Annotated in this window: 54 protein-coding genes, 1 tRNA gene, 2 rRNA genes and 2 pseudogenes (2 of these 59 cut by a window edge); 38 read left to right on the plus strand and 21 right to left on the minus strand. The window is 59.3% G+C overall.

The window, feature by feature from the left end; translation table 11 throughout:
• The 5 genes from BSY240_RS17095 to BSY240_RS17115 form a co-directional block, all read left to right on the plus strand.
• A 23S ribosomal RNA gene (locus BSY240_RS17095) occupies positions 1-2075 on the plus strand (it extends 724 nt beyond the left edge of the window).
• 117 nt (positions 2076-2192) lie between these two features.
• Positions 2193-2307: ribosomal RNA gene (gene rrf, locus BSY240_RS17100) — 5S ribosomal RNA — on the plus strand.
• A 176-nt stretch (positions 2308-2483) separates the two neighbouring features.
• Positions 2484-2560 (plus strand) — tRNA-Met (locus BSY240_RS17105).
• Between the two features lie 447 nt (positions 2561-3007).
• Complete coding sequence (locus BSY240_RS17110; RefSeq protein WP_171901590.1) at positions 3008-4366, plus strand: MATE family efflux transporter; 1359 nt, start codon at positions 3008-3010, stop codon at positions 4364-4366.
• The gene (locus BSY240_RS17115) at positions 4363-5493 is read left to right on the plus strand and encodes a DMT family transporter (RefSeq protein ID WP_069043093.1); all 1131 of its coding nucleotides are present in this window, start codon (positions 4363-4365) and stop codon (positions 5491-5493) included. Before BSY240_RS17110 ends, BSY240_RS17115 begins: the two co-directional genes overlap by 4 nt.
• Before the next feature lie 14 nt (positions 5494-5507).
• Here the strand turns inward: BSY240_RS17115 and BSY240_RS17120 are convergent, their stop codons facing one another.
• A complete protein-coding gene (locus tag BSY240_RS17120; protein WP_054147625.1) occupies positions 5508-6458 on the minus strand; it encodes a LysR family transcriptional regulator in 951 nt (316 codons plus the stop codon).
• A gap of 484 nt (positions 6459-6942) precedes the next feature.
• Between BSY240_RS17120 and BSY240_RS17125 the strand changes: the two genes are divergently transcribed.
• The 13 genes from BSY240_RS17125 (at position 6943) to BSY240_RS17185 (ending at position 19497) form a co-directional block, all read left to right on the plus strand.
• Positions 6943-8244, plus strand: coding sequence for an NtaA/DmoA family FMN-dependent monooxygenase (locus tag BSY240_RS17125; RefSeq protein ID WP_069043094.1), 1302 nt, complete (start codon positions 6943-6945; stop codon positions 8242-8244).
• 54 nt (positions 8245-8298) lie between these two features.
• A complete protein-coding gene (locus BSY240_RS17130; RefSeq protein ID WP_069043095.1) occupies positions 8299-9603 on the plus strand; it encodes an NtaA/DmoA family FMN-dependent monooxygenase in 1305 nt (434 codons plus the stop codon).
• Between the two features lie 50 nt (positions 9604-9653).
• Complete coding sequence (locus BSY240_RS17135; protein ID WP_083229654.1) at positions 9654-10214, plus strand: flavin reductase; 561 nt, start codon at positions 9654-9656, stop codon at positions 10212-10214.
• Between the two features lie 63 nt (positions 10215-10277).
• Positions 10278-10979 carry a 3,4-dihydroxy-2-butanone-4-phosphate synthase gene (ribB, locus tag BSY240_RS17140; RefSeq protein WP_083229752.1) on the plus strand — a complete coding sequence of 234 codons (702 nt, stop codon included), beginning with the start codon at positions 10278-10280 and terminating at the stop codon, positions 10977-10979.
• The gene (locus BSY240_RS17145; protein ID WP_069043096.1) at positions 10963-12066 is read left to right on the plus strand and encodes an LLM class flavin-dependent oxidoreductase; all 1104 of its coding nucleotides are present in this window, start codon (positions 10963-10965) and stop codon (positions 12064-12066) included. Before ribB ends, BSY240_RS17145 begins: the two co-directional genes overlap by 17 nt.
• The gene (locus BSY240_RS17150; RefSeq protein WP_236759272.1) at positions 12029-12634 is read left to right on the plus strand and encodes a flavin reductase family protein; all 606 of its coding nucleotides are present in this window, start codon (positions 12029-12031) and stop codon (positions 12632-12634) included. The genes BSY240_RS17145 and BSY240_RS17150 overlap by 38 nt, the downstream gene beginning before the upstream one ends.
• Positions 12635-13030: 396 nt before the next feature.
• Positions 13031-14344 (plus strand): NtaA/DmoA family FMN-dependent monooxygenase, encoded by a 1314-nt coding sequence (locus BSY240_RS17155; protein ID WP_069043097.1) that lies wholly within the window; start codon positions 13031-13033, stop codon positions 14342-14344.
• Between the two features lie 63 nt (positions 14345-14407).
• A complete protein-coding gene (locus BSY240_RS17160; protein ID WP_210183761.1) occupies positions 14408-15241 on the plus strand; it encodes a transporter substrate-binding domain-containing protein in 834 nt (277 codons plus the stop codon).
• 167 nt (positions 15242-15408) lie between these two features.
• Entirely contained in the window at positions 15409-16197 is a 789-nt protein-coding gene (locus tag BSY240_RS17165) for a transporter substrate-binding domain-containing protein (RefSeq protein ID WP_054147630.1), read from the plus strand.
• Positions 16198-16272: 75 nt separating this feature from the next.
• A complete protein-coding gene (locus tag BSY240_RS17170) occupies positions 16273-16938 on the plus strand; it encodes an ABC transporter permease subunit (RefSeq protein WP_236759273.1) in 666 nt (221 codons plus the stop codon).
• Complete coding sequence (locus BSY240_RS17175; RefSeq protein ID WP_069043098.1) at positions 16935-17750, plus strand: ABC transporter permease; 816 nt, start codon at positions 16935-16937, stop codon at positions 17748-17750. Before BSY240_RS17170 ends, BSY240_RS17175 begins: the two co-directional genes overlap by 4 nt.
• A complete protein-coding gene (locus BSY240_RS17180) occupies positions 17747-18523 on the plus strand; it encodes an amino acid ABC transporter ATP-binding protein (RefSeq protein ID WP_069043099.1) in 777 nt (258 codons plus the stop codon). The genes BSY240_RS17175 and BSY240_RS17180 overlap by 4 nt, the downstream gene beginning before the upstream one ends.
• Positions 18524-18678: 155 nt before the next feature.
• A complete protein-coding gene (locus tag BSY240_RS17185) occupies positions 18679-19497 on the plus strand; it encodes a bifunctional allantoicase/(S)-ureidoglycine aminohydrolase (RefSeq protein WP_069044028.1) in 819 nt (272 codons plus the stop codon).
• 277 nt (positions 19498-19774) lie between these two features.
• Here the strand turns inward: BSY240_RS17185 and BSY240_RS17190 are convergent, their stop codons facing one another.
• Positions 19775-19981, minus strand: a complete 207-nt coding sequence (locus BSY240_RS17190) for a hypothetical protein (RefSeq protein ID WP_069043100.1) — start codon at positions 19979-19981, stop codon at positions 19775-19777.
• A gap of 34 nt (positions 19982-20015) precedes the next feature.
• A complete protein-coding gene (locus tag BSY240_RS17195; protein WP_150127490.1) occupies positions 20016-20408 on the minus strand; it encodes a hypothetical protein in 393 nt (130 codons plus the stop codon).
• Here BSY240_RS17195 and BSY240_RS23745 point away from each other — a divergent pair.
• Positions 20398-20691, plus strand: a complete 294-nt coding sequence (locus tag BSY240_RS23745) for a Tn3 family transposase (protein ID WP_442856018.1) — start codon at positions 20398-20400, stop codon at positions 20689-20691. The genes BSY240_RS17195 and BSY240_RS23745 overlap by 11 nt on opposite strands.
• Positions 20692-20792: 101 nt before the next feature.
• Here the strand turns inward: BSY240_RS23745 and bcsN are convergent, their stop codons facing one another.
• Genes bcsN through bcsA form a run of 4 tightly spaced genes read right to left on the minus strand, consistent with a single transcriptional unit; the run spans position 20793 to position 28129 of the window.
• On the minus strand, positions 20793-21569 hold the full coding sequence (gene bcsN / locus BSY240_RS17200; RefSeq protein WP_069043102.1) for a cellulose biosynthesis protein BcsN: 777 nt from the start codon (positions 21567-21569) through the stop codon (positions 20793-20795).
• Positions 21569-23614: a tetratricopeptide repeat protein gene (locus tag BSY240_RS17205; RefSeq protein ID WP_069043103.1), complete on the minus strand. Its 2046-nt coding sequence runs from the start codon at positions 23612-23614 to the stop codon at positions 21569-21571. Before BSY240_RS17205 ends, bcsN begins: the two co-directional genes overlap by 1 nt.
• The gene (locus tag BSY240_RS17210; protein ID WP_069043104.1) at positions 23611-25902 is read right to left on the minus strand and encodes a cellulose biosynthesis cyclic di-GMP-binding regulatory protein BcsB; all 2292 of its coding nucleotides are present in this window, start codon (positions 25900-25902) and stop codon (positions 23611-23613) included. The genes BSY240_RS17205 and BSY240_RS17210 overlap by 4 nt, the downstream gene beginning before the upstream one ends.
• The gene (bcsA, locus tag BSY240_RS17215) at positions 25895-28129 is read right to left on the minus strand and encodes a UDP-forming cellulose synthase catalytic subunit (protein ID WP_236759274.1); all 2235 of its coding nucleotides are present in this window, start codon (positions 28127-28129) and stop codon (positions 25895-25897) included. Before bcsA ends, BSY240_RS17210 begins: the two co-directional genes overlap by 8 nt.
• A gap of 277 nt (positions 28130-28406) precedes the next feature.
• Between bcsA and BSY240_RS24620 the strand changes: the two genes are divergently transcribed.
• The 3 genes and pseudogenes from BSY240_RS24620 to BSY240_RS23750 all read left to right on the plus strand — a co-directional run bounded on the left by BSY240_RS24620 (position 28407) and on the right by BSY240_RS23750 (position 29774).
• Positions 28407-28493, plus strand: a complete 87-nt coding sequence (locus BSY240_RS24620) for a hypothetical protein (protein WP_371418493.1) — start codon at positions 28407-28409, stop codon at positions 28491-28493.
• Positions 28494-28667: 174 nt separating this feature from the next.
• Positions 28668-29240: pseudogene (locus tag BSY240_RS17220) on the plus strand (tyrosine-type recombinase/integrase).
• A 189-nt stretch (positions 29241-29429) separates the two neighbouring features.
• On the plus strand, positions 29430-29774 hold the full coding sequence (locus BSY240_RS23750) for an HNH endonuclease (protein ID WP_083229657.1): 345 nt from the start codon (positions 29430-29432) through the stop codon (positions 29772-29774).
• Between the two features lie 129 nt (positions 29775-29903).
• On the opposite strand, the gene BSY240_RS17225 is transcribed toward BSY240_RS23750, so the two are convergent.
• Positions 29904-30542: a TetR/AcrR family transcriptional regulator gene (locus BSY240_RS17225; protein ID WP_054147990.1), complete on the minus strand. Its 639-nt coding sequence runs from the start codon at positions 30540-30542 to the stop codon at positions 29904-29906.
• 66 nt (positions 30543-30608) lie between these two features.
• Here BSY240_RS17225 and BSY240_RS17230 point away from each other — a divergent pair, with 66 nt between their 5' ends.
• The 4 genes from BSY240_RS17230 (at position 30609) to BSY240_RS17245 (ending at position 34651) form a co-directional block, all read left to right on the plus strand.
• Entirely contained in the window at positions 30609-31820 is a 1212-nt protein-coding gene (locus BSY240_RS17230) for an efflux RND transporter periplasmic adaptor subunit (protein ID WP_069043105.1), read from the plus strand.
• Positions 31813-32988 (plus strand): ABC transporter permease DevC, encoded by a 1176-nt coding sequence (devC, locus tag BSY240_RS17235; protein ID WP_069043106.1) that lies wholly within the window; start codon positions 31813-31815, stop codon positions 32986-32988. Before BSY240_RS17230 ends, devC begins: the two co-directional genes overlap by 8 nt.
• Positions 32988-33695 (plus strand): ATP-binding cassette domain-containing protein, encoded by a 708-nt coding sequence (locus tag BSY240_RS17240; protein ID WP_054147642.1) that lies wholly within the window; start codon positions 32988-32990, stop codon positions 33693-33695. Before devC ends, BSY240_RS17240 begins: the two co-directional genes overlap by 1 nt.
• Positions 33696-34054: 359 nt before the next feature.
• Complete coding sequence (locus BSY240_RS17245; protein WP_150127491.1) at positions 34055-34651, plus strand: class I SAM-dependent methyltransferase; 597 nt, start codon at positions 34055-34057, stop codon at positions 34649-34651.
• A gap of 11 nt (positions 34652-34662) precedes the next feature.
• Here BSY240_RS17245 and BSY240_RS17250 read toward each other — a convergent pair whose 3' ends face one another.
• From BSY240_RS17250 to BSY240_RS17295, 10 genes and pseudogenes are all read right to left on the minus strand, one after another.
• Positions 34663-35565, minus strand: a complete 903-nt coding sequence (locus BSY240_RS17250; RefSeq protein ID WP_171901591.1) for a helix-turn-helix transcriptional regulator — start codon at positions 35563-35565, stop codon at positions 34663-34665.
• Between the two features lie 82 nt (positions 35566-35647).
• Positions 35648-37702 carry a xanthine dehydrogenase family protein molybdopterin-binding subunit gene (locus BSY240_RS17255; protein WP_069043108.1) on the minus strand — a complete coding sequence of 685 codons (2055 nt, stop codon included), beginning with the start codon at positions 37700-37702 and terminating at the stop codon, positions 35648-35650.
• Complete coding sequence (locus BSY240_RS24555) at positions 37702-38496, minus strand: (2Fe-2S)-binding protein (RefSeq protein WP_335622520.1); 795 nt, start codon at positions 38494-38496, stop codon at positions 37702-37704. The genes BSY240_RS17255 and BSY240_RS24555 overlap by 1 nt, the downstream gene beginning before the upstream one ends.
• A gap of 194 nt (positions 38497-38690) precedes the next feature.
• Positions 38691-39248, minus strand: a complete 558-nt coding sequence (locus BSY240_RS17265) for a CIA30 family protein (protein WP_069043109.1) — start codon at positions 39246-39248, stop codon at positions 38691-38693.
• Positions 39249-39293: 45 nt separating this feature from the next.
• On the minus strand, positions 39294-39917 hold the full coding sequence (locus BSY240_RS17270; protein ID WP_069043110.1) for a class I SAM-dependent methyltransferase: 624 nt from the start codon (positions 39915-39917) through the stop codon (positions 39294-39296).
• Positions 39918-39931: 14 nt separating this feature from the next.
• The gene (locus tag BSY240_RS17275; RefSeq protein ID WP_069043111.1) at positions 39932-40723 is read right to left on the minus strand and encodes a sulfite exporter TauE/SafE family protein; all 792 of its coding nucleotides are present in this window, start codon (positions 40721-40723) and stop codon (positions 39932-39934) included.
• Positions 40720-41595 (minus strand): annotated as a pseudogene (locus tag BSY240_RS17280) (MBL fold metallo-hydrolase); the annotation flags it as partial. The gene BSY240_RS17275 and the pseudogene BSY240_RS17280, both read right to left, overlap by 4 nt.
• A gap of 198 nt (positions 41596-41793) precedes the next feature.
• A complete protein-coding gene (dsbG, locus tag BSY240_RS17285; protein ID WP_069043113.1) occupies positions 41794-42516 on the minus strand; it encodes a thiol:disulfide interchange protein DsbG in 723 nt (240 codons plus the stop codon).
• A gap of 299 nt (positions 42517-42815) precedes the next feature.
• Positions 42816-44180, minus strand: coding sequence for a sensor histidine kinase (locus BSY240_RS17290; RefSeq protein ID WP_069043114.1), 1365 nt, complete (start codon positions 44178-44180; stop codon positions 42816-42818).
• Positions 44180-44839 (minus strand): response regulator, encoded by a 660-nt coding sequence (locus BSY240_RS17295; protein WP_069043115.1) that lies wholly within the window; start codon positions 44837-44839, stop codon positions 44180-44182. Before BSY240_RS17295 ends, BSY240_RS17290 begins: the two co-directional genes overlap by 1 nt.
• Before the next feature lie 113 nt (positions 44840-44952).
• Here BSY240_RS17295 and dsbD point away from each other — a divergent pair, with 113 nt between their 5' ends.
• The 4 genes from dsbD to BSY240_RS17315 are packed head-to-tail and all read left to right on the plus strand — an operon-like array spanning position 44953 to position 48919.
• Complete coding sequence (gene dsbD / locus BSY240_RS17300; protein WP_069043116.1) at positions 44953-46779, plus strand: protein-disulfide reductase DsbD; 1827 nt, start codon at positions 44953-44955, stop codon at positions 46777-46779.
• Positions 46779-47594, plus strand: coding sequence for a TlpA disulfide reductase family protein (locus BSY240_RS17305; protein ID WP_069043117.1), 816 nt, complete (start codon positions 46779-46781; stop codon positions 47592-47594). Before dsbD ends, BSY240_RS17305 begins: the two co-directional genes overlap by 1 nt.
• 6 nt (positions 47595-47600) lie before the next feature.
• Complete coding sequence (locus BSY240_RS17310; RefSeq protein ID WP_069043118.1) at positions 47601-48308, plus strand: L,D-transpeptidase; 708 nt, start codon at positions 47601-47603, stop codon at positions 48306-48308.
• Positions 48308-48919, plus strand: coding sequence for a DsbA family protein (locus tag BSY240_RS17315; protein WP_069043119.1), 612 nt, complete (start codon positions 48308-48310; stop codon positions 48917-48919). The genes BSY240_RS17310 and BSY240_RS17315 overlap by 1 nt, the downstream gene beginning before the upstream one ends.
• A 186-nt stretch (positions 48920-49105) precedes the next feature.
• On the opposite strand, the gene BSY240_RS17320 is transcribed toward BSY240_RS17315, so the two are convergent.
• From BSY240_RS17320 to BSY240_RS17330, 3 genes are all read right to left on the minus strand, one after another.
• On the minus strand, positions 49106-50152 hold the full coding sequence (locus tag BSY240_RS17320) for a YeeE/YedE family protein (protein WP_069043120.1): 1047 nt from the start codon (positions 50150-50152) through the stop codon (positions 49106-49108).
• A 21-nt stretch (positions 50153-50173) separates the two neighbouring features.
• A complete protein-coding gene (locus tag BSY240_RS17325) occupies positions 50174-50512 on the minus strand; it encodes an ArsR/SmtB family transcription factor (protein WP_054147660.1) in 339 nt (112 codons plus the stop codon).
• A gap of 139 nt (positions 50513-50651) precedes the next feature.
• On the minus strand, positions 50652-50990 hold the full coding sequence (locus BSY240_RS17330) for a hypothetical protein (RefSeq protein ID WP_236759275.1): 339 nt from the start codon (positions 50988-50990) through the stop codon (positions 50652-50654).
• Positions 50991-51126: 136 nt separating this feature from the next.
• Here BSY240_RS17330 and BSY240_RS17335 point away from each other — a divergent pair, with 136 nt between their 5' ends.
• The 8 genes from BSY240_RS17335 to soxC all read left to right on the plus strand — a co-directional run.
• Entirely contained in the window at positions 51127-51864 is a 738-nt protein-coding gene (locus BSY240_RS17335) for a cytochrome c biogenesis CcdA family protein (RefSeq protein ID WP_054147662.1), read from the plus strand.
• 15 nt (positions 51865-51879) lie between these two features.
• Positions 51880-52455, plus strand: coding sequence for a thioredoxin family protein (locus BSY240_RS17340; RefSeq protein ID WP_069043121.1), 576 nt, complete (start codon positions 51880-51882; stop codon positions 52453-52455).
• A gap of 106 nt (positions 52456-52561) precedes the next feature.
• Positions 52562-53035, plus strand: a complete 474-nt coding sequence (gene soxX, locus BSY240_RS17345) for a sulfur oxidation c-type cytochrome SoxX (protein ID WP_069043122.1) — start codon at positions 52562-52564, stop codon at positions 53033-53035.
• Positions 53036-53052: 17 nt separating this feature from the next.
• Positions 53053-53472, plus strand: a complete 420-nt coding sequence (soxY, locus tag BSY240_RS17350; RefSeq protein ID WP_054147665.1) for a thiosulfate oxidation carrier protein SoxY — start codon at positions 53053-53055, stop codon at positions 53470-53472.
• 19 nt (positions 53473-53491) lie between these two features.
• Positions 53492-53821, plus strand: a complete 330-nt coding sequence (soxZ, locus tag BSY240_RS17355) for a thiosulfate oxidation carrier complex protein SoxZ (RefSeq protein WP_069043123.1) — start codon at positions 53492-53494, stop codon at positions 53819-53821.
• A 36-nt stretch (positions 53822-53857) separates the two neighbouring features.
• Positions 53858-54724: a sulfur oxidation c-type cytochrome SoxA gene (gene soxA, locus BSY240_RS17360; protein ID WP_069043124.1), complete on the plus strand. Its 867-nt coding sequence runs from the start codon at positions 53858-53860 to the stop codon at positions 54722-54724.
• A gap of 119 nt (positions 54725-54843) precedes the next feature.
• The gene (gene soxB / locus BSY240_RS17365) at positions 54844-56535 is read left to right on the plus strand and encodes a thiosulfohydrolase SoxB (RefSeq protein ID WP_069043125.1); all 1692 of its coding nucleotides are present in this window, start codon (positions 54844-54846) and stop codon (positions 56533-56535) included.
• A 22-nt stretch (positions 56536-56557) separates the two neighbouring features.
• Positions 56558-57197, plus strand: partial view of a sulfite dehydrogenase gene (gene soxC, locus BSY240_RS17370; protein WP_069043126.1) — the 5' portion only. Its footprint extends 632 nt past the window's final position; the window shows 640 of its 1272 coding nt (coding positions 1-640); its start codon is at positions 56558-56560; the stop codon falls past the right edge of the window.

Below are 57197 nucleotides of genomic sequence, written 5' to 3' on the forward strand. Positions count from 1 at the left end.
AGCCATGAGCAGGCTGAAGGTTGGGTAACACCAACTGGAGGGCCGAACCCATATCTGTTGCAATAGATCGGGATGACTTGTGGCTAGGGGTGAAAGGCCAATCAAACTCGGAGATAGCTGGTTCTCCGCGAAATCTATTTAGGTAGAGCGTCGACCGAATACCCCAGGGGGTAGAGCACTGGATGGGCTATGGGGACTCACCGTCTTACTGATCCTAACCAAACTCCGAATACCTGGGAGTACTAGTCGGCAGACACACGGCGGGTGCTAACGTCCGTCGTGAAGAGGGCAACAACCCTGACCTCCAGCTAAGGTCCCCAAGTCATGGCTAAGTGGGAAAGGATGTGAGGATCCCAAAACAACCAGGATGTTGGCTTAGAAGCAGCCATCATTTAAAGAAAGCGTAACAGCTCACTGGTCTAAATAAGGGTCTTTGCGCCGAAAATGTAACGGGGCTAAAGCCATGCACCGAAGCTGAGGATTTGCAGTTTACTGCAAGTGGTAGCGGAGCGTTCCGTAAGCCTGTGAAGGGGTACCCGTGAGGGGCCCTGGAGGTATCGGAAGTGCGAATGTTGACATGAGTAACGATAAAGGGGGTGAGAGACCCCCTCGCCGAAAGACCAAGGGTTCCTGCTTAAAGTTAATCTGAGCAGGGTTAGCCGGCCCCTAAGATGAGGCAGAAATGCGTAGTCGATGGGAACCACGTTAATATTCGTGGGCCTGGTGGTAGTGACGGATCGCGTAACTTGTTCATTCTTATTGGATTGAATGGGCGAGGAAGCGGTTCCAGGAAATAGCTCCACCGTACAGACCGTACCCGAAACCGACACAGGTGGTCAGGTAGAGTATACCAAGGCGCTTGAGAGAACTATGTTGAAGGAACTCGGCAAATTGCACGCGTAACTTCGGAAGAAGCGTGACCCCTTTATACGCAAGTGTAATGGGGTGGCACAGACCAGGGGGTAGCGACTGTTTATCAAAAACACAGGGCTCTGCGAAGTCGCAAGACGACGTATAGGGTCTGACGCCTGCCCGGTGCTGGAAGGTTAAGAGGAGAGGTGCAAGCTTTGAATCGAAGCCCCAGTAAACGGCGGCCGTAACTATAACGGTCCTAAGGTAGCGAAATTCCTTGTCGGGTAAGTTCCGACCTGCACGAATGGCGTAACGACTTCCCCGCTGTCTCCAACATAGACTCAGTGAAATTGAATTCCCCGTGAAGATGCGGGGTTCCTGCGGTCAGACGGAAAGACCCCGTGCACCTTTACTATAGCTTTACACTGGCATTCGTGTCGGCATGTGTAGGATAGGTGGTAGGCTTTGAAGCAGGGACGCCAGTTTCTGTGGAGCCATCCTTGAAATACCACCCTTATCGTCATGGATGTCTAACCGCGGTCCGTCATCCGGATCCGGGACAGTGTATGGTGGGTAGTTTGACTGGGGCGGTCGCCTCCGAAAGAGTAACGGAGGCGCGCGATGGTGGGCTCAGACCGGTCGGAAATCGGTCGTCGAGTGCAATGGCATAAGCCCGCCTGACTGCGAGACTGACAAGTCGAGCAGAGACGAAAGTCGGTCATAGTGATCCGGTGGTCCCGTGTGGAAGGGCCATCGCTCAACGGATAAAAGGTACGCCGGGGATAACAGGCTGATGACCCCCAAGAGTCCATATCGACGGGGTTGTTTGGCACCTCGATGTCGGCTCATCGCATCCTGGGGCTGGAGCAGGTCCCAAGGGTTTGGCTGTTCGCCAATTAAAGCGGTACGTGAGCTGGGTTCAGAACGTCGTGAGACAGTTCGGTCCCTATCTGCCGTGGGTGTAGGAATATTGACAGGATCTGTCCCTAGTACGAGAGGACCGGGATGGACATATCTCTGGTGGACCTGTTGTCCTGCCAAGGGCATAGCAGGGTAGCTATATATGGAAGGGATAACCGCTGAAGGCATCTAAGCGGGAAACCCACCTGAAAACGAGTATTCCCTATCAGAGCCGTGGAAGACGACCACGTTGATAGGACGGGTGTGGAAGTGCAGTAATGCATGAAGCTTACCGTTACTAATAGCTCGATTGGCTTGATCGTTCTCATTGACCATGCTCATCGGCCCGGACAAAACCGGGCGATGATGCCAAATACGTGTTCAAAAAGACAAACAGGTAATCCCTGTACCAGCTTCTCAACAACATTGCCCTTAGCCGACCTGGTGGTCATGGCGGGGTGGCTGCACCCGTTCCCATTCCGAACACGGCCGTGAAACGCCCCAGCGCCAATGGTACTTCGTCTCAAGACGCGGGAGAGTAGGTCGCTGCCAGGTCTGCTAAAGGCAATGTTGTCAGGTTTTGTAAAAGCAAATACCTCAGGTTTTGCATCGCAAATACACCAATCTTCTCAACACAAAATCGGCCCAAGCCGAAAACATCGGGCCGCATAAAGCGGCCCTTTTTGCTTGGTAAGAACTCTCAAGCGCAACAATCATAGTTGCGCTCTTGGCGCGGGGTGGAGCAGCCCGGTAGCTCGTCAGGCTCATAACCTGAAGGCCGCAGGTTCAAATCCTGCCCCCGCAACCAGTTTGGTCACTTATCTCTCAGATCGGACAGATCAAACGTCTTACCGCCTCCATGCTATGGGGGCGGTTTCTGGCGTTTAGACTGTCATCCCGAAATCAGATGCGTGAGCTGCGATTTCGTTTCGGCAGGCCCCTGAACATCTGGGGTAGTCGAACCGCGCTTTCGAATTTTGTGATGGTCGATGCACGTTTCAGAGATCTATGACGAGGCACAAGAAACTCTGGGTGGACACGTTTGAGGTCGGACCGGACTGTGCAGATGATCGCCTTTAGGTGATCTCCCTGGGATCCAGTTCTTCAGGTCCCACCCTCTCGCGTGGCGCAGTCGGGAAACCGTCGTCTCTCCTCAATTGGTCTGAACCGCATGGATAACCTCACGGAACCGGCAAGCCAAAGGGTCGTCGGTTTTAGCGACGGCGCCATTTCCCAAGTGGGTGGACGGGGCGCCGTGTTCGACAGAAATCCCTGCGCTGAAAGCGTCGCCACGCATTTTGGCCAGACGACGCGGCTAGCGGGTCCGATCCTGATGGGCCATCTCTCGAACTTCGCCATGACGACGACGACTTTGCTTCTCTTCGGCTGGCTGGGCAGTGCCTCCCTCGCCGCGGCAGGTCTAGCGATCCGTGTGGCTGTCAGCACGAATATTCTGGCGGGAATCCTTCTTGTCGCCGGCGTCGCCGCCTCCGGCGCCAATGGCGGACGGGACGCCAAGCGCGTTTCCGGTTTCTACTGGAACGGTCTCTATCTGGCGCTGGCACTGTCGGTCCTGTCCTTCGCGTGGATGACCGTAGCGCCCGGCCTGCTTGCCGTGCTCGGCCAACCTCCAGAGGTCGTGGCCGAAGCCGAAAGGATACTTCACGTCTTGCGTTGGGGCGAACCGGCAAATCTTCTGCGTCTCGGGTTGATGCGCACCATGCTTCCAGCGCTAGGCATGACGTGGATCCTGTATGCGCTCACGCCTCTCTCCCTCGTGCTCTATGTCGTCGCGGGGTTTGGTCTCGTTTTTGGCTTTTCTGGTCTGCCGCCAATGGGTGCAATCGGAATTCCCGTCGCTCTGGTCGGCGTGACGTGGCTGACGGCGCTGGTCATGCTGGCCGCCGTTCATTGCGGGCGCAGTCGTTCTCTCATTCCCTTCACACGGATCCGACTGTCGCTATTGCGGGAGCTTATCCGGGCTGGCCTGCCGATCGGGACTTTGCAGGGCGTCGACGGGATCTTCTTCCTTATCGCGACAGTCGTGGTTGGCCAGTTCGGAGCTGCTGCGCTTGCCGCACACCAGATCGCGTTGAATTTCGGCACAATCGCCTATTCGCTGGCGGTTTCATTTGGTGACGCCGCAGCATTGCGGATCAGCTATCGGCGAGGTGCACTGGCCTTCCAGGACGCGCGGGTGGCCGGCTTCGTCGGCGTCACCATGGGCACTGTCTCGATGGCCGCTGCGGCTCTGGTCGTCCTCGCCTTCCCGAACGTCTTTATCGGCCTGTTCATTGACATCAATGATCCGGGCAATGCCGCAACGCTGGCAGCGTCGCAGTCACTGGTGCTCTTTGCCAGTCTCTTCATCTTCGCCGACGGCGTTTACGGTACCGGGATGGGCGTGCTGCGGGGGCTTGGAGATAACCGCTATGCGATGTTGGTCGTGATCATCGCCTATTGGGGAATTGGGCTCCCTGTCGGCGCTGCTTATCACCTACTCGTCGGGTTCGGTATTGAAGAGGTCTGGCTGGGGCTTGCGACTCTGCAGGGGTTTATTGGACTGGTTCTCATACAGCGCTATGCCAAGGTCACACGGCAGGATCCAATATGAGCAAACAGGAACTGGGCTCTGGGAGAACCTCGCTGCATCACAGTGAAGCGTGCAGCGGTCCGGGACAATTGCCGTCCCTTGATGCGTCGGATCTTGCCAGCGTGACGGCTGCGGCAATGCCGATCGTCACCGGACACGAGCCGGTTGCGGCTATCCCGCGCTTTGCGCTTCCGTTGTATAGGCCGATCAACCGTCTCGCTGTGCTGCACAGCCAGGGTAGGCAGAAATGGATCGCCGTGCCTGACAACATGCGCGGCTCAATTCTCTTCATACTGTCGGTCGTGATGTTTTGCATCATGATGGTGGCCATCAAGAAAATTGGTGACGGGTTGCCGCTTCCACAGATATTGCTGATCCGGCAGGTGATCCTGACCATGATACTTCTGCCGCTGTTGCTCGGCGATCTCTCGCGCGCGCTCAGCACCCAATACCTGGGAAGACACATCGTACGAGGGCTCGTCTGCCTTGGCTCGCAGTACACCTATTTTCTGGCGCTTCTGTATCTGCCACTCGCAGACATGACGGCGCTCGGCTTCAGTCAGGTCATTTTCATGACCATTGCCGCCGTCGTTATTCTCAAGGAGAAGGTGGGCTGGCGACGGTGGCTGGCAACGATGGTCGGCTTCGCCGGTGTCCTTATTATGCTGAGACCGTCTGGCGGGACCGTCGACGTCTATAGTCTGGTCGCAGTCTTGAGCGCGCTGCTTTTGTGCGGCGTCACCGTATCGATCCGGTTGATGGCACGCACCGAGTCGACGGAAACCGTCATGCTCTACCAGTCTTTCGTGCTCTGCGCGGCCTATGCGGTGCCGACCTTTCTGTGGTGGCAGTGGCCAACCAGGGAAGAATGGGTCCTCTTGGCTGTGATCGGCATAGTCGGGACGCTGGGACAGTATCTCTTCACACTTGCATTCCGGGTGGCGGAGGCTTCAGCGCTGGCGCCTCTGGAATTCACCCGGCTCCTGATTGCTATCATCCTCGGCTTTTTGGTCTTCAGCGAAATACCCGAGATGTCGACCATGCTGGGTGCGGTGATCGTCATGGGCTCAACGATCTACACGGTTCGACGAAATTCGCGGCCCGAAAACGCAGATCGAGCGAACGCGTTGAACCGATCAGGCCCGTAGGAACAGGACGCTTGTCAGGACGCGACCATAGCCAGCTTGCTGGTCATCGGAATGCTTTCCATATGGGTGTCGATGAGACAATCGACGAACCGGCGCGCAAGCTTGAATTCGCTGGAACTTGGCCCCGTCACCGCCGCGATGGCATGCACCCGTCGGGTGAGATCCTGGCGCAGCACCCGCAGCCGGCCCGTTTCGACATGCGGTTGAGCAACGTGGTCGGGCAGATAGCCGATATTGCGGCCCGACAGGATCAGCGTCATATGCGCATGTGCGCCGTATCCAATATCTCCACGGGTTGCTGCATTCCGGATCCGTTCGGGATGGAAGTGTTCGAGATGGCCGCGATTGGCATAGACAGCACTTTCGATCTGCTGCAGCGTGATGTCGGAATCGCGAATGTGGAACAGCGGATGCGCCCGGCCGCAATAGATCGCCGCCGTTTCCGGAAACAACGGTTCGAATGTCAGTTGGCTGAAGTGGTCGTCGGTCAGGCCGATGCCGACGTGAATGAGGCCGTCGGCCACATGACCTGTCATCTGAAATCCCAGCATGACTTCCAGCTTGAAGCGCGCATTGGGGTAGTACTCGGCCAGCCGGCTGATGGCTTCCGCAATGCGCGAACGCGGATTGTCGACGATGTGGTCCTGGACTCCGATGATCAGTTCATGTCCGGCACTGTCATTGAGATTGGACGCCCGCTGCTTGAAGTTCTCCACCGAGGCGAACAACTCCTTTGCCGCCTGATAGACGACCTCGCCCTCATGATAGAGCTTGAAGCCTTTCGGGCCGCGCTGGCAGAGCCGAACGCCGAGGCGAATTTCCAGCGATTTCAGATATTCGCTCAGCATGGATTGCGAGAGGTTCAATACCGACTGGGCAGCCGTAAAACTACCCTCCTCGACGATCGTGCAGAAGCATCGCAGCAACTTGAGGTCTACATCATAGATCTGGGACAAATTGGACATTGTAAACCAGTTCTGACTGTTTGAGCCGCCCTATTAAGTTCCTCAGCAAAGATTGTGCCAACACAAGAAACGCATTTGCGATCTTTGATAAAAGTCAACTTTTCAAGGGCTTGGAATCCGTCGCACTCAGGGGCAACGCCAACGAGCCGTTGCCGGACATGCGCGAACTGCTCATGTAAATGGCATGGCTTGACCCGAATGGTGCGCCGCAACACTTTCTGGGCGCGGAATGACAGCTTGCGCAGCTTTTTCACTAAGACGTAAAGTTGCAGATGTTCTAGGGGAGTCCCTCCCGACACAAGCAAGATACTATGATTGCAGGGAAACGGCCTGTTCGAAAAGCATCCATCCTGACCAATCAAAGCATCGAGCTTTGCCGATGGTCACTCATGCTGCACTGCGATTAACGTTCCTTCACCCCCCTTTACCTGCGGGCCGTTCTACGGCTGCGGCAGGTACGATGGATGCAAGGACACAGCGTAAAATGCCCAAGAGCTTTCACCTCGCCTGGTTCATGAATTTCTCCGTGGATGACTGGAATGCTCCCTTCTCTGCCGGTGGGAAACCCTGGGACGGAAACTTCTATGTCGACATGGCGAAGGCCATGGAGCGTGCCTGTTTCGACTATATCATGCTTGAAGACACATTGATGATTTCGGAGGCCTATGGCCACAGCATGGAGGTCTACCTCAAGCATGCTCTGATGGGGCCGAAGAGTGATCCCATGCCGCTTGCGGCACTGATCGCCAGCAAGACAAGCAATCTCGGCGTTGTCGCTACAATGTCGACCATGGCCTATCCGCCCTTCATGCTCGCCCGCCTCTGTGCGACGGTCGACAGCATCTCCGGCGGGCGGTTCGGGTGGAATATCGTGACCAGCGGCGAAAATCTCGCCGCCCAGAACTTCGGCATGGACGAACTGCCCCCCCGCCAGGACCGCTATGACATGGCGGATGAATATGTCGAACTCTGCAAGCAGCTGTGGGGCAGCTGGGACCAGGATGCCGTCGTGCTCGACCGTGAGACCGGCACCTATGCCGACTTCCGCAAGGTCAGACCCCTCAATTTCGTTGGCAAATACTATAAATGCCGCGGGCCGCTGAATTGCGTGCCCGGCCCGCAGGGTCGTCCGACCTTCGTGCAGGCAGGGGGATCGCCACGTGGTCGCCAGTTCGCGGCGATGACCGCCGACAGCATTATTGCAGCCGCATCCGGGATCGAAGCGATGAAGGAATATCGCGATGATATTCGCGCTCGTGCGGCAGCCGGCGGGCGTGATCCGGACGAGGTGAAGGTGTTCTTCATCGTCACCCCCGTCTTGGCGGAGACCGAAGCCGCTGCCAAGGCCAAGCTCGACGACTATGTCAGTTCGCCCGAATATCAGGTGAAGACGCTGGCCTCCATCAGCTCGGTCACCGATATCGACTTTTCGCAATTCGAGCTTGACGAGGAACTGCCCCGGCTGACCACCAATGGCGAGCAGGGCTCACTCGACGCCTTTGCGCAATGGGGCCGCGGCAAAACGCTGCGGCAGCTGATCAGCGATAGGGCGACGCGCGGTCTCGACGGCGTCGTGGGCACGCCCGACCAGGTGGCCAAACGGCTGGGCGAGGTGATGGAGGCCGTCGGCGGTGATGGTTTCCTGATCAGTTCGCCCTTCCAGAAAGTCAGCCGCCAGTATGTCACCGAGATTTGTGAAGGCCTCGTGCCGGCCCTGCAGCGCCGTGGCCTGACCCGCACGGCATACACAAAGCCGACGCTGCGCGAGACCCTTCGCGAGTTCTAGGAACCCGCGCCGGGAGTGAATGACCGATCTGCATCAGACAAGAGGACATCAGACATGCCAAAGCGCTTTCACCTCGGTTGGTTCATGAACTTCGCCGTCAGCGAGTGGAACCATCCCTTTGGCGCCGGCGGGCGGCCATGGGACGGGAACTTCTACATCGACATGGCAAAGGCCATGGAGCGCGCCTGCTTCGACTATATCATGCTCGAAGACACCCTGATGATTTCGGAAGCCTATGGCCACAGCACCGAGGTCTATCTGAAGCATGCGATCATGGGCCCGAAGGCGGATCCCGCACCGATGGCTGCCTTGATCGGCGCCAACACGAAGCATCTCGGCGTCGTCGCGACCATGTCGACCATGGCCTATCCACCTTTCATGCTCGCTCGCCTGTGTTCGACACTCGACAGCATTTCCGGCGGACGTTTTGGTTGGAATATTGTGACCAGCGGCGAGAATCTCGCCGCCCAGAACTTCGGCATGGATGAATTGCCGCCCCGTCAGGACCGCTATGACATGGCGGACGAATATGTCGAACTCTGCAAGCAGCTGTGGGGCAGCTGGGACCAGGATGCCGTCGTGCTCGATCGTGAGACCGGAACCTATGCCGACTTCAGCAAGGTGCGGCCGATAAAATTTGTCGGCAAGTATTACAAGTGCCGCGGGCCGTTGAACTGCGTGCCTGGCCCGCAGGGGCGTCCGACCTTCGTACAGGCGGGGGGCTCGCCGCGCGGTCGCCAGTTTGCGGCCATGACCGCCGACAGCATCATTGCGCCCTCTTCAGGTGTGGATGGCATCAAGGCTTATCGGGACGATGTCCGAGCAAGGGCACAAGCCGGCGGACGCGATCCGGATGAGATCAAGGTCCTGTTCGTCATTGCTCCCGTGCTTGGAGAAACAGAAGCCGAAGCGCATGCAAAGTTTGAGCGGATATCGGCGCATCCCGATTACATCGAGAAAGTCCTCGCCTCGATTAGCTCGATCACCGATATCGACTTCTCGCAGTTCGATCTCGACGCTGAACTGCCGCACCTGACCACCAATGGCGAACAGGGGTCACTCGATGCCTTTGCGCAATGGGGCAGCGGCAAGACTTTGCGCCAGATCTGCATGGAGCAGGTATCGCGCGGAATCGACGGACTCGTCGGTACGCCCGATCAGGTTGCCGACCGTCTCGGGGAGATCATGGAGGAGGTGGGAGGCGACGGCTTCCTCATCACGCGCCCCTTCACGACGACGATCAGCCGCCAATACATCCTCGAAATCTGCGAGGGCCTCGTACCAGCGCTGCAGCGCCGGGGTCTAACCCGGACCGAATACACCAAGTCAACCCTGCGCGAAACGCTGCGAGAATTCTGATCACCTTTTGAGGCCGCGACCAGGTGGCAACATCCGAAAAGAGGTCCCCGATGACACAAGCAATCAATGAGATCATCCCTCCGACGACAGAACCAGATGGTGCTTTGACATTGCGGCTTCCCGTCGAAGCTCAGGACTACCGGAACGCGATGGCCAAGCTTGCGGCGGCAGTGAACATCATCACCAGCACGGGCGAGAACGGTTGGTGTGGCTTTACCGCCTCGGCGGTGTCGAGCGTCACGGACAGCCCGCCGACACTGCTCGTTTGCATCAAGCGCACCGTCCAGGCACACGGGACGATTGCTGCATCGGGCGTCCTTTGCGTCAATACGGTCGCCGGACCGCAGGAGGAACTGGCGATGACCTTTGCAGGATCGGGCGGCAACAAGGATATGGCGCAGCGTTTCGCAGGCGGAGACTGGACCCAGCTCGTCACCGGCGCGCCTGTATTGACCGGTGCCATCGTCAATTTCGATTGTCGCGTGACCAGCGTCAGTACAATCGGCACGCATGATGTCTTCTTTTGCGAGGTTCTGGCCGTGGCCGGCCAGGACACTGTGGAAAGTGGGGCTCTCATCTATTTCGATCGGAAATTCCACGCCGTCGCCTGAATGTGGTCCGGCGTAGCTTCAAGCAAATGGCATGGCGAACGATAGGAGACAGCAGTGAACATCATGACCCCGGAATTCCAGAGGACGAAGACGCGACCGGATGGGACAGTCGCGAGTGCTGCGGAGATCATAGAGGAGGCGCGGCAGGGGCGGATGTTCATTCTCGTCGATGACGAGGATAGAGAAAACGAAGGTGACATTATCATCCCCGCATGTTTCGCCGACGCCGATGTCATCAACTTCATGGCGCGGAACGCCTGCGGCCTGATCTGCCTCGCCATCACGCGGGAACGCGCAGAAGCACTGGCATTGCCACCTATGGCTCCTGTTACTACCGCACCGTTGAAGACTGCATTCACCGTTTCTATCGAAGCCCGTCAGGGTGTGACTACAGGGATTTCATCACATGACAGAGCACACACCATCGCAGTCGCGATCGATCCCGAGGCTGGGCCGTCAGATTTGGTGATGCCAGGCCATGTCTTTCCGATTGTTGCCCGCGATGGAGGGACGATCACGAGACCGGGTCACACCGAAGCGGCGGTGGATGTGGCCCGTCTCGCCGGACTGCCGCCGTCCGGCGTCATCTGCGAGGTCATGAACGAGGACGGGACCATGGCGCGCCTACCGGACCTGATGACCTTTGCCAGGCGTCATGGAATGAAGGTCGGAACCATTGCCGATCTCATCGCCCACCGCTTCGCCATCGGCGATCATCCCTTCCCAGATGCAGGCGCGGCCACCTGTCATGCTGCAATGCGTTGACATCGCTGGCACCTCCACCAGGAGGATTCCACTTTCCGTCCTAGATCAATCGCTGGTCTCCGCCGGACATGTGCCGGCGCAGGCAATTCGTGACAGCGTCACGCTTGCCCGCGCCTGCGAAGGTTTCGGCTATCACCGCTATTGGGTTTCGGAGCATCACGGCAATGCGGCCATGGCCGGATCCGCGCCCGAAGTCCTTTTGGGTGCACTTGCCATGGCGACGCGCACGATGAGGATCGGTAGTGCTGGAGTTATACTCCCGCATTATGCACCCTTGAAGGTTGCCGAACAATTCCGTGTGCTTGAAGCGCTCGCACCTGGGCGGATCGATCTCGGGCTTGGTCGCGGTCCCGGTGCCGATCGTCAGACCGCCTATGCCTTGAGACCCGATGCTCTGGATAATCCCGTCTCCATGTCTGCGATGGACAGCTTTCCCGCCAATGTCGAGGACACACTTGCCTTGGTTCGCGGTGAGCCACTCGGTGATGACCATGTCTTCGCCGGAGTTTTCGCACAACCCCGAGGGCCAACGGCACCTCAGCCCTGGATCCTCGGGTCAGGCAAATACTCCGCACGTCTCGCAGGCCATCTCGGGCTGCCCTTCTGCCAAGCGCATTTTTTTGGCAGCGACAGCGAAGCCTCCCAGGCAATCGGCGCGTATCGCGCAGGCTTTCGCGCCTCGCCGACCCTGACAGAACCCCTTGTCGGCATGTGCCTCATTGCTATGGCAGCGCCAACCAGTGCCGAGGCCGAGCGCCTTTTCCTCTCGTATGTCCCCTGGCGTCTCTCGAGAGATGCCGGACGCATGGTGCCGTTGCAGCAGCCCGAACACGCAATCGCAGCGGTTGTCGGCCTTGATCAGGACACGATCCAGCGTCTGCGCAAAACGGCGGTGTTCGGTACCCCCGACGAGGTTTTCGCCAGAATTGCGGGGCTCAAGACCGGTTACGAAATAGACGAGATGGTGATCCTCGCGCCGGCATATGAGCTCTCTGTTCGCATGGCCTCCTATGGCCTAATTGCGGGGATCAATCAAACACAGGCAACAGATGACCGACCGGCTCGGGCGTCCGAATTCTGGCTATGACCGTCCACAAACCATCGGAGACTTCGTGATGATAGAGATCGGCGCCATTCCACCAGCAACCCCCGAGCTGCCGACGATTGATCAAGGCACTTTCTGGCGCACCCTTGGCACACGTGCCACCGGAATGACGATCGTCACAGCCAGGAGCGACGAGGGACCTGTCGGATTTCTCGGCCTGTCTGCGACACACGTGGCGGCCGACCCCGCAACCATGATGGTCTCCATTGATCGCAAAACCAGCGCGCTTGCAGGCGTCCTGTCTCAGAGACACTTTGCAGTCAACTTTCTCGATGCAGCCGCTGCTCATGTCGCGACCGCGTTCGGAGGTAAGTCCGGACTGCAGAATGCCGACCGTTTCGTCGACGACGAATGGGCGACGCTTGCAACCGGCGCCCCAGCCTATTGTCGGGCTCTTGGCGTCTTCGATTGTCTCGTGGAGACCGTTGTTGAGCACGGCAACGTGTCCATCGTTATAGGAAGGGTGGTCGCGGCCTCCTCCCGCGCCGATGGCGAACCCCTCCTTTTTTTCCGCGGCAAGACGATCGAGGGCCTACGCCGGCCAGATTGATTGGCTGGAAGGGCGCCTGACAGACTTTCTGTGTCAAAGTCATGCTGCGGGCTAACTGCCGTGAACGACGTCGGTTGCAGAACTTACTGCGGCATCAGCAGCACTATCGATCTATTTGGTTTCTACTTGCGGACGTTCTGAAAGGGACGATGCAATCCTGCATGATGTGACTATGCAGATTCTAGCAATGACACTCTATCTGCGTGCTGTTCGTTGATTAAAAAAACATCATCGCGATGCAATAAGATGCGCCAAAAGCTTCGGTTCAGCCGGAGTTCATTTTCAGTTTTCACCATGTTTATCAGCAGGAAACGTCGCTACGGTCCTCATACTGCGATGCAGCAAAGCAACATCCTCAAGGGAGGTAGGTAGCGGCTGCGAAGGAGCGCGCGTTTCATGCCAACGAATATGTTTCATCTTGGATGGTTTCTGCAGGGCTCAAGCATTGGTGGCTGGGGCGATAAATGGTCCGGAAATATTGCCAGAGAATGGATGCATCCTGGCGCCTATCTGGATCTCGCTCGTGCGATGGAGCGCGCTTGCTTTGACTATATCCTCATTGAAGACTCGATCTATGTTGGACAAAATTGGCAGGACTCCCGCGAAATATTTCTCACCAATGGCATCAGCGTCCCACGTCAGGAACCCTCTGTCGTTGCAACCCTGATGGCGGCTGCGACCACACGGCTTGGCATTGTTCCGACTTTGTCGACCTTTGCCTACCACCCCTATCTCACCTCTCGGATCGTCGGCACGCTCGACCAGATCTCGCTTGGACGTGGCGGCTGGAATGTGGTGACCGGCAGCTCGGATCTGTCTGCTCAGAACTTCGGAATGGACAAGCTCGCAGACCATGATGAGCGCTATGTCATGGCCGAAGAATACATGCAGATCTGTCAGGGACTCTGGGGGTCCTGGGAGCCGGGGGCGATCGTCGGTGATCGCGACACTGGGGTGCTTATCGATCATAACAAGGTCCATACGATCGATTACAAGGGCAAATACTACGCCTCGCGCGGTCCACTGAATTCCGGCCCTCTCCCCCAGGGCCAACCTGTCATCGCCCAGGCCGGCGGCTCGAAGAGCGGCAAGGGATTTGCCGCGCGCTATGCCGACACCATTGTCGCGGCGCCGAAGGGCGTGGAAGCGATGAAGCAGTATCGCAATGACGTCCGCACCGAGATGGCAGCCATCGGGCGCGACCCGGACAAATGTAAGGTTCTCTTCCTCGTCCAGCCGATTGTGACAGAGACGATGACGGAAGCCGCTGAACGTATAGCCGAGCGCAAGGCCGCATCCGAGAAATACATCGACCAGCGTCTGGCGCGATTCGGCTGGAGCACCAATCTTGACCTTTCTGGCTGCGATCTCGACGCCCCGATCGGCGAATTTACCACCAATGGCCATCAGTCCAGTCTGGCCCAGTTCCTTGCGCGCTCATCCGGCAAGACCCTGCGTGAGGCAATCATCGAGCATACCACCAGCGGCTATTGCGTCGACATGGTCGGCACGCCCGACAGCATTGCTAGCCAGATGGCAGAGGTCATGCAGGAGGTCGGAGGTGACGGTTTTCTCATCGAACAACCGAATGTCAACCGGCGCACGATCGCCTCGATCACCGACGGCCTCGTCCCGGTCTTGCAGCATCGCGGACTGACACGAAAAGCCTACGCGCATGAGCAGCTACGCGACAATCTTCTGGACTTTTAGCATCCGCAGACACGGCTCGATCCGACATCGCCTTCCCCATCTTCATTTCCAGGGAGTTCTCTCATGTCCATGCATTCGAAAACCGTATTGACTGTCGCTTCCATGCTCTTGGGAGCATTGACACTCACGGCGCGCCCGGCTTCGGCGGAAAAACTTCTCCTTGGCAACGAGGGCGTCTATCCGCCCTTCAGCATCGTTGCGTCCGACGGTTCACTCACCGGATTCGAACCGGCACTCGCACGCGAGATGTGCAAGCGCATGACTGTCGAATGCGAATTCGTGGTGATGGATTTTAAGGCGCTGATCCCGTCTATCCTGCAGGGCAAGTTCAACATCCTGGCAAGCCAGCTCTCCCCGACGCCGGAGCGCCTGGAAAAGCTCACTTATGCACTGCCGATCGTCTACAATCCGGCGACCTTCGTCGTGCGCAAGGACAGCAACCTGACCTTCACGCCAGAGGGGCTTGGCGGCAAGAACCTGAAGCTCGGCCTTCAGCGGGGCGCATCCTCGATCCCCTATGTCGAGAAGAACTTCACCGGGCTGTTCACGCCTGTCCTCTACGACAATCCCGACCAGATGCAACTCGATCTGCTTGCCGGTCGCGTTGACCTCGTCTTCGATTCCAAGATCAACTGGACGCTCGAACTGATCAACAAGCCTGAAGGCAAGGACTACATGCTTGCCGGTGGCGATCACTGGCTCGGTGATCCGGCGATCCCGGCGAACGAGCGCGGTTATAGCTGGGCCGTGCGCAAGGGTGACGAGGCGATTGTCGAGCGCATGAACGTTGCCCTGAAATCGATCATCGAAGACTGCACCTACACCAAGATCCGCAAGGAATATCTCGACATCACGATCCTGGCCGGCGAGGAGGCCTGTGCAGCAGCGTCCGAATAGGGCGGTGCAACAGGCGCTCACCTCCGCTTTTCTCCTGTCTCCAACCAATGGGAATGAAGTCCATGGGCATGCTCTCAATACAAGGCATCAGCAGGTTTTCTTCCTCCAACCGGGTCGGGGGTCGGCGACAGGCTGAGGTGCGCCGCCGTATAGGTGTCGTAGCGGGCATGATGGCCCTTCTTCTGGGCCATCTGCCTGCCGCGGCTGAAACCCTCAAGCTCGGGAACGAGGGTGTCTATCCGCCCTTCAGCATGGTCGACGCCGCTGGAAACCTGACCGGCATCGAAGCCGATCTGGCGCGTGAGATGTGCAAGCGCATGGACGTCGAATGCGAAATCATCGTCATGGATTTCAAGGCGCTGATCCCGTCTTTGCTGCAGGGCAAGTTCGATATTCTCGTGTCGCAGGTCACGCCGACCGCCGAGCGCAAGGAGAAGATGCTGTTCAGCACCCGGATCGTCGCCAATCCGATGGTGTTTGTCCTCCCCGCGAACGGTAACTACACGATGACCAAGGAAGGGCTCACCGACAAGGGCCTGAAGATGGGGCTGCAGCGGGGCGGCGCGCACATCAAGGTGGCGCAGGACCTGTTCGGGGATGCCGTCGAATATGTCCTCTATGACAATCCCGACCAGATTCATCTCGATATGGTCGCAGGCCGCATCAACATGTCCTTCGAGGCCAAGCTGAACGTCGTTGTCGATTTTCTTGGCAAGCCGGAGGGCAAGGCCTTCGAGATCGTTGGCGAAGAATACTGGATCGGCGAGGCCTCTGTGCCTGAAGATGAACGCGGCCTGTCCTGGGTGGCCCGAAAGGGCGAGGAAGCTCTGGTGGCCCGCATGGACACCGCCATCAAGGCGATCATGGCAGACTGCACCTACACGGCCATCCGCAAGAAATACATGGACATCGCCATTCTTCCCGAAGACGAGGCCTGCGAAGGCAAGACCAACTGAACACAGCCTCTTTGCTGCTCTCACGGATGAAAGGGTTCCGACATGGAAATATCATCAGCGGAGTTTTGGGGATATGTGCGCCAGATCGGCGGTGGCGCGGTCGTGACAATGCAACTCTTCGTCGCCGGATTTTCCCTGGCGCTGGTGCTGGGGACGGTGATCGGGATCATTACCCTGTCGCGGAATGTGGTGATCCAGGCCGTCTGGCGGGTGTATTCCTCGATCATCATGGGTGTCCCGTCCTTGCTTGTCATCTTCCTCCTCTATTATGGAGGAAGCGCGATCCTGACCGGCCTGTTCGGCATGTCGCGCTCCATTGATGTCACCCCGTTCGGAGCGGGCCTCACGGCGCTCACCATCGTCTACGCGGCTTATGTCGCCGAACTGCTGCACGGCGCCGTGCGCAATCTTCCCAAGGGACAATTCGAAGCCTGCGCGGCACTCAACCTGAGTGCATTCCGGGCGTGGCGACACGTAATCCTGCCGCAGGTGGCCCGCCTTGCCTTCCCGGGGCTGGTGAACATCTGGCTGATCGTTCTCAAGGATACCCCGCTGGTGTCTCTCGCGGGTTTGAACGACCTTGTCGCCAATGCGAAAATCGCCGCCGGCGCGACCAATGAGCCTTTCGTCTTCTTCATCGCGGCGTCGCTGTTCTTCATCGTCTTCAGCGCGCTGACCATGCCATTCGCCGCCCGTATTGAAGTTCGCTTCAACCGCGGCCTAGCCAGGGTGAACACATGAACGCGCTCGTGATCGACTTCGCCCTCGTCTGGGAGTCTCTGCCCGCCATGCTCAACGGGCTTTGGACGACGATGCTGGTGACCATCATCGTCCTGGTCCTCGGCCTGATCTTCTGTATCCCGCTGACGCTGGCGAGAATGTCGTCGAACCGGGTCTTCGCTCTGCCGGCGGCCTTTTTCGTGATGTTCTTCCGCGGTGCGCCGCTGCTGATCCTTCTCTATCTTGTCTATTATGGCTTTGGTCAGATCGAGGCGCTGCGCGACGGGCCGCTTTGGTTCATCTTCGGAAGCGCATTTGCCTGCGCCGTGATCGGGCTGACGCTCAACCACCTTGCCTTCATGGTCGACGTCGTGAGGGGAAGTCTTGAGGCGGTTCCTGCCGGGCTTAGCGAAGCCTCGAATTCGCTCGGAATCGCGCCACGCGACACCTTCCGCTATATCCAGCTACCGCTGGCGATGCGGTACGGGATCAAGGCCTACCAGAACGAAGTCGTCATGCTGACCAAAGGCACGGCCGTCATCAGCGTGATCACCATCATCGACCTGACAGCAGTCGCCAATGAGGTCTTCGAGAGAACCTACGACCCGTTTACCCCGATGCTGACAGTCGCAGCCTTCTACTGGGTTCTGGTCAACGTGATGCGGCTTGGTTTCCGCCGGCTTGAATCACACCTGAACCGTCATCACGCGGCCGAGGATGCCCGTCGCAATGAAAAGCCGGTCAAGACCATCGGCTCTCTCCTGTTCCACCCCTCCAGCTGGCTGAAAGCCAAGCGCTCGATGCTGGTGGCCCGCAAGGAGCATGCCCTATGACCGGGGTTGCCCCTCCCCAGAACGAGCCGTCCCTGTCCTCCTCCATTGCCGTCAGCATGAAGGGCGTCGAGAAATGGTACGGCAAGTTCCGAGCGCTGAACAGAATTGATCTTGAGGTGCGACGCGGCGAGAAGATTGTGGTGTGCGGTCCCTCGGGATCCGGCAAATCCACCCTCATCCGCTGCATTAACCGCCTGGAGCCGCACGATGAGGGGTCGATCATTGTCAACGGCATCGAGCTCGACGGATCACCAACGACCACGCAGGATGTGCGCATCGAAGTCGGTATGGTGTTTCAGCAGTTCAATCTGTTTCCCCATCTGACCATCATGGAAAACTGTACGCTTGCGCCGCGCCTGGCGCGTGGCGCGACCGTCGAAGCGGCGGAGCGCCTTGCCCGACGCTTTCTTGACCGCGTGCAGATCGGGGATCAGGCGCATAAATATCCGAGCCAGCTCTCGGGCGGACAGCAGCAGAGGGTCGCGATCGCCCGGGCCTTGTGCATGGAGCCGCGGATCATGCTGTTCGACGAACCGACCTCGTCGCTGGACCCCGAAATGATCAAGGAGGTTCTGCAGGTCATGGAGGACCTGACCGACGACGGACTGACCATGATCTGCGTGACGCATGAAATGGGCTTTGCCCGTCGGGTCGCCAATCGATGCATCTTCATGGATAAAGGCGAAATTGTCGAAGCGGGGCCGGCCGACAGCTTTTTCGAGGCCCCGCGAAGCGAAAGGTTGAAAACCTTCCTGTCACAGGTTCTGCATTGACAGTCGTCCTTTGAATGCACTGTTTGACTGCGGTCTCTTTCAAGTGTGGCTTGAGAGATTTGTACCGCACCTGAAAACGCGAGTTCAGTTTGACATCAAGACGCTTACGCCGCAGGACTGGGCTGCCGAAAGACGGTTTAGACATGGGTGGCAGAATGAGCGGTAATCATTATTTTTCGCAGGTTGGCGGTCTTCCGCCGCAGACACAGACACTCTCCAGCAAGGCGGTCTTCAAGACAGCCTATGCGGTAATCCCGAAGACGGTGATGAGCGACATCGTCACCAGCGTCCTGCCGCATTGGGATGGAACCAGGGCATGGATCATCGCGCGCCCGTTAAGCGGCTTTGCTGAAACTTTCGCCCAGTACATCATGGAGGTCGCGTCCGGTGGCGGCAGCGTCAGGCCGGAACCGGATGCACGGGCTTCGGCGGCGATTTTCGTCGTCGAGGGCGAGGGCAAGATCGCTTATGACGGCCACGAGCATCCGCTGCGCGCCGGTTCGTTCGCCTACCTGCCCGCGGGGGCGAAATGGACCTTCAAGAACGAAAGCGCAGCGCCGGTCCGGTTTCACTGGGTCCGCAAGGCGTTCAAGGTCGTTGATGGCTTGGAACCGCCGCCGGCCATCTTCACCCACGAAGACGATTGCGTTATGCACGCCATGCCCGATACCGAGGGCCGCTGGGCAACCACCCGGTTCATCGATCCGTCCGACGTGCGCTACGATATGCATCTCAACATCGTTACCTTCGAGCCGGGCGCCATCATTCCTTTCATGGAAACGCACATCATGGAGCACGGGCTCTATGTGCTGGAAGGCAAGGCCGTGTATCGATTGAACGAGGACTGGGTGGAGGTCGAGGCTGGCGACTATATGTGGCTCCGCTCCTTTTGCCCCCAGGCCTGTTATGCCGGCGGCCCGGGACGCTTCCGCTATCTGCTCTACAAGGACGTCAATCGCCATCCTGATTTGTGAGGTGTGCCGAGCGTCCCACCTCACAAATGAAGGGGCGGGCTTGTTCCGAACCTCGTTCGGGTGACCCAGCATGACGGAGCCAACGCATCCCATATCGGTCACCCGAATGTCCGCTGTTATCCTGAGCCCCCCAGCTGCGAGCATCCTCCTTTCAGCCCCAAAACGGTATCGCTAGGCGCAAGACACTCAATACCCGAGACTCCATCTATCGCGGGTTGTTATGCAGAAGCATTGGGCGACGCATCCAAAGACGCAGATATTGCAAGTCTCTGTGCAATCAGGCCCCCGCAACCACTTTCACCGAACTCCCTTCAAGATCCTTTCCAGTTTTAGGTTGGGCCAACGCAATCATCGCAGTGATGGCACCTTCAAGCTCGATCGTAGTTCGGCCATCGACCTCGCGGATGGTCACTGATGAGATCAGGCTGCGAATGTTCTCCAGAGCCGAGGTGCGTATCGCGGTGTCATTGAGTGTCTCGGCCAATGCTGCCACCTTGCGACGATAGACGTCGCCAAGATTAGGATGAAGGCGGACGCGAGAGGGGGGCAGCGGCCGACAATCGCGCGTCCAGTTCCGCAGCTTGCGCTTCCATATTCTCCAGCTTCTCTTTGAGGCCCGGTGTGCGAAGTCCATCGGCGATAGCATCATAAAGCCCATCGAGCCGGCGCGCGATTTGTCCGCGTTGGTTGTCAATGCGCTGTCGTTCCGCATCTTGGGAAGCCCCACCGGCGTTCGCCTCGTTCGCATACTCCTTGATGAACTGCGCAACGGCTTCGGGCTGCATCAAACGCCGACGCAGCAGGTCGAGAATGACCTCTTCCAGTTCACGACGCTTGAAGGAGTGAACCGCAACCGCTTGCCTCAACAAGAGCGAAGCCGAGAACACCTTTGCTCGCGCACTGTTCTTCAACCGCCTCGGAGAACTGCGCGACCGGACTTTCGCGAGCCAGTTCTACCGAGAATCCGGACATAACCTGGTGACCAACGCCATAGTCTATTGGAACACGCTCTATCTTGAACCAGCGTTGGCCGTGCTAAACCGGGAAGGTGTCGCAACGCCGCCCGACGTGATCAAACACATCACTCCGCTTGGATGGCAGCATATCAGTCTCACTGGCGATTACATCTGGACCCCGACGGACGGCGCCGATCTCAGACCATTGCGGCAGGAAACCTCCATCCCCGCAGCATGAGCACCCTATGTTCTCAAAATTCGGACAGGTCTGCCACTTTCGTGTCGTGACGCCAACAAGGCGAAAACGCCGTAGGGCTTGTCCCCCGTGACTGGCCCGCGTTAAGGCTCTGGTATTCTGACCGGTGTGGTGGCCTTGATGTCCGGATCGGTCGTCGCGGCTACGGATACCGCTCCAGTTTTAGGTGACTTAACTGCGTCTTGGTCGATGGTGGCAGGATGGATGACCTGCTTTGATGCTGCAGCGAAAGCGGGATAACCATAGGCCACGGTTGCAGTGGACGCGGCGAACCCCGGGTCTCTCACCGACAGCCCGGTGAGGAGATCTGCGAGCACGTCCGGGCCAAGCGCCTGATGGCAGTATCGCAGTCGGATCTCTCTCGGCTCGTTGCGGCCAAGCTCGACGTCGCGGCCGATGATCTGCCACGCGTAAACGCAGCCGCCTTTGTCGCCCAGTTTGCCGGTCGCTGCGCCATAGGCGCCGTAAGCGTTGCGGCGGATGACCGGATCGATACTCATTGATACACCCGGGAACTCGCCCCGCAGCGTTCGGATGATCTCGGCACGGTCAGGCCCTTTCCTGAGCGTCGATCTTGAGGCGGCTGAGGTTGATATCGTCAGCGCGTTTTCGCCCTGCAGTGTTGTTGTGTTCGCCCAGACCATAGTTTGCCTGGTCACTCCATCCGTAAATGTCTGGCGAAGGCCGATCGGCATCTCGCCTAGCCCGGTCAGTGAAGCAGAGGCGAGATGAACGGGCAGTTCGCGGTTGCCTGTCGCGACGGGCATATTGCCGGTCATGCCATCAAGGAAGGGATCCTCGACGGTCGTGCAGCCGTGCAGCGCAAGCAGAGTCAGGATCGCAAGGATGTTTGGCTTCACTAGTTGATCCCCATGCGTTCGTTGATGGCCGCGATGCCCCTGCTGTTTGCCGGGTCTGCCATGACCTGATTGAGCTGGGCGAAGATCGCGCGCGACTGGGCCAGATTGCCAAGGTGGTAATGACTCCAGGCGCGCATCTGGCTGATCCCCACCGGCTCCGGCATGATCTGCAGGCGGGTGTTCAGCGCTTCGAGCGTGACGCGATATTGCTTGCGATCGAAGGCGGCGCGCGCCCGCTGCCAGAGAAGCTCGGCGCGCAGTTCCCGGTCGCGGAGCGGCGTCAGGCTGTGCTGCATCAGCAGAGCCTCTGCGTCGTCGGTCAGATTGGCGCGCAAAAGCGTGAGGCCAAGGCCATAGGCGGCATCATCCGCCTTGCCGCCACCGCCCGCGAGACCGGCCGTGAAGGCCTGACGCGCTTCGGCCAGATGGTTGAGACCCAGAAGACACCAGCCCTTGGCCACCTGTGCATCCGGCCGCAAGGCTGTCCTGGCTTCAAGCCGCCGCAACTCGGCAACACAGCCACCATAGTCCTTTTTCTGCAGTCGCGAGAGATAGCCGGCCTGAACGCCTGCGGGTGCCGAGACCGATTTCCCGGCCCGCTGGCGCGGTTCCGCTGCTGATTTCAGCTCGGCGAAAACCGTTTGATAGGCGTCGCCATGCTGTTCCCGCAGGTTTGCAAGGGTTTTCTTCTCGCCCAGTCGCGTCAGAGTGAGGGCCAGGCCCTTCAGACTGTCTGCCTCGGCCTTCCATTCGAAGGCCTTCGCAAACCAGGCACGCGCCGGCTCGAACTGGCGCGAGTTATAGGCATACCAGCCGATGAGGCGGGCGTGATCGGACGATTCCGTCTTCTGGATCGCTTCCGCATAGCGGGTCACGACACGTTCATCGATGTCGGTCTTCCCCTCGCCCTTGAAAGGGAAGGATAGCTGATCGAGGAGGAAGGCGTCCTGCCCGGCAAGCATGTCGAGGTGCTCCGTGACAAACGCATAGGCCTCCTCGTCCTTCGATTGGTGGGAAAAACTGAGCGCCATGCCGCGGACGGCTTCCGGCGTCGCCTTGTTCTGCAGCATGCGCTGGAAGAAGTTTGCTGCCTGGTCCGGCTGCTCGATCTTCAGCATGTACCAGCCCATGAGGGCGAGGTCTTCGGGCGCTTGACCGCTCTCGGCAACCGTCCTGACGGCGGCAATTGCCTCGGGGCCTGGTTGAGGTGCGCCCGCAACGCCGGACGCGAAGTCTCCCATTTCGCGGCGCATGAGATCAAGGTTGAGCGATCGCATCGAGAGAGCGAGTTCGGGATCCGCAGAGAGCACACGGATCGCCTCGCGCAGATCGGCTGCCGGAATGTCCTCCATCGCCTTTTGCAGGGTGGTCAGCACCAGTTCATCGGAAAACGCCTTCTCCGGCGTCCGGAAAAGGATGCTGCGATAGACCGCCGTCAGTGCCTCCTGCATCTCATTTGCCCGGTAAGCGTCAAGCATCATCCAGAGCAGGTCGATCTCGGTTTCCTGCGCAGGGTCGAGCTTTGCACCAAGACGAATGACGGTCACAAAGTCCTTCGCCTCGTTTGCCTGCGTCATGGCAAATCTCAGCTTGCGCCGCTCGAGCTTGCTGACGAAATCCTCTGACGGTTCCCAGCCCACATGGCTTGCGGCGATCCGGCTGATTTCCTGCTCGATACCGGCATAGTCATCGCGCTCGTAAAGTTGCCAGAGCGTTGTCTCATCGACATGGTCGCCGGCATCGGGGGCATAGAGGTCGGCCGGGGGCATGAAGCCGGGATACTTCAGTTCCAGGCGGCGGGTCTCTGCTTCGACGCGCTCTGCCTCGCCATTGCGTGCATAGTAATAGAGTGCGGCAAGATCGACCGTGTCAGGCGCCGGCGCTTTGCGCGTGTCAGCTTCAACGGCTTTCGCGCTGTCCGATGGATGCGCCATGATGGCGGTCGCTTCAGGTGCTAGAAGCGAGGTCGCGCCGGCGGGCAGTGCGACGATCAGTGTGGCGAGGATGGTGCCGGCCGAGAGTCTTGTCTTGATTGTCTTCTTCATTCGACTGTCCTCACGCCCTTGCGCGGCACGACATAACCAACCCACCAGCCGAAGCCGCCCATCAGTGCGAGAACAAGACCGACATAGATGATAAAGTTGTCGGAGAGCCAGGCAGCCGCAAGGCGTCTGAGATTGGCGGGGCTCGTATCGGTGATCGGAAAGAAGCTGTAGCTTTCGGGATAGCGGTTCACGAGTTCGAGGTCAGAACGCCGGATCACCGATTCCCCTCCTTCGAGGGCCGTCCAGGTTGCCGGCTTGGTCAGGGCTGCGACGCCCTGCTGAAGCATGGTTTCATCCACCGCGTTGACATAGGTCCAGACGGCAGCGCCGTCAGCGGATGCAACCTGCTTCAGACTGATCAGGCGATCGCGCGGATCGATCTTGACGTCTTCGCGTCCGATATCCTTGTAGGCCAGCCAGCGGTTGACGGTTGTCGAGGCCGTTGCCACCCAGTCAGAGGCTCGGCTCTTCAGTGACAGCTGATCGCGCTCAAGCCGCGTTTCGACCTGGAAAGCATCGAGCAGCGCCTGGGAGTCCGACAATTGACCGCCCGCATTTACCGAAGCTGTGATCAGATCGTCGGTCGAAGACGGCTGCAGTCGATCTCCCTTTTGGCCGGCAAGAGCGGCAAGCTCCAGCGGCTCGCCACCGGCGCCGACAATCAGGGCATTCGTCGTCTTGCGCGGGTCTGGACGGCCGATCTTGAGCTCGGCTGGCAGGGGATGCCCCGCCGACATGGCGAGCCGGGTGAGAAGGGTTAGTGCCGAGCCCAGCCGTGCGGGTGTCGCCGTATCGACATAGAGATCGAAGGCAGTCGGGCCCTTGAAAGGGAAGGACGTTCCAGCAAAGGCCGCAAGGTCGGGAAGACGACCGGCGCGCGCCAGTGGCGGTATCGTCACCGTGGTTTCTTCTAGCAGCAGGAAACGAGATCGCGCTTCGTCGCGGGCGGCCGGATCACAGACGAGATCGGAGGCGAGCGGCACTTCGGCCAGAACACGAACATGGTTCACGCCGGGATGGAAGGCGCGGAGCGGAAGTTCCAGCGGCTTGTTCTCAAGCGTCGTGCCCTCGGGATCGTAGAGCACGAGGCTTGCCACGGCGCGTTCATTGACGCGGACCAGCAACTGCGTTCCGGGTGCCAGCCCGGGCGCAGTGGCCGCATTCAGGTTGAGATCAACCGTGGCATAGTCGCCCGGATAAAAATCGGCGGGCATCACGACATCGAAGCTCGTCTGGAAGAGACGGCCGGCGAAAGGTGTCGTCTGATAACCGATGCTCGACAGCGGGTGTGTGCCCGGGCTCTCTCCATCGATCCGCGTCTTGGTCATGGCGAACTTGTTTGCGCGGATCAACGGAAGCAGGGGGCCATTGACGGCGGCAACCAGGAGCGACTGAAGCTCACTTTTGTTCGAACCACGCATGGTGACGATCTGGCGGCCGTGTTCGCCCTGCCGGACGAATAGGCCACGCGGTGCGGCGGCAAGGGCGTCGCGGGTGGGTTGCGGCAGGTTCGCGTCTGCGGGGTCACCGAGATAGAGGTCGATGCCCGGTCCGCTGCCTCCGACGTCGCCGACGGTGATGCTCAGGTCCTCACGACCGAGCACAAGTGCTAGGGTCTGCACGAGGGGCAGGCTGTCTCTCAATGTCGTCTGGGGAGCATCGTTTCCGGCAATCACGCGGATTTCCGTGGCGCCATCGCCATTTCGCCCGACGGACAGAAGGCCTGCGAGATCGCCGTCCTTCGGGCGTGCGCTGGTCAGGAAGCCGCTGATCAGCGGATCGACCTGCGTCCACAATTCATAGGTTGCTTGAACGCTGCAGTCGATGCGGTGGTGCTGTTTTGCACGCAGCCGGACCTGATTCCAGCCGACCGTCAGATCCTTGGCGGCGACCGGAATGTCATGGGTCGCCGGACCATTGGGCGAGCGGATGGGTAAGGCCGCGAGAGGCTTGCCGTTCAACTCAATGTCGAGCATGGCGTCATCAGGCATGACCGAGACCGCATTGGTATAGCTCAGTCTCAACAGGCCTGCTGTCGCGACCTGCTCCGCTGACAGATAGAAGCTGAGTTCTCTCGCCGCGTCTTCGCCTTCCAGGCGCATGGCGGTTGCCGTCTGGCGGAAGGCGACCATCTGGCGGGGGATGTCCGACACGGCCTGACCGGCGCTCTGGACACTTGCCGCACCAAGGTCTGCGGGCACGAAATCACCAGCATGAGAGGCGTTTGCCGACAGACAAATGAGGATCGCTGCTGCTGAGAGCCGGCGCAGGACTTCAAGGTTATGCATAGGCCGGCCCTTTCACGGCTGCCGGATAGGTTGCGCCCGGCTCCGAAACGCTGCTCGATGTGTTGATGATCAGCGGCGCGTCGGGATGTGAGATTTCCGTCGTTTCGCGAACCAGACGCAAGGCGTAGGTGAAGCCGCGCAGCGTTTCGGTGATCGTCCAGAGGGCAAATCGGAAGGTGCCGTTGAAGAAGCCCTTGTGTTTCTGAACACGGTTCCAGCGCTCCTGAAGCGGCTGCTGTTCGCAATACATCATCTCGGCAATCGCGATGAAGGTTTCGGGTGTGCGCTCGGCAAAGGCAAAGCCGGAGCTCGTCTCGTCCTGCCGGCGCAGCATGCTGCGGCAAACAAGGGGTACGCGCATTCCGCGGCCGTGGCGGCGGATTTCGATTGTGGCCTCTTCGCCCGTCTCCAGCCCGTTCACCGGATGTCCGTCGATGAACTGCAGTGCGAGGCCACCGCTCGAGACATCCGCGATGATGACGGCGTGGCTTGTGCCGCCGGAATGCAGGATCGCATGACGCCGAACGCTGAGGCGCTGGTTGCGCCGACGTTCGCGCCGTTCCGATACGGAGCCGAGGGCAGCGCCGGCGATGCCCATGTTGATGATGTTCCAGCCGGCCACGATCAGCAGCAGTTCGGAGGGCATTGCTTCCGTCGTGTAACGCCAGATCGCATAGCAGGTGGCGGCAAAGAGCAGGAAGAATATCCCAAAGTATGGGCGCGCCAGCGGTGACAGCTTGCTCTCATCCAGTGTCTGTCCCTTCGACGTGACGTTGAAGGTCGGCTTGCGCGGGTTCTTCACGACGCTCAGGATCGCGCCGAAAAGCATCACCGACTGCACATATTCATAGAGCTCGGAGACCCAGGGCCAGCGCACGCGACCGAAGAGGTAGCTCTGCATGGCGAAGGATGAGATGAGATAGGTCACCGAGTAGCAGATGAATTCGGTGATGTTGGCTTCGAAGATCTGCAGCGAAAAGAAGATGTAGAGCAGCGGCGAGAACATGAAGGTCAACCGCGTCAGGGGAAAGAGCCAGAAGAGGTTCGTGCCGGCGTAGCAGATGCGCTGCGCCGTCGAGAGACCGCGCTGAAGGAAGGGGCGGTTCAGCGTCAGGATCTGCAGCATGCCCTGGGCCCAGCGAACGCGCTGACCAATGAAGGAGACGAGCGTTTCGGGCTGCAGGCCGGCGATCAGGGGCTTGTCGACGTAAAGGCTGTGCCAGCCGCGGCAGTGGAGCGCGAGCGCGCTTTCGCAGTCTTCGGTGATCGACTGGCCCGAAAATCCGCCGGTTTCCTTCAATGCCTTGCGTCGCAGAACGGCAGCGGAACCGCAGAAGAACGAGGCATTCCACTTGTCGAGGCCGCGTTGGACGACGGAATAGAACATCTCGTTCTCCGACGGCATCTTGCCGAAGGTCTGGAGGTTCTTCTCCACCGGGTCCGGATTGAGGAAGTAGTGGGGGGTCTGGACGAGGAAGAGCTTCTCGTCGTTTCTGAAGTGGCCCACTGTCTCGTTGAGGAATTCGCGGACAGGTGCATGGTCGGCATCGAATACGACCACAAGCTCGCTGGTCGAGATCGAGAGACCCGCGTTCAGATTGCCGGCCTTGGCATGGCTGTTTTCGGCGCGGGCGTGATAGCGAACGCCCAGCGCTGCCGACAGCGCCTGCAGTTCCTCGCGACGTCGACGGGCAGCGATTGCAGCGCGCGGATCGGACTGTCTGCACTTGGCATCGGTGCCGCCATCATCGAGCAGATAGACGGTCAGCTTGTCGGCCGGGTAATTCATCGCCTTGGCCGCAGCCAGCGTCAGCGCCAGAAGGTCGGCCGACTCGTTGTAGGACGGAACGAAGACGTCGACGGTCGGCTTGTCGTCATCGGCCAGCTGCGGCGCCGGCTTGCGGTCCAGCGGGTCGGCGACGATGAAGAAATTGATTGCCAGCATGACCAGGCAATACATTTCCGCCGCATAGAGAATGATGCCCGGGATGAAGTTCCAGGGCTCGTTGATGTCGGGAAGCGTCTCCGTTGTGCGCCAGAACGCATAGCGCAGGGCGAGCACGGCCGAGAACACGAAAGTCATCACGCGGAATGTCTTGTTCTGCGGACGCATCATGAACAGGAGCATCAGGGCCAGGATGGCCAGGCTGAGCACCAGTTGCGCCTGGAGGCTGATCGGCAGCCACAGCAGAAACACACCAAAAAGGCCCGCAATGATTGCAGGCAACGCAGCGCACATCATGTGCAGAACCCCATCTTTCACTCACCCGCAGCTTCATCTGCGGCGACCCCTCGAAAGGAATGGCCGGAAATTAGGGGTGATTTCTTAGCAAATTGCTAAGACATGAAGGGGCGAAAACAACCTGGATAGGCGCTATTCCAAATTCATCACGGATATTAACATTATGAAATTGCTGGTATTTTCTGATGACACATTTCGGAAATTCGACATAAATGAATAATCAAACCCCTAAGCCTGTTCTAATCGATATAGTTTACGATTACTGAAGGTGGGCGCCTTTTCGGTCATGTCGCGTCAGTGTTGGATCAATTTGGACCGGAAAAGCTCCGCTGGCAGGGCAAACGCCTAAGGTCACGACGCCCGTGTCGCGCCTGGAGCTTGGGCGCTCGCTCCTCCATGAGACTCCCTGACAAGGATCGGACACAAGCCATATACGGCCAAGCCATTCAATCGTCGTGCCAGTGTATCAAGAGCTGAAGATATGTTGGTTACCGCGTACCCGCAATCCGCCCGGTCCGCTGCTATCGGCGACCGGTTCCGTCTCGATGGCCTCGCTGATCTCACGGCTGTCGGTGCAGGCTTCGATCGTGAAGGAAGGATGCGAGATCGGGCGCTTTTTGATCTTGCCATCGACCGCAAGCTCCGTGGCTGCGATCTGGTAAAGCTGAAAATCGGACACTCGTCACCGGCCACGACATTCGAACTCGAGCGATGGTCGTCCAGCAGAAGACTGGACGACCCGTGCAGTTCGAAATTACGACCGAGGTCAGAGCCAGTCTGCTTGCCTGGCTTCAGCGAAGGGGAGGAACAGTCGATGACTATGCCTTTCCCAGTCGCGTCGACCACGCTGATCATCTCAGCACTCGGCAATACGCCAGACTGGTTGATGAGTGGGTGACGGCGATCTGGCTTCGTCGGCAGGATTACGGGACGCATTCCCTGTGGCGAACGAAGGCTACCATGATCTACAAGGCCACCGGCAATCTTCGAGCGATCCAGATCCTGCTTGGCCATAACCAAGATCGAGAACACAGTCAGATATCTCTGCGTCGACATTGAGGACGCACTAGAACTGGCCGAGCGGACCGAAATCTGAATGAGGACGGCCCCGCACGTTGTGGGGCCGCGCCCTTTCGCTGCGAGAGCCTCTCGAAGGATTCGATCCGCTTTGCTGCTTCAAAGAAGCCATACGGTTCTGATGGTTTCGTGCTACTGGCGTGCGCGTGCAACACTAGCACTATCCTCGGGAACAGCATCCGGGGTCTACAACAGGAAAGACCGAGCGTTGGCCCGCAAGAACAGAGATGAGTTAGCTTCATGGGACGAGCCTACGCCAGAGCCGGTGTTCTGTCCGCTGTGCGAGCGCGTAATCCCAGAAGATCAGCGAGACGAGCATCATCTCGTTCCTAAGAGCAAGGGTGGCAAGAAAACCGTCCTCCTGCACCGTATCTGCCACGACCAGATACATTCGATCTTTACCGATGCTCAACTCGCCAAGAAGTTTTCCACGATCGAAACCATCGTGGAAGACCCTGCGGTGCGGACATTCGTCACCTGGGTGAGAAACAAGCCTCCGGGCTTTTCGGATTCTGCAAAGGAATCAAGGCAGTCATTCCGTCGAGGCCGCTAACCGTAACAGGCGAAAGTTCCAGCTGGAAGCGAACGCTGCCGTGGCGGGAACGCGCCATCATTCCGGCCGTTCGGGCGGTCGAAAGCGTACTCCAAACCGGGCATACTGGCCACCGTGGGACCCTTCCGTCTATCGTTCAGCATTCGCCGAAAGGAGCCCCCGAAGCACCAGATCAAGATGTCGCTCCAAAAACGCGTCGCGGTCACCATGCGACTGGGCACCAAACACCTTCCCGCCGATTGCCAGGATGGCGATCGGGGCCACGATCATTCTTGGGTCAATGTCGTCGGCTGCCACGCGCAACTCTCCTCGCGCTTCGGCTCGCTTCAGAATGCTCTTCATTGTCGCCATGCCCTTGGCCAAGGCGATCTCCCGATACATCTTAACAAGATCCGGGAAACGGTCGCCTTCGCCGATCAGGATGCGTAACAGGACACCGGCGTCGCCTTCGATCATCTGTCCATAGATCCGCGCGAGAACGAGCCTAAGGAGTTCTTCAGTGGATCCCGCAAAAGATGCAGTCAGTTCGCCGACACCCTCCATCGTCGAGACCATGCGATCCTTGAGCGCCGCCTCAAACAAGCTCTCCTTCGAGGAGAAGTACAGATAGACGGTTCCCTTGGCGATGCCCGCACGCTTGGCGACGTCGTCAAGCCTCGTCGCGGCGAACCCGCGTTCTGCAAACAGCGCCAATCCCGCCTCAAGAATCTCTGAGGGACGCGCGTCTTTACGTCGCTGACGTTTCTGCTGGGGTTGGCCCGCTTGCATCTTGCAGTCTTTCTCCGTTTCCCATATTAATGACCCGTTGGTCATTAAATTGAAAGCCTGTCACGGATGCAAACCGAAATCTCGCCGCCAGCACTCCCCATGCCGCGAGCAGGCCTCGTTGAGGAGGCTGGCTCTGGCAAGTCAAGATGGTCGCTGCGAGGCTTGTTCACCCGCGTCGTCGTTGTCTTGCTTATCTTCGTCATTGGGGCATTTCTAGGCGCATATCTTGGCCCGCCATTCTCCTCAGGATTTTTCGGCATCGACGGGAAAAACCTGCCTATAGCTGAAATGGATGCTCAAGCAACGTCAGCGACGAATGACGATGGAGCTGCCAGCCAAAGTGAAAGCGCGGTTGTCGCCCTTGGCCGGCTGCAGCCAAAGGGAAAGACGATCACCCTGGCTGCCCCCTTTGGCGCCTCGGACGCCCGGATTGCATCGCTACTCGTCGACGAAGGTGATCATGTGACAATTGGCCAGACGGTGGCCGAGCTCGACAGTCTACCGTCCCTGCAGCTTGCGGTCGAAAGCGCCCTCGTCAACATCTCCGCCAAAGAGGCCGCGCTTGCTCAGACCCGAGCCATGGTTGCCGCAAGCCTGTCGGAGGCCGAGGCGAACCGCGATAGGGCGCTTGCCGCTGTCCAGCTGGCGCGGCAGGCGTTGGAACGGGAGCGCAGCCTGAGCCTCGGTGGCGCCTCTTCACGGTCCACTCTGCAATCTGCTGAGGCCACTTTGGCGCAATCGACTAGCGATCTTGCCAAGGCAGATGCCTCGATTGTTCGATACCATTCTGCGCCAGGAACGCTGCAGTCCGATATAGAAGTGGCCGAGCGAAACCTGGATCTAGCCAAGGCCGAACTTGCGACTGCACGTGACAATCTGAGCAAAGGCGTGGTTATCAGTCCGATTTCGGGGACGGTGATTGCAATCAACAGCCGTCCGGGAGAGCGCCCTGCGTCTCCAGGGATCATGACGCTTGCTGATACCGACCACATGCAGGTCGAGCTTGAGGTTTATCAAACCGATATCAGACGGATCGCAATTGGACAGACGGTCATTGTCTCCAGTCCAGCACTGTCTCAGGAATTGGAAGGCTCGGTGACCTTGATTGGTTATGAAGTCGAGCAGCAAACGGTGCTCTCCGCCGATCCTGCAGCCAATACCGACGCACGGGTGGTGCGTGTCACGACTCATCTGGATCCTAGCTCCAGCGCTTTGGCCGCCAAACTGACCGGGCTCGAAGTCATGGGGCGTGTCGCGGTAGGCAAAGATCATGAGTAGGCTGCTTTCACTTCTATTCGGCAGGCTGCCGATCGGTTGGCTTCAGCTCAGACACAACCGTGGACGTCTTTTAGCGGCGCTGGCCGGTGTCGCCTTCGCGACCATGCTCGTCTTCGTTCAGTTGGGCATCATGGGCGCGCTGAACGGAACCATCCGTACGTCCTACACCCCATTCACGGCTGACATCATCATCTCGTCGAATGACGGAAACACATTGGCCGACGGATCTCCGCTGGCGCGTCGAACCCTCTACCGTGCTCTGGCAATAGACGGTGTTGTTGCCGCGGCCCCTCTCTATATTGGCAAGCTCGACTGGCGGCGTCCCGATGGGTCTGTAGCCAGCCTCCAGGTCATTGGACTTCCGATTGAGGCTGAGAAATTTACGGGTCCGCAGGTTACCCCTCTGATAAGGAACCTTGCCGTCGCAGACACGGCTTTGATTGATCGGCAGACACGCGGCGTCGATACCGCCGCTCTTGCGGGTGTCGGTCCATCAAAGCCACTCCAGTTCGAGGTAAATGACCGCACGATCAGTGCCATCGGGACAATCTCTATCGGGGGAGGCTTTTCTGCCGACGGCATCATGGTTGTGTCAGACCAGACCTTTCTCGGTCTGTTCCCGAACCGGATCAGCGGTACACCGTCGCACCTTTTGCTGAAGGTCAGCGATCTTTCACAGTCAGAGGCGTTGGTGCGGCAACTGCAAAATAGGCTCGCCGGAGAGCCGATGGAAGTCCACACACTTGATGAGATGATTGCCAAGGATGTCCGGTATCAGACGACCCAGCGTCCAACGGGTGTCATCTTTGGCTTCGGCGTGTTCATGGGTGTCCTTGTCGGCATTGTGATCGTCTATCAGGTCCTGTCGACTGATGTCGCTGATCACCTACGCGAATACGCGACCTTGAAGGCTGTGGGGTATCCGCATCGTTTCTTCCTCAGCATCGTCTTTGAGGAGGCGCTGGTGTTGGCGGCCATGGGCTTCATACCGGGTCTGATCCTTGCTATGGGCATCTACCAGGTGATGTCTCAAGCGACCGGTCTTCCCGTACTTATGTCACCGGAGCGGGCGCTCATGGTTTTTGCAGGCACCCTCTTAGCCTCCACCCTCTCTGGCGCGCTCGCTGCCAGACGCCTAAAGGGCGCTGATCCGGCGGACTTGTTTTGATGAGTGACCTTCCAATTTCCGTCCGCAATCTCAATCACTGGTTCGGCCGCGGCGAAGCCAGCAAGCAGGCGATCTTCGATCTCTCCCTTGATATCGCTCCCGGGAGCCTCACAGTGATGGTTGGCCCGTCGGGTTCGGGCAAGACTACGGTTCTCACACTGATGGGATGCCTACGACAGGTCGAGGACGGGTCCGTCCGGCTTCTAGGTCACGAGCTTCGTGGCGCCGACGAGCCCACACTTGAGGTTTTGCGCCGGCAGTTGGGCTTCATTTTCCAGGCCCATAATCTTCACGAAAGCCTCACTGCCCGCCAGAATGTGATGATGGGCTTGCAAGTGCACGGCACGGGAGATGAAAACCGTCGTGCTCAGGCCGTCGAGCACATGCTTGAGCTGGTCGGTCTGGGGCATCGGCTGGATTATCTCCCCGGCAATCTGTCGGGTGGCCAAAAGCAGCGTGTGGCGATCGCCCGCGCGCTGATCGCGGGCCCGCAGATTGTGTTTGCCGACGAGCCGACAGCAGCGCTCGACAAGGCTAGCGGCCATCAGGTCGTTGCCATGTTGAAGGCCCTGGGGCGGGAGCGCGGCACGACGACCGTCATGGTAACCCACGACAGCCGTATCCTCGATATGGCGGACAGGATCATCACGCTGGAAGACGGTCGGCTTGTAAGAGACCAAGGGGCGGTGGTTGGTGTGTCCAGTTGAATAGCGAAGTAATGCACGCTTGCTATCAGGTGAGCCCGGCAAAACCTCTTTGCGCCTTCACTTCAGACGTTGCATGGCCAGCCGACCCACAGCAGAAGCAGCCGTTTCGTCGCCATCATCAGTCAGCCGCTGGACGCCTTGCCCTAGAAACCTGCGGCCCTGGGTAAGACGCTTGCCGCAAGACCCTCAGTGATCGGCAAGGTTGTCTCGGGCTACCCGGCAAGCCTGTCTGCATTCGGAAGGACGCAAGACGACCGTCTGCTGCAGCGTGCAGCCGATTTTGGCGCATAGTTTCAATATCTCTGGCGACGAATGTCCGAAATGAAGGGCAAGGAGATCACATCTCCGACGTGATTTCCTTGTCCCTTCAGCTTTTCCGGTTGCCCATGCAGAGAATGAGACACGTCGTCACCTTCACCCGCGAATGGCTGCGCGCACCGCTTCGAACGGCGTCGGTCGTGCCATCCAGTTCCTCTCTCGCAAGAGCAATGGTGGAAGGTCTTGATCTTCACGATACCGCCGTGCTGGAACTGGGTCCGGGCACGGGCGCATTCACCGAGCACCTTGTCACAATGCCTGCGGGGCCGTCCCGGATCTATACAATCGAGAGCAATCCAGCCTTTGCGGACCTGATGCGGACACGGTTTGCAACCGTTGAGACCTTTACCGTCGATGCATGCCGGATGCGCAGCCTCCTGCCTTGCAGCCCCCGTTCGGTGAAAGCTGTGCTCTGTGGTCTGCCGCTTCTCTCCATGAGCCTTTCCTCAGTCCACCGGATCATGAAATCGGCTTTCGAGCTTATTCAAGATGATGGCGAGTTTCGCTGCTTTACCTATGGTCCCCGCTGTCCGGTCCCTTTCGCGGTTCATGAAAGGCTGCTGATTGAAAGCGCACGCGTCAGGTTCTGTCCGGCAAACTTCCCGCCAGCGAGCGTCTACCGTGTCTTCCGCGCTTGAGATCCCCGATATCACTGTCGTTTAGTGCCAGGAGCGTCCTTTCCGGAACGAAATTGATCGCGATAGATTCCGGGCGTCATCCCGACCTTCTGGGAAAACAGCCGAGTGAAATGCGGCTGATCGGAGAAGCCGTTGAGGAAGCCTATCTGGGCGAGGCTGGCCTGCCGCTCGTTGCAGAGCTGCTCTGCCGCAAGCTCCAGCCTGACATCCAGAACCACGTTGCTGAAAGATGTCTGCCGCTCTTCCAGGCGTCGCTGGAGCGTCCGCCTGCTGGTTGCCAGCAGGCCAGCGAGACGATTGATCGACCAGCGGCGGCAGGGATCATCTGCAACAAGACGGCGCAGATTTTCAAGTACACGTTCTGATGTGCATACGAGCGGCTTGTCGAGTAAAACAGTCGCCGGCTTAACCTCGACAATCACTGACTTCAGCGCGAGGTCGCGATCGACCGTGTGCCACTTCTGTTCGGAGCGGAGGAGGGTTCCATCCTCCGTCATGAGAACCAGATCGTCGCCGGACAGCTCGATGAGCACGGCAAGCAGAGCGAGAATCAAAAGGCTCTCTGCTCTGGAAGGGCCCGGCCCATCCGCTCTGGCCCGATGCTCGAGTCTGTAGAGAGATGGCTCAAGCGCGAATTGTGAGACCACGTGTCGACCGTGGCTGAAGCGCTCCAGCCGGCTCCAGCGATCCAGAAGATCCTGTGCGCCGATGGCCTGGCGCAAGGCGCGGACAACCGGTTCGAACGGCATCAGAGAGGCACAGTCTGCGATCCTGAAGATTGCTTGGACACCGTGCTCGGCAAGGATCCTTTCAATGAGATCATGTTTCTGCGCGCGCGAAACATGCGCTCCTTGCGCCCTCGGCACGGTGATGGAGATTTCCTGCGACCGAAGGCCGAGCCCGATCAGTCGCATGATCGCTGCCGAAGCGAAATCGGATGTGTTCAGTCCCTCCAATCGGGTTGCTCCGGGTGTCATGTAGGTCCCTCGGCCTCGTTCATGAAGTCCTGACCGGAAAGCGAGTCGGCCTTATGCCGGTGGCGGCGCGGATCGCATTTGCTATTGCGCCTGGTCCACACGCCATGATCGTTTCTCCGGCCCCGGTGGGAGAATCGGTCCCCTCGATCAGCTTGATGGTCATCTTCGGCGTATCTTCCATACGGGGAATGGGAGCATCGATAAAGGTTTCCGCCACGATACGAGAGCTTTCCATCGGCAGATGATCATACAGCACGAAACCGATGCTCCACATCAGGTTCCCCTCGCATTGGGCCTTGACCTGATCCGGGTTGATGACGAGCCCGCAGTCATGGGCGCACCAGAACTCGCGTATGCCCATGCGCCCGTCTGGCGCCACTTCCACTTCGGCGACCACGGCGGCATAACTCACGCCCTTGTAGATTCCGCAGGCCACGCCGCGGCCGACCCTGGGCGCGGATGCCGAGCTTCTCCACGTCGTCCATGCTGACATGTCTCCGACAGCTTTGAGGACCGCTGCCAGTCTTTCGTCGTTGATGTGGGCAAGGCGGAAGGCGAGGGGGTCGGCCCCGACTGCCAGCGCTGCCTCGTCCACCGCGCTTTCGATCACGAGGCCGTTTGGACCAGCGCCGAGACCTCTCCAGGGGCCTGTATGAACGGGCAGGCGAACGAGATCATAGGCAGCTCTTGCTCTGGGGATGATGTACGGCGCGGACATGCCACGTGCGACGCCGCCATCGCCGATCAATGCATCCGTTGCCTGCTGCATAAGGCTGGGGACCACTGCAGACGTGAAGATGATATGTGAGGAGACCTGCCGATGGTCCCAGTCGCTGATCTGTCCATCCTCAACGCGGGCGCGGATTCGGTGGGAAGAGGGTGGGCGGTGAAAGGCGAAAGCCAGTTCCTGGGTGCGCGTCCACTGTACCTTGACTGGTGCCTCTGCCACTCGCGACAGAGCTGCGGCCTCCGCCTCGACTGTGCATGTCGTCTTGCCGCCGAAGCTGCCTCCGACCCGGCAAGACTGCACCGTGACGGCCTCCGTCGATACACCGAAGGTATCTGCCAGACAGTCGCGAATGAAGAAGGCATCCTGTGTGCCGGCCCAGACGGTGAGCTTTCCTTGCGTCCATTCCGCGACGGCCGCCCGTGGCTCGATGGCGCCGTGGGCGGCAAACGGGATGTCGAACTTGAGGTCGACGTCCCAGGACCCGGGTTGCGGGCCCCCGTCCATGACGATGTTCGAAGGCGTCTCTTCCAGCGGGCATCGGTCGACATCTACGGGGGCATCCGGGGAAAATCCGGTTGACGGCTCCTCGGTCTGCCAGACGACGTCGAGTGCTTCAACGACCCGGTCGAGTACGCCGGGCCGTTCGGCGATGATGCCCAGCCCCTTGGCATTGCCGATATCAGGGCCGCAGTCTTCGACGATGGCGATAAAACCCGGGATGGCTCGCGCCGCCTCGGCATTCCAGGACCGAGGTTTCGACACATATTCGGCCATGGCGGGTGCGCGGAGGACCCGTCCGAAGAGCGTGCCGGGACGGCGTATGTCGGAGGCATAGAGTGCCTTGCCGGTAACGATTTCCCGGCCCTGCACAATCTCGGCAGTTCGACCGATTTCTCCATGTCTGGCAAATGTCCTCAATTGCTCCCTGGGCCGGGGTTCGACCGACACCAGTCCCTGCCGCTCACCCCTCATCAAGGCGTCACGCAGGCTGGCGCAGGCCTGCGCCAGCGGCTCGGCAAACAGCATGATGGATTCACTGCCCACCGTTGATCTCACCCTGGCGAGACCAGTGTCATGGAAGGATACGTCGACCGTCTCCCAGCCCACATTGAGTTCGGTGCAGGCAATCTGCTTCAAAGCAGTCGCAATGTTCTGACCCATCTCGATGCGCGGAAGCGTGAGAACGAACCGCCCCTCATGGTGGGCGATCCACCCCAACGCATCGTCCGTGCCGGGTGTCGGGCGTTTGGGAATGACTGGGAGTGTTGCATAGACGGCAGTGCCCGCGCCGATCAGCGCGACCAAAGTGCCGAAACTGCCGAGGAGAAAGCTACGACGTCTCATCAGCGGTTCTCAATCAGGGTGCTGATGGCGTCCCTGATCCTCTGGTAGGTACCACATCGGCAGAGATTGTCGTTCATCGCGGGCACGATTGCATCCAAGCTCATTGTCGAGCCGGCACGGTTGCTATCGACCAGAAGCGCAACGGCGGACATGATCTGCCCGGACTGACAATAGCCGCATTGCGGCACTGCCTTTGCCAGCCAAGCGTCTTGGACCGGATGGAGCTTTCCGTTCCGCTCCAGGCCTTCGATGGTCAAGACTTGCGTCGTTGGCGTCAGGTCTGCCGTGCGGACCTGGCATGACCGCGTCGCCATCCTGTCGATGATCACCGTGCAAGCACCGCAGATCCCGACGCCGCACCCGAACTTTGCTCCGACAAGGCCGTGGTGTTCACGCAGGGTGAAGAGAAGGCTCTCGTCGTACCACTCGCTCGGCACGTTCGCGATCACACCATTCAAGACATACTGCATTTGCTGTCCTAGATTTACAGATGGAAGCCGCAGGTTAGATCTCGATCTGGCCTGGGTCTTGAATGATTGCGCCAGACACGCGCGACTCGGGCACACCGAGGCAGGCTCACGCGGCGCTAAAATGAGGGAGGCAATCCGGTGCCGGAACGCTTCGCCGATTTTGCAGGCGCGGTCCTGACAGCCGAGGGGCACGGGACCGCTGTTCGTCAAGATTAGCTGGCTTGCTCGTTCCGCCCGCTCGGTCATCGGGATCCCGATCAATTGGCCGAGCACAAACGTCACGCATTTGGGCGAGGTGTTGGCGAACTGCTGAGGGTCAGCCAAGTCGGTGCAAGGACCGCAGAGAGACTTTGGCCCCTCTGCGGTCAAACAGGTGAGGGCAACTGCCTGACCTGTTTGCGCTGGCTGCCACTAGGCTCGCTGTCTGAAAAACATATGGCTATTGGCTTACACTGCCCAACCGGAGTTCGTTCAGCCAGCAAAGGGCTGATCGGCTTAGGTCCCGTGGTGCCTTGGGCCTAATAGAAGCCGATTTCGCGGACGCTGATATCCGCATCGTGGTTGCGACCATAAGCGGCTATCCCGATCGATGTCAGGCTGCTTGCGCGCGGAATGTTGCGCAAGATCGATCCAGACGCTTTGAATTCAGTAAGGGGAAGTCGCACCTCGGTCCAAGTCCGCGTCACATCAAATCCGGCCTGATAGAATTGCCAGGGCAAGATCGTGCCTCCTGTGCGCAGGTGCACGAAGTACCTCTGATCGTTTCCACGGACCAGCAAGCGTATTCCGATCGTGTTTTCTGGTGCTGCATGCTGCAACTTCATGCGGATCTGAATGAAGCCGCCATTGTTGGCGGTGCTAACGTTACCGGTCATACGCGCATGCGCATGTCCTTCTTCGTTTTCGAATTGCACCTGCCCCGATGATTTTCCGCCCATCACGGTGTCTGCGAAAAAGCGCCAGCGCGTTTCGGGTTGCAGCTTGAAATCGTCTATCAACATGTCGCCCGCCAGCGCCGGTGTGTAAGCCGACAGTATCAGCGTGATCACTGTCGCAAGCCCAATTTTGAAACGCATCAGGTTGTCCTATATTCTCTCTGCAGGCGGAAGCGAAGTCACAGGTCACGTCTCAGGCTTACGCGCGACGATGTAGAGGTTTTGCGGATACTTGCCGAAGATCCGCTCGTCTGTGATTTCAAAACCAGCATCTATGATCGACTGCCGAAGCTCGGGGATACTGTGCGGCTTGACCGCAGGAAATAGGCCTACGAACTGCAGCGCACGAAACAGAAGACGAAACTTGAACTTCAGGTCGGCGAAACACCAGGTTTTTGAGATAAGCAGACCGCCAGGATTTAGATTGGCGAATATCTGCGCCAAGGTGGCTGGTTGGTTTTCCACCAGGTGCAGAACGTTGAAGGCGCAGATGACGTCGAACGGACTACCATCATAGGCATTCTCAGCGTCCGCAATCTTGAAGGTCAGGTTGGCGCCCGCAGGTTTGTCCTGAGCGATCTTGATCATCTCAGCCGAGAAATCTGTCGCTGTCCAGTGTGACACATGGGGCGCAAGCCGGATTGCCGTGCCGCCGGTGCCACAGCCGAGCTCAAGGACGTGATCTCCGGGTTTGAGACGTGACGCGACATCGCCCATCATGGCGTCATAGGCTGCCACGTCTTTCAGCGGGCGCGCGGCATAGCGCCCGGCGATTCGGTTCCAGAATTTCTGCTGCTTAGACAAAGACATTTCCAAACCTTTCGTCAGAGCGGCAGGATCGCAGCGCTGCTTTTGTACAGGACATAAAATGCGACGACGATGATCAGCACAGCGAAGATCCGGTTGAGGAGGTTTCGCTTCGTCGACAGACGAGTTGCCAGCAGCATGCCGCCGACGCCGCCGATCACGCCGCCACCGATAAACTCGGCCGCGATCGCCCAGTCGATCAGGCCCGAGGCCGCGTAGTTGATCGCAGTGGCGAGGCCGAAGGTGCCAACGGCGAGAAGCGACGATCCGACCGCGTTGATCATCGGCATGCCGGTCGCGAGCATCAGGCCCGGCACGATCAGGAACCCTCCGCCAATTCCGAAGAAGCCGGATGCTGCTCCTGCCGCTATGGCAACAGCCGCCGTTTTCCAGCATGTCAGGCCATCTGTCCTGACGACGTCTGACGCTATGGTCCTCCGGGGCCGGAGCATCAGGGCTGCAACGACCAGCATCAGAAGGCCAAACAGGAAAAGCAGCTTCTGCCCGTCGAAAGCTTTCCCGAGTGTTGAGCCCGCGAGTGCGCCAACCGTCCCGGTGGCGGCAAAAACGAAGGCGCAACGCCACCAGACATGCCCTTTGCGGGCATGGCCGATAAGATTGACATAGGCATTGATCGATACGGCCAGAGCGCCGGTGCCGATGGCGATATGCGGCTGCGAGATGCCAACCGCGTAGAGCAACAGAGGTGTCGCCAGGATGGAGCCCCCGCCACCGATCAGTCCAAGCGTGAAGCCCACGAGACCGCCCGAACCGATCGCCGTCAGAGCCTGGGTGACCAGATCGTTCATTCCCACGCAGCCCCTGCGAGTGCATCCAGCGGGATCTTCAGATAGCGCTTGCCGTTCGCTTCCGGTTCTGGGAGGCGTCCTCCACGGATGTTAACCTGTAGTGCATGCAGAATGAGCTTCGGCATGGGAAGGGTTTTGTCGCGTGCGTCGCGCAGCGCGACGAAGGCCGCCTCGTCCTTGCCGGCAATATGCGGATTGCAGCGCTTCTGCTCGGCGACGGTGCTTTCCCAGAGGGGTTCGCGCCCGTCCGGCTGATAATCATGGCCTGTGAACAGACGCGTTTCATCCGGCAGCGACAGGATTTCTTTGATCGAGGCCCAGAGGCGTTTGGAGCTGCCGCCGGGAAAATCAGCGCGCGCCGTGCCGCTGTCGGGCATGAACAGTGTATCATGCACAAAGGCTGCGTCGCCGATCACATAGCTGATCGATGCGAGCGTGTGGCCGGGCGAGAAGAGGACGCGGCCCTTGATATCACCGACCGCGAAGGTGTCGCCAGCCTCGAACAACCGGTCCCACTGCGAGCCATCGGTTGGCAGATCCGGCCAATTGTAGATCCCCTTCCAGAGCTGTTGCACCTCGACGACACGCGCGCCGATGGCGGTCGGAGCGCCTGTCTTGTCCTTGAGATACCTGGCAGCGGAAAAGTGGTCTGCATGGGGATGTGTATCGAGGATCCACTCGACGCTGAGCCCCTTTTCCTTGATGTAATCCAGTATCGCATCGGCATTGCGGGTTGCGGTTGCGCCCGACTTTTCATCATAGTCGAGGACCGGGTCGATGATTGCACATTTCCGGGTCGCAGGATCGCTGACGACATACTGGATGCTGAATGTGCGTTGATCGAAGAAGCCTTTTACATCGGGTTTGCCTGCCATTCGTGTCGAACCTCCTATGGATCATGCAGTCGGGGACGCTGTCCCTTCGTCCTGCGTGACAAAATATATGCAAACATATATATCTTCATAGTATCGAAATAAAGGCTTGAACCTTCATGCCTCTGTCTTTCTGCAGCCTTTGGTACAGGTCTGACGAGTGCTTTGGCGGTTGCCCCTCTGACGGCGCCTGTATCTTCACTTCGGCCCCAGAAGCACTTCCATCTGGGCGTCACTCGGAAGGCTGGCAAAGGTATCGACGGTGCCGTCCGCGCCCTTGAAGACGATCGCTGGCGTGCCGCCGAAACCAAGTTCCGTCATCAGAGCGGCATTCCGCTCAAGCTGTCTTGTCGTATGGTCATCGACCCTATCGAGCGGGGCAATGCCGCCATCGGCATGTTTGCGCTTGTTTTCCATCCGCGCGTCTTCCGGAGACTTGGCTTGAAGAATGGCCGCAGCCTTGGCCGGCGAATCCTGACGGATCACGCCGACCATCACGTGGCGTAACTGAACTTTACCGCTTTCGATCCAGGGTCGCGCCGCGAGCCAGAAGCGATTGCAATAGGGGCAGTTCGGGTCGGTGAACGTGTAGATGACACGAGGCGCATTCGGATTGCCGTCCCGCACCCAGGTCGCTGCCTCGAGCTTGGTCCAAGTGGCTTCGCTCAACGGTTGTTCGACCATCTTTTTAAGCTGATCTTCCGCCATGTCCTGCCCATAGGCATCGACGAGCGTACCGACGACCACATGTTGATTATCGGGTGTCAGATAGATGGCCAGGGGCTGTGCACCGGCTTTGGCGGCGAAGGCTCTGAGGCCACCCGGAACCTGCATTTCGCCGAGGATTCGGATGCCCTGCTGCTCGATTGTCTTGAGGATCTCTGGATAGGGCTTGTCTTCGGCCTCGGCGCCGGTGGCCATTACGGCACCTATCACAAGCGCAAGGAAGAGTGCCGGAATTGCACTCGAACGTCGCAACGCTTGTCTGTGGGGGTGCTTGCGCCAGACGAGGCCCAGTGACGGGAACCGAATAGCTACCTTCGCCGTGAGCGAGGGGGTTTTGATGCGATGATGGCTATCGGATAATGTGGGGAGTGGCGAAGAAAAACGGTACATGTCGAGCAGGGCTCCTTGCAAGGATGGCTCTTGTCCGCCTCGCCTTGTCACCTTAAGGCTCGCTTAGGGTGGATATCCGACCTCGCCACGATGCGATCTGCTGCTCACTGTCTCGTTGTCGGCAGTTCCAGACAAACGCAGAAACCCGCCTTCCTCTTGAATGACATCCGACCACCAAGCTTTGTCAGAGCCATTTCAACAATCGAAAGGCCGAGGCCGCTTCCGAGCGCGTTTGCGCTGTTGCCGCGCTGGAATCGGGCCTTGAGACGCTGCTCGTCCTTCTCATCGATCCCGGCTCCGGTGTCGGACACGGCTATCGTCGTGCCTGTCTCAGTCTGCGTGCCGATGATCCTGACGGATGAATTGCGCGGCGCATATTGCAGGGCGTTTTCGATGACATTGCGCAAGGCAAGCCGCAAAAGGGTCTTGCCTGGCACGCTGATCATCAGATCCTCTGCAATGTCCGTCTCAACGGTGATCTCCCTCGACGAAACGAGTATCGCCATTTCGCCGCGCAGCTCTTCGACCATTGCTTTGACCACCACAGTTTCTGATGTCGAAGAGCTGTCCAATGAGTCGACGGCTGCGAGGTCTATCAACTGGCGAACGAGGCGCCCGGTGCGGTCGACGCTGAGCGAGATCTGGTTGAGGGCATTGGCGCGGACCTCATCGCTATCGCTGCGAAGGGCGACCTGGGCCTGGGTCTTCAAACCGGATAGCGGCGTCCTCAGCTCATGGGCTGCATACGCGATAAAGGTCTTTTCCCGTTCGCGGGCCTCCTCCACGCGTTGGAACAAGGCGTTAAGAGAGCCCAGCAAAGGCCTGATCTCGCGGGGCGCTCCGCTATCGTCGACGGGGTGGAGTTCGTCGGCTGAGCGCAGAGACAAGGCGTCCGCGACTTGCCGGAGTGGGGAGAGACCGCGCCCGACACTCAGCCAGATCAGACCGGCGAGGATGGGCAGGATCGCCAGTGCAGGAACGAGCTGGCCCTTGATGACGTCACCGACCAGCTTTTCGCGGATCTCGATGCTATCGCCGACGAGGACCCTGACACCGAGCTCGGGATTGACGACAGCGTATACACGCCAGCGTTCGCCGTTGACGAGCTTTTCGGCGAACCCGCTTTCGTGATCGGCGAGCGATGTATTGGGCGCGCTCTCCGACCGGCTGACAAGATCACCCTGAAGGGACCAGATTTGACAAGACAATTGCCGGCTATAGTCTCCTTCATGCAGGCCGAAGCCTTCGGGTATCCCAGCGGCCTGCGCGGCATCGACCGCTGCTGCGACGTCGATATGGTGGTCGGTGATCAGTGAGCTCACCATACGCGCCGCTTCCGTCAGGCGCGCGTCGAGCACACGCTCGACTTCGCGCTGCGTGCTGAGATAGGTCCAAAGCACGGCGAGGAGCCATACGGCACCCGTTGCCGCAAGCAGGATGAGAAAAAGCCTGAGCCGGATCGATCGCATCAGGGTTTCCCCATGCGGTAGCCGACACCGCGCACGGTTTCGATGGAGTTGGCGCCCAATTTGTGGCGCAGCTTGTGCACGTGGACCTCGATCGTGTTGCTCTCAATCTCTTCCTGCCAGCCATAAAGCCTGGTTTCTAAGATCTGCTTGGAGTGAACCATGGTCGGATTTTCCATCAATGCCAGGAGGACGGCAAATTCCCGCCGCGACAGGCCAGTGATTTCGCCGTTTTTAAGAACCTCCATGCTCGCCGGGTCGAGGGTTAATTCTTCCCAGGTGAGCTTGGGTGTGGCGCGTCCCTCGGCACGCCGGGTAATGGCGCGCAGCCGTGCCGCCACTTCGTCGAGATCGAAGGGTTTGCCGAGATAGTCGTCGGCGCCGGCGTCGAGACCATCGATGCGATCGGTGACCGCATCCTTGGCCGTCAACAGAAGAACGGGCGTGCGGTTGCCGGCGGCGCGCATCGTGCGAAGCAGATCCAGACCGGATCCATCCGGCAGCATGCGGTCGAGCACGAGGGCATCGAAGCTATCGCTTTCAATCGCGGCCTTCGCATCGGCAAGCGTGCTGACGGTGTCCGCCGAGAAGCCGGCGAGACCCAGCCCTACCTTCAAGCCGTCGATCAGAACCGCGTCGTCTTCGATGACTAGGATACGCATCACACCTCCGTGAGAAAAATGTCGTTTCACGCCATGGCCTGGCCAGCTTAAGCCTGCCTTAAGCTGCCCCGCAGAAACGGCCGCACATTCGATGCGTAACAAGGAATGATGGAATGCAACTCTTGAGGCACCTGGCGATTTTCTTCTCCGTTTTGCTCTTTTCCGGCATCGCCATTGCCCAGACCGCGCCGCTCCAGATGGACGAGGCGTTTCGGCCTTCCCTGTCACGGATCTCCGCCACCGAAGTTGCCGTCACGTGGGAGATCGAGCCAGGCTACTATCTCTACCGGGAGTATCTTTCCGCCAAAAGTGACGATGGCAGTCCGCTGAAGCTGGAGACGCCTGATGGAAAGATCAAGGAGGATCCGGGCTTTGGATCGACCGAAGTCTACTATGACACCGCCCGGGCGACGCTTGTCAGTGACGCTTCGACGATCGAGTTGACCTATCAAGGCTGCCAGGATGGCGGGCTCTGTTATCCGCCTGTGACGAAAACGATCGACATGGCCAGCCTGCAGTTCAGCAATTCCGAGCACGGAGGCCCAATATCTGCCCCGGCATCGATTGCATCGCAAAGCGAATGGTCGGCTTTCAGCTCCCAAAGGCCGGATTTCGCACTCGCACAGGATGAAGTGACAACCGGTGTCGATGGACTCCTGGCGCGCGGCGGCCTGCCTCTGCTTCTGGTTGGTTTTGTTGGTTTTGGCGTGCTTCTGGCGTTCACCCCCTGCGTCTTTCCCATGTATCCGATCGTTGCCGCCATGCTGTCACGGCAGGGCGGGCCCCTTTCGCCGAGCCGCAGCTTCATCCTTTCCAGCGTCTATGTTGGAGCGCTGGCACTGGCGTTTGGACTGTTCGGTATAGTCGCGGCATGGTCTGGGCAGAACCTGCAATTTGCCTTGCAGTCGACAACGGCCACCATGGTCATCGCAAGCCTGTTTGTGATCCTCGCCCTGTCCAACTTCGGGCTCTTCGAGATCCAGCTGCCTGCGGGGTTCAGCAATCGCCTGTCGTCCGGGGGGCGCCGTGGCGGATCTCTCGGTGGGGCTGCGATGCTGGGCTTTACCTCCGCATTTCTCATCGGTCCCTGTGTCACCGCGCCACTCGCGGGGGCGCTTCTCTATATCGCTCGCACCGGAGATGTCCTCATCGGGGCGGCCGCGTTGTTCGCGCTCGGGCTTGGCAAGGGCCTCCCCTTGATCCTGATGGCAACGCTCGGCGGTAAGGCACTGCCGCGTGCGGGGGCGTGGATGGCAAGCATCCGCTCCGCTTTCGGCTTCGGTTTCATCGGAACGGCGATCTGGATGGTCAGCCCTCTTCTGCCTGAAACGCTGGTGCTATTTGCCTGGGCGTGCCTAGCCGTGTCGGTCGGAGTGTTCCTATGGCAAATGCGAGTTGTAAATGCTTCTCCTGGCGCGGCTGTCATCTCTCGATCTGTGGCCACTGTTTCGATCGCCTGGGGAGCCCTGCTGCTCGTCGGCGTCGGGCTCGGTGCCCGCGATCCGCTGGCCCCTCTGGAGCCGCTCACAATGAAGACCGAGGTTCGACAGGCGGCGCGCGAAATCGCGAAATCGGACTTTGAAGCCGTCGCCTCGCTGCAAGCGTTGACTTCTATGCTGGGCGAAGCTTCGGCCGAGAACAGGCCGAGCCTAGTCTACGTCACTGCGGACTGGTGCGTCACCTGTCGCGCCATAGAGCGGACCGTTCTGCCGGACGATAGCGTCTCGGCGGCTCTCGATGGTGCGCGCCTGCTGACCATCGACATGAGCGCGACCTCTTCAGAGACCAATGAACTCCTGACGTCCCTCAATGCCATTGGCCCGCCGACGATGATCTTCTTCGATCACGAAAGGCAGGAAGTGGCGGGCACGCGTCTGGTGGGCGACGTAACGATCGAAAAGCTTGCTGCCTCCGCCCGGGCGGCAAAGGGTACGCCCTGATGGACGTCGTGACACTAGGGCCACTTGCCTTCGCATCCGACAGGCTGGCGGCGATCATCGGGATCTTCGTGTTCCTCGGGGTCGGCTCATTTCTGGCGCGTCGCTATGACAAGCGGCTCGCGCCCTGGACGACCGCGGCGCTGCTGTCGGGTCTCATCGCTGCGCGGGCACTGCATGTCCTGATGCATCTCGACAGCTTTCTCAGCGAGCCGTGGCGCGTCCTGTATCTCTGGCAGGGCGGCTTTTCGATGGTTGGCGGCGCGATCGGTGTTGCGATCACGCTCATCTTTCTGATGCGTGAATCCCGGCAGACGCTGCCCCTTTCCGCCGTGACGTTCGCCGCAGGATGTTTTGTCTGGTTCGCGCTGACTATGCTCTGGCAAGCAGCCGAGGGGCCTGCAGCACCCCGCTTCACGCTGGCAAATCTTGATGGATCTCAGTTTGTCGCTTTGTCAGAGCGCGCCGGACGCCCCGCCGTCGTGAACCTCTGGGCAACCTGGTGCCCGCCGTGTCGCCGTGAAATGCCACTTCTGGCAGAAGTGGCTGCGGCTCGGGCAGACGTCGATTTCATCTTCGCCAATCAGGGTGAAGGGCCAGCAGTGATCAAGGCGTATCTCGCGGACGAAAACCTCCGGCTTGAAGCCATCCTGCTTGATCCTGCCCGTTCCCTTTCGCGCCACTACGCAGCGCCTGGAATGCCGGTCACCCTCTTTCTTGGCGCTGACGGCCAAGTTGTCACGACCCATTTCGGAGAGATTTCGCGCGAGGCTTTGAATGCCGCCATCGCCCGACTGATCCCCGCAGACAAGGAATAACAGAGAATGAGACTTGCAGATTTGCGGCCGGTTATCGGCATCCTGAAGAAACTAGGCGTAGGGGCGGGGCTCGCTCTCCTGCTTGCCGCCTGCTCGCAGACGACGGGCACGCCGTCTCAGCCATCTCCACCGCCTATCGATCCGGCGTTGCAGGCTATGTATGGCGAAGTGCAGGACGGCGAGGAGATCATTCCTGCTGTCGATGTGTCGAAGATGGATCCGCGCAATGTTCGCCAGGTCGTCAACTACCGCACCTCCTACGCGCCCGGTACGATCGTGGTCGATCCCTATGCCCGCTTCCTCTATCTCGTCATGGAGGATGACAAGGCGATGCGCTACGGCGTCGGCGTCGCCAAGGCCGGTTTGGAATTTGAGGGCGAGGGCGATATCAAGCGCAAGGCTCGCTGGCCGGGCTGGGTGCCGACGCCCAACATGATCGCCCGCGAACCTGACCGTTATGGCCCACTGGCCCAGGGCTTGCCCGGCGGCATAGACAATCCGCTCGGTGCGCGCGCGCTCTATCTCTATCAGGGCGGAAAAGACACGCTCTACCGGATCCATGGCACCAACGAGGCCTGGTCGATCGGCCAGTCTGTCTCGTCGGGTTGCATTCGCCTTCTCAACCAGGACATCATCGATCTGCACGCCCGTGTTCCGGAAGGGTCAAAGATGGTTGTCCTCACTGCCGAAGAGTCCGGAAAGGGAGAATTCTGATGATGAAGCGTCGCACCATCCTGACATCAGGGCTCGCCCTTGGCACGTTCTCCGTCTTCGGCAGTCGCCTGGCCTTCGGGCAAGAACTGACAAAGGACGAGGTCTTCAACGACAAGGACGCACCGTTTCTCGGCAATCCGAAGGGCGACGTCACGGTTGTCGAGTTCTTCGACTATCAGTGCCCCTACTGCAAAAAGGCGCATCCCATGGTGAAAAAGGTCATCGAAAGGGACGGCAATGTGAAGCTGGTCATGAAGGACTGGCCGATCTTCGGCGATGCCTCGATCTTCGCTGCCCAGGCGGTGCTGGGTGCAGCCCAGATCGGCAAATATGAGATTGCCATGGGTGCGCTGATGAAGACAAAGGGCAAGCTGACACATGATGACATCGAGAGCACGCTGACCGGTGCAGGCTTGTCCATGGATGAAATCGCTGTTGCCGTGAACAGACACGTCGAAAAGATCTCTGGCCTGCTGGACCGCAATTACGCGCAGGCCACGGCCTTCAACTTCGCGGGCACTCCGGCCTACGTTATCGGAGCGAGCCTCTATCCCGGTGTGTTGGACGAGAAGGGGCTCGTTGATGCGATCGCGCGCGCCCGGCAGGGCTGAGCGCATGCGTTCGATTTCAAAGTGCAGCCGCCGCGACGTCCTCGCTCGTGGCCTCGCCGTCGTGATGGCCCCTGCGGGTGAAGCGCTGGCGGCTTCCACCGTCGTCGGCCGGCTGGAGAGTGTCAGTAGATCCGCAGGTGGAGGTTCGCGCGCCGCCCCGGCACGAGGCGACCATCAAGTCCGACGTCAAACCGCCTGAAAGCCGCCGATCAATTGCCGCAGTCCTACCAGGGCACCGACCACGATGCATAATAGGGTGACCGGGCCTGACCAGGAGAGGGCTGCAAAACCAGACACGCCCTGACCGATTGAACAGCCCATGGCAATGATGCCGCCAACGCCCATAAGGGCCGCGCCGCCGACCTGTCGCCCAAGTTCGCGGGGGTCTTCGCATGCTTCCCAGACGAAGGTGCCCTTGATCATCGAGCCGATGAAGGCACCGAGGGCGACGCCGACCACTGAACCGACAGAAAAGGTGATGCCTCCGGCCGTTGCCGTCATCAGATAGATCAATGTCCGGCCGATCGGGGCGGTGAAGGATGGGCCTTCGGGCGCGACGGCACCGAGACTTGCGTCGGACAGGAAGCTTGTTCCCGCGAAACACCAGGTGACGGCGAGCCCCGCCGCGATGCCCCAGGCGATCATCTTTCGGTCTGCCCGAAGACGCTCGTTGGACAGCGCCCATGCGAAGCAGGCTATCGCAATCGCAATCACCGTCAGCAAGGCAGGGATGCCCAGTGACGTCTCGAGGTCATACACGATGCCACCGGGACCGTCGGCCTCGGGCTGCGGAAACAGGGATGTCCGCAAGGTTGCCAGAGGACCGGAGAGCGCCATGAAGCCAGTAATGCCCATGACAACGAGCAGAACGAGCGAACGAAGGTCGCCGCCGCCGAAACGTGCGAGAGCGCCAAATCCGCAATTGCCGGCCATGGCCATGCCATAGCCAAACATCAGCCCTCCCACGACCGAGGCTAGTGGGTTCCAGGCGATCGCGTGATAAAGAGTACCTTCGAGATTGATCCAACCGATACGCGCGCCGAACTGAGTTCCGAGTATCGCGACTCCCAGCACGATGCCCCACAACCTCAACCGCTTCTGATCGGTGCCATATACCGCTGTTTCAAGAGCCGCGAGCGTGCACAAACCGCCCAAACGCCAGCCGAGGCCCAATATCAGCCCCCCCGCCAGCCCGACCAGTGCAGCCAGGAATCCGATAGGCAAGCTTTCCATGTCTTTCGCCTCCCAACGAATCTACATGTACGCCCCGTCCTCGAACAGGTTTGCCAAGAATACGACTGTCTTGCGGACTTTGTCATCCTCAATGGAGTAGAAGATGGCATTGCCGTCGCGACGGGCCGCCACAAGCCTTTCGAGGCGCAATCGGGCAAGTTGCTGACTGACCACCGCCTGGCGTGCCGAAAGTAGGTTTTCGAGCTCTGTCACGCTCTTCGGTCCGCTGAGAAGATGGCACAGGATCGTCAGGCGTCCGTCGTGTCCCAGTGCCTTAAGGAATTTCGAAGCGGAGTCAGCCCTCTGAATGAGTTTATCAACGGCACCATCCTTTGGCACTGTCTCAGTATCAGCGTTCACAATCTCAGGTCCCTAGCGCAATCCCAGCGTTCCGACGCAGCCCAAGCCGCATCCGGCGAAGGCCGGCCGCCCCAAATCCTGGCCAACCGACTCCCATGGCAGCTATACTGCGGCTTTCGAATATAAGATACATGCCGCCTCAATCCGAGGTGATGCCGCCGGCCTCGGTGGTCAGTTCGGTGAGCAGACCCCAGAAGAACTCATCGCCAGGATAGCCCTCAATCCGCCCAGTCTCCCGGCCATCAACGACAAGAACAAAGGTGGGCGTGAAAGTGACCGGGCGATCGAGTCGGAGATCTGCCGGTACCGGAGTATGAAGGTTGAGCCTGCGAAGTGGCGCTGCCTGTCCTTCGGCGGTCCTGGGATAGGCTGGGGCAATCTCGGCATCCCATCGCGCGCAATAGACACATCCCGCCTGCTCGAACATCAACAGCTCCATCGCCGCGCCCGGCGATGGGAGCAGCGTGATCAGAAACATGAAAATCGGCATCCAGTGAGCGCGCATGTTGACAGTCTACATATAAACATAGAGATATTCTAATTGGAAACGCTCGCGAGCGCAATTGTCGGCACGCGAGAAGCCGAACGGTCAGGTAAGGCGCTTGGGAGGGGCCATGCTGGAGATCAGTTATGGCGGTGCCATTCTCGCAGGACTTCTGTCTTTCCTTTCGCCCTGCATACTGCCGATGGTTCCGTTCTACCTTTCATATATGGCAGGCCTTTCGGTTCAGGAGTTGCGGCAAGGCGATGGAATTTCGCCTGTCGCGCAGCGACGTCTGCTTATCCAATCCGTCGCCTTCGCCGCCGGGGTCACCACAATCTTTGTCTTGCTCGGGATGGGCGCCACCGCTGCCGGGCATCTCTTCATCCAATGGAAGCAGCCATTGTCATGGCTGGCGGCTGGCATCCTCATCCTGTTCGGTTTGCATTTCCTTGGCGTCCTGCGCATCGGCTTCCTCTATCGCGAGGCAAGGGTGCAGTCGTCCGCCGATCCAACCACCCTTGCCGGCGCCTATCTGATGGGATTGGCCTTCGGGTTCGGCTGGACCCCCTGTGTTGGGCCGGCTCTTGCGGCGATCCTCATGGTGGCGAGCGGCATGGGCGATGTCTGGCGTGGCGGGCTACTGCTGCTCGCCTATGGGATCGGTATGACCGCGCCCTTCGTCGTCGCCGGGTTGTTTGCCCGTCCTTTCCTGTCCTTCGTCGGCAGACATCGGGCACTCATGGGCTATGTCGAAAAGCTGATGGGGGTAATGCTGATCGTTTTCGGCATCCTGATCGCGACGAATACCGTCAATCTGATTGCCGACTTTCTCGTTCGTAACTTCGATTGGTCTGCGACGCTGAAATAATCTGGAGGAGAGCTAATGTCCCGGTGGAAATTTTTCCTGGCCTGCGTCTTGCTGATGACAGGTCCCATGCTGGCAGCGTCTTCGTTGGCGGCCGAACTGGGCGATGATGGACTTCATAAGCCGTCATGGCTTCGCGAGACGTTCAAGGATCTGAGGGAAGACCTCAGTGATGCCAATTCTGAAAACAAGCGCCTGCTCCTCATCGTCGAGCAACGCGGCTGTATCTACTGCACCAAGATGCATGAAGAGGTTTTCTCCGATCCTGGCATCGGAGCATTCATCCGAGAGCACTTTTATGTGGTGCAGCTCAATCTCTTCGGCGATATCGAGGTGACCGATTTCGACGGCACGGTGTTGCCTGAAAAAGAGATGGCCATCCGCTGGGGCGTGATGTTCACGCCGACCCTGATTTTTCTGCCCGAGGACGTTGGCTCAGGCCTGTCCGCGCAACAGGCGGCCGTCGCGGCCATGCCGGGTGCATTCGGCAAGGGGACAACCTCGGCATTGCTCAACTGGATCGTTGATCACGGGTATCAATCGGGCGAGCATTTTCAGAAATTCCTTGCCAGACAAATGACGATTGAAAATTAACTCAATTAAACAATCAGATACCGGTTATTCAAAAATATATATATAGGTATTGTTATACGCTTCGTTTGGCGCTAACCTGTCTTCAGGAGAGAAGTGGGAGGAGTCGATGAACTGGCAGCTTTGTCTGGCAGCACTGGTCGCGGGAGCGAGCGTCACGCCGGCGCTCGGCGAAACGGCGCCTGGTGCAATCGTGTTTCAGGAGGGGGCTGTTGCGGCCTCGCTTTCCGGCGCGCCGGGGGACGCAAAATCCGGCATCAAGATCATGACGACGAATGCGCTCGGCAACTGCGTGGCCTGCCATACCGTCGCAGCCCTGCCTGACGTGCAGTTTCCGGGGGATATCGCGCCGCCGCTTGACGGTGTTGCGGATCGCTACAGCGAGGCGGAGATCCGCGGCATCGTGGCCAATGCGAAGAACACCTTCGAAGACAGCTTCATGCCGGCCTTCTACAAGATCGACGGGTTCGTCCGTCCCGGTGACGGCTTCACGGGCAAGGCGCCCAAGGGTCCGCTTTCGCCTGTCCTCTCGGCGCAGCAAATCGAGGATGTCGTCGCCTATCTGATGACGCTCAAGGAATAGGATTGAGGAGAACCGAAATGAGTTTCACAAGACGCGACATGCTGTTCATCGGGCTTGGAGGCGTGGTCGCGGCCACTTTGCCAAGTCTGGCAGCTGCGGCAACAACTGAGGAACTGGTCAAGGCCTTCACTGGCGGGGCAACGCCCGGAACCGACGGTATCACGCTGACGGCGCCCGAGATTGCCGAGAACGGCAATACAGTCCCAGTCTCGGTCGATGCCCCCGGTGCAGTCTCGATCATGCTGCTCGCCACCGGAAATCCGGAGCCTGCAGTTGCGACGTTCACGTTCGGTCCCGCAGCTGGAAATCATATGGCCGCAACGCGGATCCGCTTGGCCAAGACACAGGACGTCGTCGCGCTGGCGAAAATGGCGGACGGGTCCATCAGGCAGGCACAAGCAACAGTGAAGGTCACCATCGGCGGATGCGGCGGCTGAATTCGGAGGAGGAATAACAATGGCAGACGATGCAAAACCACGCGTGAAGGTACCGAAGTCGGCGAAGGCTGGCGAGTCGGTGACCATCAAGGCGCTGATCAGTCACAAGATGGAATCCGGCCAGCGCAAGGACGCGCAAGGCGCCGTCATTCCCCGGTCGATCATCAACCGCTTCACCTGTGATTTCAACGGCGTCAACGTCATTGACGTTGCCATCGATCCAGCGGTTTCGACAAACCCCTATTTCGAATTCGAAGCGAAAGTCGACGCTGCCGGCGAATTCGTCTTCACCTGGTATGACGACGACGGCTCTGTTTACACGGACAAGAAGCCGATCGAAGTTGCCTGATCACTGACGCGCAACGATCTCGGGGAGGGAGTTCTCATGCACGGCAAGTCCAAACTAGTTGCAGTTCTGGCGGCCATCGGCCTTGTTGCCTCCGCTGCTGCGCATGCGGATCCGGTCGAGGATACGCTCACGGTCGAGACGGATGATGGCACGATCGAGCTCGTGACCAAGACGGCTGCACCCGCATTTCTCAAGGATACATTTGATACCATCTATTCGGGTTGGTTGTTCCGTGAGGCCGAAACACGCGACCTGCAGAAGGACGACTTCGACAATCCGGGCATGGTCTTCGTTGATCGTGGTCTCGATGCCTGGAACGAAACCATGGGCAAGAATGGCGAGTCCTGTGCAGGCTGTCACGAGGGGCCGGAAAGCATGAAGGGGCTGCGCACGGTTCTGCCCCGGGTCGATGCCAAGTCCGGCAAGCTGATGATCATGGAAGACTACATCAATTCCTGTGTCACCAAGGAGATGGGCCTGGAAGCCTGGGGTGTCACGTCCGACAAAATGAAGGACATGATGGCCCTGATCTCCGTCCAGTCGCGCGGTGAGGTGGTGAATGTCGCCATCGATGGCCCGGCCCAGTCCTTCTGGGAGCACGGCAAGGAGATCTACTACACGCGCTACGGTCAATTGGAGATGTCTTGCGCAAACTGTCATGAGAACAATTACGGCCGGATGATCCGTGCCGACCATCTTTCGCAGGGGCAGGTCAACGGGTTCCCGACCTATCGCCTGAAGGACGCCGGTATTCTGAGCGCGCAGCAGCGGTTCGTCGGGTGTGTGCGCGACACGCGTGCCGAAACCTTCAAGGCAGGATCGGACGAGTTCAAGGCGCTTGAGCTTTATGTGGCCTCGCGCGGGAATGGTCTGTCGATCGAGGGCGTCTCCGTCCGACACTGAACAAGATGGCGCGGCCGGGAAAGCCCGACCGCCCAAACACTTTGAACGAACATTATTGGCAAGCAGGACCACGTCTTCGGCGTGGATGGATTTCCTGTGCTTGCTGGAGGGAATGCGGGATGATTACCCGTCGTGAGTTTCTGCAGGCATCCATGGCAACCTCGGCAATTGTGGGGTTGTCCGGCTTTGGCAATTTTTCGCGGCTCGCTGCGCAGCAGGCGCTGACGCAGGAGCAACTTCTCGAATTCGAGGATTTTGGCAACGTCACGCTCATCCACATCACGGATATCCATGCGCAATTGAAGCCGATCTGGTTTCGCGAGCCGGAGGTCAACCTTGGGGTTGGCGACGCCAAGGGTCATGTGCCGCACCTGACCGGCTCCGAATTCCTGAAGACCTTCGACATCGCAGCGGGTTCGCGTGATGCCTATGCTCTGACCCATGAGGATTTCGGCGCGCTCGCCAAGGCCTATGGCCGCATGGGTGGCATGGACCGCGTCGCGACGGTCGTGAAGTCGATCCGGGCTGCCCGACCCCAGTCGCTCCTGCTCGACGGTGGCGATACATGGCATGGTTCCATGACCAGTCTGCTGACGAAGGGCCAGGACATGGTCAACGTCATGAACGCACTCGGCGTCGAAGCCATGACCAGCCATTGGGAGTGGACCTACGGAACCGAGCGGGTGAAGGAAGTTGTCGATGGGCTGCCGTTCCCGTTCCTCGGAGCCAACATCTTCGATGCAGAATGGGACGAGCCGGCTTTCGAACCCTACAAGATCTTCGAAAAGGGCGGCGTTCGGATTGCTGTTATCGGCCAGGCCTTCCCCTACATGCCGATCGCGAATCCGAAATGGATGTTCCCCGAATACTCCTTCGGCATTCGCGAGGAACGCATGCAGGAGCTCGTAGACGAAGTCCGCGGCGAGGGCGCGGATCTGGTGGTGTGCCTCTCGCATAACGGGTTTGACGTCGACCGCAAGATGGCGGGTCGCGTCAAGGGCATCGATGTGATCCTGACCGGGCATACCCATGACGCCGTGCCGGAACCGGTTCTGATCGGTGAAACGATCCTGATCGCCTCCGGTTCGAACGGCAAATTCGTCAGCCGGCTCGATCTGGATGTCCGCGACGGCAAGATGATGGGCTTTCGCCACAAGCTCATCCCGATCTTCTCCGATGTCATTGCACCAGATGCCGAGATGGCGGGGCTGATCGACCAGGAGCGGGCGCCCTACAAGGCGCAGCTCGAAGAGAAGATCGGCACGACCGAGAGCCTGCTCTATCGGCGCGGCAACTTCAACGGCACCTGGGACGACCTGATCTGCGATGCCGTGCGCAGTGAACGCGATGCGCAGATCGCCATGTCTCCCGGCGTCCGATGGGGGCCCTCGCTTCTCGCCGGTGATGCGATCACCCGGGAAGACATCCATAATGTGACCTCAATGACCTATGGCGCCTGCTATCGCACCGAGATGACGGGCGAGACCATCAAGACCATTCTCGAGGACGTGGCCGACAACATCTTCAACCCGGATCCCTACTACCAGCAGGGTGGGGACATGGTGCGCGTCGGCGGGCTTTCCTATGCCATCGACGTCAGCAAACCCATCGGCGAGCGGATCACCGATATCGCACTGGTTGATGGTGGCGCCGCCATTGAAGCGGGCAAATCCTACACCGTGGCGGGCTGGGCAAGCGTCAACGAAGGCACCGAGGGGCCGCAGATCTGGGACGTCATCGAAGCGCATGTCCGCAAGATCGGAACCGTCAAGCTAGACCCCAACACATCGGTCCGCGTGACCGGAATCTGACAGGAAACAAGGAGCGTTCGCCATGTCCGACGAACCCGAAAACGTCACGTCCCGCAGGACATTCCTGAGGCAGGCCGCGATGACAGGAGCCGGCCTTGTCGCAGGCGCCTCGGTCGCGCGTGCCAGTGGCCCGGATCCGAAGATCACCGAGGTGCAGCCCTGGGCCTCATCCTTCGGGGACCCAGTCGATGCGTCGCCCTATGGGTCTCCGATCCGTTTCGAGTCCCACGTGGTCCGGCGCAATGTGGAGTGGCTGACCGAGAGCCCCGTATCCTCCATCAACTTCACGCCGATCCATGCCCTGGAAGGCACGATCACGCCGCAAGGCTGCGCTTTCGAACGCCATCATTCCGGGGCGATTGAACTGAGCAAGCAGGACTACCGGCTCATGATCAACGGCCTTGTCGAAACGCCGCTTGTCTTCACCTTCGAGGATCTTCTTCGCTTTCCGAGATCGGTGACAACCGCCTTCCTCGAATGTGCGGCCAATGGTGGCATGGAATGGGGGGGCGCGCAGCTCGAAGGCTGCCAGTTCACCCAGGGCATGATTCACAACATGGAATATACCGGCGTGCCCTTACGCCTCCTTCTCGAGGAGGCCGGCGTCAAGCCCGAAGGCAAGTGGGTCTATGTCGAAGGAGCCGATGCGAGCTCCAATGGTC

The organism is Agrobacterium sp. RAC06 (assembly GCF_001713475.1).
Taxonomy (GTDB): Bacteria; Pseudomonadota; Alphaproteobacteria; order Rhizobiales; family Rhizobiaceae; genus Allorhizobium.

Bases quoted from the DNA above. Each gene is read 5' to 3' on its own strand.
- dsbD (WP_069043116.1), top strand. From the start codon at position 44,953: ATGCAACTCTTGAGGCACCTGGCGATTTTCTTCTCCGTTTTGCTCTTT.
- BSY240_RS17265 (WP_069043109.1), bottom strand. From the start codon at position 39,248: ATGCGTTTCAAAATTGGGCTTGCGACAGTGATCACGCTGATACTGTCG.
- BSY240_RS17255 (WP_069043108.1), bottom strand. From the start codon at position 37,702: ATGAGACGTCGTAGCTTTCTCCTCGGCAGTTTCGGCACTTTGGTCGCG.
- devC (WP_069043106.1), top strand. From the start codon at position 31,813: ATGAGTAGGCTGCTTTCACTTCTATTCGGCAGGCTGCCGATCGGTTGG.
- soxA (WP_069043124.1), top strand. From the start codon at position 53,858: ATGCACGGCAAGTCCAAACTAGTTGCAGTTCTGGCGGCCATCGGCCTT.
- BSY240_RS17180 (WP_069043099.1), top strand. From the start codon at position 17,747: ATGACCGGGGTTGCCCCTCCCCAGAACGAGCCGTCCCTGTCCTCCTCC.
- BSY240_RS17160 (WP_210183761.1), top strand. From the start codon at position 14,408: ATGTCCATGCATTCGAAAACCGTATTGACTGTCGCTTCCATGCTCTTG.
- BSY240_RS17150 (WP_236759272.1), top strand. From the start codon at position 12,029: ATGACCGACCGGCTCGGGCGTCCGAATTCTGGCTATGACCGTCCACAA.
- BSY240_RS17320 (WP_069043120.1), bottom strand. From the start codon at position 50,152: ATGGAAAGCTTGCCTATCGGATTCCTGGCTGCACTGGTCGGGCTGGCG.
- BSY240_RS17210 (WP_069043104.1), bottom strand. From the start codon at position 25,902: ATGCATAACCTTGAAGTCCTGCGCCGGCTCTCAGCAGCAGCGATCCTC.
- BSY240_RS17305 (WP_069043117.1), top strand. From the start codon at position 46,779: ATGGACGTCGTGACACTAGGGCCACTTGCCTTCGCATCCGACAGGCTG.
- BSY240_RS17165 (WP_054147630.1), top strand. From the start codon at position 15,409: ATGATGGCCCTTCTTCTGGGCCATCTGCCTGCCGCGGCTGAAACCCTC.
- dsbG (WP_069043113.1), bottom strand. From the start codon at position 42,516: ATGGCCACCGGCGCCGAGGCCGAAGACAAGCCCTATCCAGAGATCCTC.
- BSY240_RS17130 (WP_069043095.1), top strand. From the start codon at position 8,299: ATGCCAAAGCGCTTTCACCTCGGTTGGTTCATGAACTTCGCCGTCAGC.
- soxY (WP_054147665.1), top strand. From the start codon at position 53,053: ATGAGTTTCACAAGACGCGACATGCTGTTCATCGGGCTTGGAGGCGTG.
- BSY240_RS17335 (WP_054147662.1), top strand. From the start codon at position 51,127: ATGCTGGAGATCAGTTATGGCGGTGCCATTCTCGCAGGACTTCTGTCT.
- BSY240_RS17340 (WP_069043121.1), top strand. From the start codon at position 51,880: ATGTCCCGGTGGAAATTTTTCCTGGCCTGCGTCTTGCTGATGACAGGT.
- ribB (WP_083229752.1), top strand. From the start codon at position 10,278: ATGACCCCGGAATTCCAGAGGACGAAGACGCGACCGGATGGGACAGTC.
- soxX (WP_069043122.1), top strand. From the start codon at position 52,562: ATGAACTGGCAGCTTTGTCTGGCAGCACTGGTCGCGGGAGCGAGCGTC.
- BSY240_RS17230 (WP_069043105.1), top strand. From the start codon at position 30,609: ATGCAAACCGAAATCTCGCCGCCAGCACTCCCCATGCCGCGAGCAGGC.
- BSY240_RS17205 (WP_069043103.1), bottom strand. From the start codon at position 23,614: ATGAAGAAGACAATCAAGACAAGACTCTCGGCCGGCACCATCCTCGCC.
- BSY240_RS17185 (WP_069044028.1), top strand. From the start codon at position 18,679: ATGAGCGGTAATCATTATTTTTCGCAGGTTGGCGGTCTTCCGCCGCAG.
- BSY240_RS17275 (WP_069043111.1), bottom strand. From the start codon at position 40,723: ATGAACGATCTGGTCACCCAGGCTCTGACGGCGATCGGTTCGGGCGGT.
- BSY240_RS17225 (WP_054147990.1), bottom strand. From the start codon at position 30,542: ATGCAAGCGGGCCAACCCCAGCAGAAACGTCAGCGACGTAAAGACGCG.
- BSY240_RS17120 (WP_054147625.1), bottom strand. From the start codon at position 6,458: ATGTCCAATTTGTCCCAGATCTATGATGTAGACCTCAAGTTGCTGCGA.
- BSY240_RS17270 (WP_069043110.1), bottom strand. From the start codon at position 39,917: ATGTCTTTGTCTAAGCAGCAGAAATTCTGGAACCGAATCGCCGGGCGC.
- BSY240_RS17315 (WP_069043119.1), top strand. From the start codon at position 48,308: ATGATGAAGCGTCGCACCATCCTGACATCAGGGCTCGCCCTTGGCACG.
- BSY240_RS17155 (WP_069043097.1), top strand. From the start codon at position 13,031: ATGCCAACGAATATGTTTCATCTTGGATGGTTTCTGCAGGGCTCAAGC.
- BSY240_RS17290 (WP_069043114.1), bottom strand. From the start codon at position 44,180: ATGCGATCGATCCGGCTCAGGCTTTTTCTCATCCTGCTTGCGGCAACG.
- BSY240_RS17295 (WP_069043115.1), bottom strand. From the start codon at position 44,839: ATGCGTATCCTAGTCATCGAAGACGACGCGGTTCTGATCGACGGCTTG.
- BSY240_RS17125 (WP_069043094.1), top strand. From the start codon at position 6,943: ATGCCCAAGAGCTTTCACCTCGCCTGGTTCATGAATTTCTCCGTGGAT.
- BSY240_RS17330 (WP_236759275.1), bottom strand. From the start codon at position 50,990: ATGTTTCTGATCACGCTGCTCCCATCGCCGGGCGCGGCGATGGAGCTG.
- BSY240_RS17250 (WP_171901591.1), bottom strand. From the start codon at position 35,565: ATGCGACTGATCGGGCTCGGCCTTCGGTCGCAGGAAATCTCCATCACC.
- BSY240_RS17115 (WP_069043093.1), top strand. From the start codon at position 4,363: ATGAGCAAACAGGAACTGGGCTCTGGGAGAACCTCGCTGCATCACAGT.
- BSY240_RS17310 (WP_069043118.1), top strand. From the start codon at position 47,601: ATGAGACTTGCAGATTTGCGGCCGGTTATCGGCATCCTGAAGAAACTA.
- BSY240_RS17240 (WP_054147642.1), top strand. From the start codon at position 32,988: ATGAGTGACCTTCCAATTTCCGTCCGCAATCTCAATCACTGGTTCGGC.
- BSY240_RS17145 (WP_069043096.1), top strand. From the start codon at position 10,963: ATGCTGCAATGCGTTGACATCGCTGGCACCTCCACCAGGAGGATTCCA.
- soxB (WP_069043125.1), top strand. From the start codon at position 54,844: ATGATTACCCGTCGTGAGTTTCTGCAGGCATCCATGGCAACCTCGGCA.
- BSY240_RS17135 (WP_083229654.1), top strand. From the start codon at position 9,654: ATGACACAAGCAATCAATGAGATCATCCCTCCGACGACAGAACCAGAT.
- soxZ (WP_069043123.1), top strand. From the start codon at position 53,492: ATGGCAGACGATGCAAAACCACGCGTGAAGGTACCGAAGTCGGCGAAG.
- BSY240_RS17175 (WP_069043098.1), top strand. From the start codon at position 16,935: ATGAACGCGCTCGTGATCGACTTCGCCCTCGTCTGGGAGTCTCTGCCC.